This window comes from Bradyrhizobium neotropicale (genome assembly GCF_001641695.1).
Lineage (GTDB): Bacteria > Pseudomonadota > Alphaproteobacteria > Rhizobiales > Xanthobacteraceae > Bradyrhizobium > Bradyrhizobium neotropicale.
In genome coordinates this window covers 1-43,931 of the sequence record NZ_LSEF01000119.1, presented here as the reverse complement: position 1 = coordinate 43,931, position 43,931 = coordinate 1, and the positions used below count along the sequence as shown (strand labels likewise).

Below are 43,931 nucleotides of genomic sequence, written 5' to 3'. Positions count from 1 at the left end.
CTAGTGGTTCATCACAGTGATTTTGACGTTTTGATACCGAGCCATCCGAGGATAGGCAACTTTTCGGGTGGCAAGAGGATCTCGATGCTTCGAGCGACGCCGGGCTGGCGACGAATGAACCCGTTGCGTTCGAGGGTGAGGATCATCTGGTGGACTGACGGCGGGCTGACGCGGAAATGCCGCTGGATGTCGGCCTCGGCGGGCGGCTGTCCGAACATGTACGAGTAGGTATGGATGAAAGCGAGATAGTGTCCCTGCTTCTCGGTGAAGTGCGCGCCTGATTTTTGACTCATAGCTGGATTCGTCCCGGCCTCCGACAAGGAGGCGAAGCATGAATGTACGTTATCGGGTCGAATTGAGCCAAGCCGAGCGGGACGAACTGACGGCAATGCTCGGCGGCGGCACGCATTCCGCCCGCAAACTCAAACGGGCTCAGATTGTGCTGGCGGCCGATTCAGGCAGCTGCGACGCGGAGATTGCCCGAACCGTCCGGGTCAGCCTTTCCACCGTCGGCCGGACCAAACGCCGTTTCGTAGAAGGCAATCTGGAGCGGGCCTTGAGTGAGGAGCCGCGTCCGGGCGCGGAACGCAAGCTGACAGGCAAGGAAGAGGCCCTGCTGGTGGCGACGGCATGCGCCAAGCCGCCCGCCGGCCGCAAACGCTGGACGCTGACATTGCTGGCCGACGCGATGGTCAAGCTCACCGATCACGCCAGCCTGTCGGGCGAGACCGTGCGCCGCCGGCTGGCCGACAACGACCTCAAGCCGTGGCGCCGGGATATGTGGTGCATTCCTCATGTCGACGGCGAATACGTCGCCCGGATGGAGGATGTGCTCGATCTCTACGCCGAGGCGCCGGATCCCGAGCGGCCCCTGGTTTGCTTCGACGAGACCCCAGTCCAGCTGATCGGCGAGGTACGCCAGCCGATCCCTGCCCAACCGGGACAGCGCGAGCGCTACGATTACGAATATCGCCGCAACGGTACCGTCAATCTCTTCGTCACCTTCGATCCGCATCGCGGCTGGCGCAATGTCAAGGTTACAGACCACCGCGCCGCGGTCGACTACGCGCACTGCATGCGCGAACTCGTCGACGTCCACTATCCCAATGCCGCCTGCATCCGTGTGGTGCAGGACAATCTGTCGATTCATACGGCCGGCGCGCTATATCAGGCATTTGCGCCTGCCGAGGCCCGTCGCATCCTGCGCCGCCTCGAGTTCCACTACACCCCGAAACACGCCAGCTGGCTCAATATGGTCGAGTGCGAGATCAGCGTGCTGCAGCGCCAGTGTCTCGGCCGTCGCATCGACGATCCCAAAAGGCTTCGAAAAGAAATCGCAGCATGGCAACGGCAGCGAAACAAGGCGCGAGACCGCATCAAATGGATGTTCACAACCGACAAAGCCCGCGCCAAACTCGGTCGCGCCTATCCAGTTGCCGCCAAAGAGTCAAAACCACTGTGATGAACCACTAGACCTCACCGGCGGACCTCCCATTTCAGCGCTTCCGCATTCTCCTTGGCGAACATCGTCGGCACGTCGAACTTGCCGGTCTTGAGATCATAGCGGCACTGCCAGCCGCCCAGCCCCTTCCTGGCAACGCGTTTGGGATGGTTGTCGTATTCGCCCGCCAGCGAGATCACGAGGTAACGGTTGTCGGGCCAGTCCACGCCGAGCCAGCGATAGGCCTCTTCCGTACCTTTCATGAGATTGGCCGTAATGTGGAAGTCGAGCTTGGTGAACTTCTTCGTCTCCGGCCGGCTGTAGAAATAGCTCCAGGCGAGATCGCTGAGCGACTTCTTCGTCGCGTTCACGAAGACTCCGTTCTCGACATGGTAGAGAAAGAGGTCCTGCTCGCCCGAGCCGGTCTTCTGCATCCGCACCAGCCACTGCGAATCGTTGGTGAAGCGGAAGCCGGCGCCAAAGCCCTGCTCCGGCTTCAGCTCCGTCATCTGCTCGCCGTGCCGGGCCCAGACCTGCCATTTGACGTCGAAAAGATCGCCGTCCTTCATGTACTGCTCGAGCTTGGTGGCGCCGTCGGGGGAGGTGAAGGCGAGGTCGGCGTTGTCGGTGAGGACGAAGCCCGGCGGCGGGCCGGATGCGGACAGCGCCGGCGAGGCGGCGAGGCTGATGGCAAAGGCAAGGGCGATCGCTGGCCGGTAGGCGAGGCGAAATGTGTTCACGGAAAAATCCTTTAAGAAATGCGGGTGCGACTTCACTGATTTGACATCGCCGGCACGCTTCCGGTTCACCCCGGACCCGGGCCGTGTCGACCCGAAAATCATCCCTTCGGGCGACTTGCTGGCGCGCGCAAAACGGCGCAGGTTGGCGTAGGTTTAAGTCCGTGACTGATTTGCGACCGAGGCTGGGTTGTGTCGATGATTACAGCGTCCAAAGCACTGATTGCGTTCTGTATCCTGGCGATGGTCGGAACCGTGCTCGTGATCGGTCCGGCCGAGGTGCGCCGCATGCTGCCGGGCGGATCGACCGCGGAGGTCGCCAGCGCCGCCAAGCCGGAAGCCACGTCCGAGGCCAAAGTCGAGCCCGAGGCAAAGCCCGAGCGGATGCTCGCGGAAGCCGCGCCCTCGACGCAGGCCCCTGCCGCGTCCAAGCCGGCGGCCGCCCTGGCCGACACCCAGACGCAAGCGACGGCCGCGCTCGCCGATCTCGCGCCGGTCACGGCGCCGCCGGCGGCGGCCGACACCGGCCCCCGCTTCGATGTCGCGCGCATCGACGATCACGGCGAGGCTGCAGTGATCGCCGGCCAGGCCGCGCCCGGCGCGAAGGTCGAGCTGCTGCGCGACGGCAAGCCACTCGACACCGTGGTTGCCGATGCCTCGGGTCAGTTCGTCATGACCCCGCCGCCGCTGCCTGCCGGCTCCTATGAGCTGACCCTGCGCGCCAAAGCGCCTGACGGCACCGTCACGGAATCTGGCCGCCGCGTGCCGGTCACGATCGCCGAAGCCGCCCCGCCGCCCGCACGTCTTGCTTCCGCGCGCCCCGATGCGTTGCCTGTCGGCAAGCCAGAGACCAAGTCGGCCGAGAGGCCGGAGCAGGATATCGTTGCGGCTCTGCCGTCTGCCGCGCCGCGCCTTGCCGCGGCGACGGACCGGCCCGCAGTCCACCAGAGGATGATGGGTGCGGCAAAGCCAAGGATCATGGCAAGGGCGACCGCCGCAGACATCGTGAGCGGCGCACCTTCCGAGCCCGGCACAAGCCGGGTGATCTCCCGCGGCGACAGCCTGTGGGCCATCAGCCGGCTCGCTTACGGCGACGGCTCCCGCTACGCGCTGATCTTCAACGCCAACCGCGGCAAGATCCACAACCCGAATTTGATCTATCCCGGCCAGACTTTCGTGCTGCCGCAAAAGGCGCAGTGACGACAGGGCGTTTCGCTGCCCCGAAATGCCGGAGTTGCTCCGCGCGCCACGATGTCACCGCCTTGGTTTGACAACGTGCGCCAGCGCTTCGACGCGGTGGTTGCGACGCTTTAACTCTCATGCAGCCGGAACCTTTGGTTCCCCCGCGCGTCATTACGATGCGACGCGATGCGTGCTTGGCGCTGGAGGAGGGCCAAGTGACCAAGTCAGTGGTCAGGTCAGTGGTCATGTCGAGATCACGCGTGGGACGGGCACTTGCCGGCGCGATCCTTGTGGGTCTGGCAGTGCTGCTGCCGAATACGGCGGAGGCACAGTTTGGTCTGCGTGGCGGTCCGCTCGGTGTCGCCCGCTTTGCCGTTGGCCATGTGCTCGGCATAGCGCGCCTGCGCCACGCCCGCATGGCGGTGCGGAGCGGCCGTTACCGCACCGCCGCGTTGAGGTCGCAAGACCCGCGCGGCGCTGAACGCGGCCAGCCCGCCAATCCCTATGCCTTGCGTGCGGCACTCACCGCGCAGGCGGCGCTGTCGGGCTGGCATGGCGGTCGTCGTCCACAGGGCTGGTGGCGACATCCCGACGGCAGCTACGGCTGGGCCGGTCCGGTGTTCTGGCCGTTCGCGCATGACGATCTCACCACCGCAATCATCTTCGGCGACCAGACCAGCCTCTCGCTCTACGGCTATGGCGATATCTATGCCGCGATCTTCGTGCCCTATGCATCTGCCGAGCTCGTCGCCTACACCGAGCCACAGGGCCGTCGCGCGCGAAGAGTCCCGACGGCGCAGAATATCTGCGATGCCAGCGACACCGGCGGTCTTCCGCTCGATCGCATCGTCGCCACCGTGCAGCCGAACGAAGTGCAGCGCGCAGCGCTCGACGAACTCGCGACAGCCTGGACTTCGGCGCGCGATACCATTCGCGCCGCCTGCCCGGCGCAGGCACCTGTTAATGCGGCCGATCGTCTCGGCCTGATGCAGACGCGCCTCGAAGCCATGATCAAGGCGACGGACGCGGCCGCGCCGGCGCTGGCAAAATTCTACGATCTGCTCAACGACGATCAGAGGGCCAAATTCAACGCGCTCGGCAAGGACAGCCGTGTCGCTGTCCAAGCTGCTGGTCAAGCCAAGGACACGCAGGCGGCGGCCTGCCAGGCGGGCTATGAGCCGCAATATGACGTGCAGGCGCAGCGCCAGTACGAACAGCTCGTGAAGCAGCAATGGCCCGCCGACGACATCGCCTCCACCTTGCGCCTGGACGACACCGGCCGTGCCCGGCTCGACGTGCTCCAGGACACTACGCTGCGGACCCTGGAGACGCTGAGCTCGTGTCCGCAAAAGGCCGCGCCCACGCCTCAAGCCCGTCTCGCCGCGGTCAAGACGCGGCTCGAGACCATGCTGCAGGCGGTCAAGGGCGTAAGCGACGCGCTCGATGATTTCGAGGCGGACCTCAGCGACGAGCAGAAGGGGCAGTTCGAGGCGATGGGACCGAAGCGCGGAGCGTGAGGATCGGGTCGCCCTGCAGCGCCGGTCTAGCCGCAGGCCCAGTCGAACTTCATCTCCTTGAAGTCGAGCTGCGCGTTGCCGCCGCCAAAATTGTAGCCGCCGAAATATTCCTCGAACTCGATGTAGAACGGGCTCATTTCGGGCTCGGACTGGCAGGGCCGCATGGTGCCGCCGAGATGGTTTTGGGCGTGGTCCTTGCTCCAATCCTGGAGGCGGAAATTGTCGCGGCTCTGCACGCCACCGACGTAATAGTAAAACGGTTGATAGCCGGTCGGCGCGATGCGGCTTGTGTACTCGTCCTGCGGACACTTGCCGGCATTGGGATCGGTCGCGCGCGGCGTCAATGCAATCGCGCGGTTTTCGGCGAGGTCGGCGCGTGGTGAACCGGAGAACATCTTCTTCGCGTAAGGCGCGGCGGCTTCATGGAAGGCGCTGGCGCCGCCGACGTCGAGCCAGCGCGGTCGTTCCGCAGTTGCCAGCGCAAGCGGCCCTGGCGGCGTCGCGAATGCGCCGTCATATTCGCGCGCAGTGAGCAGCAGCGCTGCATATTCGTAATCGAGGATGTCGGTCATGCGTGAGAGGCGCGGATGCGCAGGTCCCGCCAGCACCGCCTCGCGGATTTCAGGGTCGTCGGGCGCGCCGCCGTCATTGTGATCGGGCGCGGTGGCGAAGAACGACACTGCGACGATGTCCTCGCCATGCACGCGATAGTCGTCGGGTAGCTTCAAGGTGAAGCCGTGCATCAGCGGATAGCCGGTGACGGGATCCAGCGGCCACTGCTCGGTCGAGATGCCCGGCGGCAAGCCATAGACCCAGCCATGATCAAGCGCCCGGTCGGCGGGACGGTCCAGCATCTGCAAATCATACGCGCGCGAAGGCAAGGCAAATACCACGATCATTTCCATCCGAACTTTGGCCTCGTCGCTGAGGCGATGGTTAGTCGCGCCGAAGGAGGATGTGGTTCGTGTGCGATTGCGCGAGTCGCGACGACGATGCGGCGTGCGCCGATACGCTTCCTCCCCCCTTGCGGGGGAGGGCAGGGGAGGGGGGTAGCCCAGGCAAAGGTCTATCAGTTGAGAATGTGTCGCGAATGCCGGAATCGAGAGAGCATACCGTGTGGCACCCCTCTCCCTAGCCCTCCCCCGCAAGGGGGGAGGGAACGCACCGAGTGCGTGGAAGGAGGTGGACTACATCCTCCGCCGCGCCGCGGAGGCATCCACCACGTTTTCGACTTCCTCGCGCCAGGACAGGATCTCCATCGCGAGCACGGGATGGTTGAAACCCTTGAGCTGGAGATCGTCGAGCGCACGCGCTTCGACCCAGGGTTCGACCATGCCAAAGACGCGGCGGCTGACCACGATCTGGCCGGCCTTGGCCTCGTCGCAGAGGCGCGAGGCGAGATTGGTGACGCTGCCGATCGCGGCATATTCCGAGCGCTGCTCGAAGCCGATCTGGCCGAGCGTGGCGTAGCCCATCGCGATGCCCAGGCCAAAGCCGAGGGAGTGGCCGCGATTCTTCCATTTCTCGGTCAGGTGGCCGATCGCATCGCGCATCTCGACCGCCATCTTCACCGCGCGCTTGGTGTGGTCGGCGAACTGGATCGGCGCGTTGAACAGGATCATCACGCCGTCGCCGGCGAAGCGGTCGAGCGTGCCCTCGTAGCGGAAGATCAGCTCGCCGAGCGCGGCGTGATATTCGCGCAGCACGTTCATCGCCTCTTCCGGCTCGGTCGCTTCCGTGAAGGAGGTGAAGCCGCGCAGATCGCAGAACACCACGGTCACCTCGCGACGATGACTGTCAAGCAGGGCGTCGTGACCGTCGGTGGAGGCGATGAGCTGGGCGACCTGCGGCGCGAGGAAGCGTTCGAGCCGCTTGATGCGGCCGATCTCGCCGAGTTGCTTCTCGACGCGTTCCTCGAGCGAGCGATTCCAGTTGCGGAGCTGCTCGGTCTGCTCTTGGAGCTTTGCCGCCTGCTGCTGCACGGTTTCGTGCGCAGCGGCGAGCTCGCGGCCCTTGTGGTCGACCTCGGTGAACAGCCGCGCATTGCGCATCGCCAGCACGGCCTGGTGCGCGAAGGTCCGCATCAAGCCGGTGAGGTTGCCCGGGAATTCGCCGGCCGCGCGGCGCAGCACCACCAGCGAGCCGAGCGTGCCCTGCTGGTCGACCAGCGGCACCACCAGCACGGAGTGGAAGCCGGCATTGACCGCAACGTCGCGCAGGGGCTGTTCGCTCGCATGGTCGAGATCGGCCAGCGCGATCGGCTCACCGCTTTCAGCAGCATCGCTTAGGATGTTCGCGCCCTCGTCGATGGTGACATGCGCGCCCTCGACGGATTTGTCGATGCCGTCGGCCTCGACCAGGTTGAATTGCCGCTTGGCCGCGTCATAGCCGTAGATCAAGACGGCATCTGCCCGGGTGATCTCGAGCGCACGGGCGGCGATCGTCGGCAGCACCGCGTTGAGATCGAGCGAGGAGGCGACGGCGCGGCCGACTTCCTCCAGCACCTTGAGCTCGTTGATCGACTGCGCGAGGTCGCGCGTGCGCTCCTCGACCTTGGTTTCCAGGCCCGAATAGGTCTCCTGGAGCTGGCCGGCCATGCGGTTGAACTGGCCGGCGAGATCCTCGAGCTCGTCGGAGGTGTGCACGTCGATGCGATGGCTGAAATCGCCTTCGCCGAGCTTGTGCGCGCCGTCGCGCAGCGCGGTGATCGGGATGATCATGCGGCGGGCGAGCAGGGTGCCGGCGAGGATCGCGACCATCAGGCCCATGCCGATCAGCAGCGCGACGCGCACGAGCTGGTCGCGGATCGGCGTCAGCGCCTGCGCGGTCGGCTGCTCGAACAGCACGCTCCAGCCGAGCTTCGGCATGGCGCTTGCGGCGGTCAGCACCGCATGGCCGTTGAAATCGGTGCCGGACGTGTCGGGCTCGCGGCCGGGTGCGATCGCAGCCGCGACCTGTGGCAGCTTCGACAGATCCTTGCCGACCTCGGGTCCCCTCGACGACGTCGCCAGCACGTGGCCGCGTGGATCGACCACATAGGCGAAGGCTGCCTTGCCGACCTGCGCGTCGGTGAGGAAATCGGAAAGAAAGCTGAGATCGATTTCGGCGACGGTGACGCCGGCGTTGAAACCGGAATGCGCCACCGAGATCGACATGAACGGCGTCCGGCCGACGAAATAGGCTGGAGCATAGCTGACGCCACGGGCAACCGCGTCGGTGAAGCGCACGTCGCGGGAGAGGTCGGCGTTGCTGCCGGTCGTGGTCGACTGGCGCGAGACGCGCAGCACCTCGCGGCCTTCGCCGTTGAGCTGGAACAGCTGGCTGACGACCGCGACCTGGTGCAGGAGCTGGGCGTAGTCGGCGCGACGCTTGTCGATGGTATCCTGGCTCGCGCGGGTCACCCAGCTGATCTGGCGCTCGAGCTCGGAGATCGATTGTTCGACCCGCCGGGAGGCAGCCTGCGCCTTGTCCTCCAGCCCACCGGTCAACGACGTCTTTGTGGCGCGATAGGAGATCCAGGTCTCCATCGCGCCGTTGACGGCGAGCACGAACACGACGAGGCCGACGAGGGAGACGACGTATTTGGCGAACAGGCCCTCGCGCAAAAACCCGATCTTGTCTTTCGCTCCTGCCATCCGGATCCTCACGCGCCGCGACCGACGCCGGCGCTATGGGCCGTACAGGCCCTGCGGCCTTCTACCATAGTTTGGGGCGGGGGGCCGGTGGCGCGCTCGGCGTGGTTACCCGCTGTGGACGCCATGCCGGTCCGAGGAGCGGTGAATTGCCGCAGTACGCTCTCCTCCGTTCGGAGGGAGCCTTGGAAGGACGGCCAAAGGCCCTCGCGCCGGTCCGTCAATCACCGGCTAAAGAGCTGCCGCAGCACGTCGTTCATCGGCTGGCTGTCCTGCTGCGCGGCCGGCGGGTTCTCCTGGGCGGGCGGCGCGGGCGAGGCCTGCGGCTCCGGCGTGGCCGGACTTGCCGGCAGGCTGCGGCTGCGGGCGGTACCGGTCCCAGTGCCGCTGGAGAGGCCCTGCTGGATCAGATTGCCGATGGCTTCACCGAGCGGCCCGCCAAGCAGATTGTTCTGCCCCGGCTGCTGCGTTTGCGGATTGGGATTGCTGCCTGCGTTACCGCCGCTTGGCGCGCTGCCGCCGAGGCCGAAGCTGCCCAGGATGTTGCCGAGCCCGGCGCCATCAGGGCCGAACAGGCCCTTGCCCATTTCGCGCAGCTTGGCGTAGGCGGCGTCCGGATTGTCGAGCATGCCGGCCATATCCGGATAGATCCGCGGCTGCGACCACGGGCCCTGAATCATCACGGGGATGCCGAAACCGACCGGCTCGGAGGTGCGGCCCTGGCCTTCGGTCGTCATCACCAGCTTAGGCTCGACGCGAAAGCCCATCATCTTGGTATCGAGTGCGATGGTGCCGGCGCCGGTCACGCGCACCAGCGGTCCGATCAGGTTGAGATCCGTCGTCACCGCCTGACCCTTGTCGATGCGGAAGGAGGCAGAGAGTTGCGACAGGTCCGTGCTCTGTTCCTGGCTGTCCTGCCAGCCCGAGAGCGTGCCCGTCGTCAGCGAGCGGATCATCTGCGCGACATTGATGCCGCGGATGGCGCCGTCCTGGAAATTGGCGAACGCCGTGCCCTGCATGTTCGCCATCAGCGCGCGCTGGCTGGTGCCGGCGCTGCGCAGGGCGAGCTTGGCCTGCAGCTTGCCGTCGATCCGGTCGAAATCGGCAAGCCCCTTCAACAACGGCAGGGCGCGCACGCCGACGAGGTCGGAATGCATGGCAAAGCTCGGCGCGCCGCTGGTCGCATCCAGAATCACCTCGCCCGAAACCTGGCCGTCATAGGCGCCGAGATTGGCGGTGCTGGCCTTCAGCACGCCGCCGGCGAGCTTCGCATCGAGCGCGAGCGGCGCGAGACGCGCTTCGCCGATGGCCGCTTCGTTCGCCGAGACCCTGATCTGCGCGTCGATATAATTGAGCCCGGAAACGTCGATCGGCGCATTGCTCCAGGGTTGCGTGGCTGCGCTCTCGGGCGACTTGGACAGCGGGATCGCAAGCCGCTGGAAGTCGAGATCGACCTTGACCAGGGGCTTGCTGGCGATGTCGACCGAAGCCCAGCCGTTGAAGGTGCCATCGCCGAGCGTGCCGCTCAGGCTGTTGATCATCACGATCGGGCCATTGAGCCGCATTTCAGCGCGGCCCTTGAGCTGCGACGTCAGCACGCTGGGCATGTCGATGGCGAAATCCACCGGGACCGTCTGCCGCTCGATCGGCGCAGCCGGCGCCGTTGCCTTGATGTCGAACTTGATCGGGTTCTCGCCGGCGCGTGCGGTGCCGGTGAAATCGACCTTGCGGTCGCGGCTCGTGACGGCGTCAGCATCGATGGCACTGATGCGTCCCTCGACGCGGTCGCGCACGCGCGAGAACGCAACCTCGCCATCGGTGACCTTGATGCGGTCGATGCTCGCGCCATCGATGCCGAGCGGCACGGCCGGCGTCGGCGACGGATTGGCATTCGGCAGGCGCTCACGCAGCAGCGGCTGGTAGAGCACGGGATGGGTGATGATGAGCTCGCTGATCTTGGGGCGGCCCGACCACACGCTGGACAGCGTCATGTCGGCCTGCACGCTGTCGACCGTCAGGCGCGTGATGCCGCTGCGGTCCTTCGGGTCCTGCAGCGTGAGGTCGTTCAGCGTCACGTTCAGTGTCGGCCACAGGCTGACCTTGGTGGTGCCGTCGATCGACAGGCGATAGCCGGTCGCATTTTCGACGCGCGACGCGATCGTCGAGGTCAGGAAACCCGAAGGAATCCCGACCACGAGGAGAAGCGCGATCACGATGATGACGGCGGCGACTGCCGCGCCGGCGAATTTCACTGCTCTCATGTCGACTTTCCAACGACGGACAAGCGGCGTCGATCCCGGCCGTCACCCGTCCCTTGCGCGAGTTTATCCCGGGACGGGAAGTTGCTCCAAGCGGTCAAAAATAGTCTGGGGGTGCTGCAAAGTTATGTGACTTATGACACACTTCTCTGGCACGACTTTACGCGATTCTGATTTTGATGGTTCCAAGGGATTTGCCGACGGATTTACCAGGGGAATTGATAAGGGATTTGAGATGAGCAAGCAGGCCGAATTTGCGGTCATTCTGAAGATGAACCCGATGTTCGCGGATCTCGGCGCGGACGAATTGCAGCGGCTGTCCAACCTCTGCCACACCCAGCATCTGGCGAACGGCGAGGTGCTGTTCCAGAAGGGCGATGCCGGGGATGCACTGTTCGGCGTTCGTCGCGGCCAGATCCGCATCGAGACCGGCGCCTCCGACGGCAGCCGGCTGACGCTCAATTTCATGGGCCCGGGCGATCTGTTTGGCGAGGTCGCGGTGCTGGACGGCCAGAGCCGCACGGCGGACGCGACCGCCGGCGAAGCCAGCGAGTTGTTCGTGCTGCGCCGCGAGGATTTTCTCGCCTTCCTCGAGCGCGAGCCGAAGGTCGCGATCAAGATCATCGCGCTGCTCTGCCAGCGGATACGCTGGCAGAGCGAGCGCATGGAGGAATCCATGCTGCAGCCGCTGCCGGTGCGGCTCGCGCGGCGGCTTTGCGCGCTCGCTGCCGACTTCGGCTCCGAGGTGCACATCTCGCAGGAACAGCTCGGCGTCTTCGTCGGCGCCGCCCGCGAAAGCGTCAATCGCCAGCTTCAGGCCTGGCGCAAGGACGCGATCCTGGATCTCCAGCGTGGCCGCATCCTCCTGAAGAACATGACAAGGCTGACGTCGATCGCGCGGAACGAGTAGGGGATGCAGCGGTAGAGCTGCAGTTCACTCCGCCGCAGGATGAACCATCTTCCTTGGTGCCGGTGTCGCTTCGGCGGGCGCGGCTCCATGGTGGTCGGCGGTTTCGGCATCCTCGCTGTGCACAATCAGCCGTTTGCCGAAGCGCCAGAACAGCGCGCCGAGGTCATCCATCACCATGAACATCGCGGGCACGAACACCAGCGACAGGACGGTCGAGAACAGAAGGCCGCCGATCACCGCGAGCGCCATTGGTGAGCGGAACTCACCGCCGGCGCCGACCGCGAGCGCGCTCGGCATCATGCCGGCGACCATCGCGATCGTGGTCATCACGATCGGGCGGGCGCGCTTCATGCCCGCGTCGATCATGGCGTCTTCGCGCGTCTTGCCGGCACGGATCGCCTCGATCGCGAACTCCACCAGCATGATCGCATTCTTGGTCACGATACCCATCAGCATCAGGATGCCGATCCAAACCGGTGTGGTGAGCTGCTTGCCGGTGACGAGCAGCGCGGCGATGGCGCCGCCGATCGAGAGCGGCAGCGAGAACAGGATGGTGATCGGCTGCAGGAAGGTGCCGAACAGCAGCACCAGCACCGCATAGACCATCATCAGCCCCGCCGTGATCGCGGTGGCGAAGCCGTCCGACAGTTCGTTGAGGCTTTCGGCGTCGCCGGAGGGCGAGACCCTCACGCCCTTCGGCAAACTCTTCATCACCGGCAGGTCGTAGATCTTCTTGGTGGCGTCGCCGAGCGCCGCGGAGCCGACGAGGTCGGCGGCGACGGTTGCCTGCCGCTCGCGGTCGTAGCGGTTGATGCTGGTCGGACCCTGGTCGAGCTTGACGTCGGCGATGACCGAGAGCGGCACGCCCCCCTTCTCCCCGTGCTCACCGAGCGGAACGCGCAGCTGCTCGAGGGTCTTGAGATTGGCACGCGCGGCGTCCTCGAGCTGCACGCGGATCGGCACCAGGCGGTCGCCGACGTCGAACTTGGCGAGCGCGGGACCGACATCGCCGATGGTCGCGACGCGGATGGTCTGCGACAGGCTTTCGGTCGAGACGCCGAGGCGCGCGGCGAGGTCGGCGCGCGGCTCGATGCGCAGCTCGGGCCGTTCCAGCGCGGTCTCCGAGATCACGTTGGAGATGGTTGGAATTCGCTTCATCTGCGTCGCGAGCTCGCTCGCGACGTTGTTGACGATGTTGGCGTCGACGCCGGTCACGACCAGCGAGATCGCGCGCAGCCCGTTCTCGTCCAGGAACCAGAACCGGATGTCGGGGATGTTCTCCAGTTCCTGGCTGATCGAGAATTCGAGCTCGCGCTGGGTGATGTCGCGTGAGGTCTTGGGCGTGTAATTGATGATCAGAGCCGCGCGACGCACCTCCTGCGTTCCCGGCGGAACACGGCCGCCGTCGACGAAGATGCTTTTCACTTCGGGGCGCTGGCGCAGGCGCGCGACGATGTCCTCGGTGACTTTCTCGGTGTAGGCGAGCTGGGTGCCGGGCGGCAGCTCGATCGCGAGCAGCGAGCGCGCGCTGTCCTGCGCGGGCAGGAAGCCCTGCGGCAGCAACGTGATACTCCAGATCGAGGCGGCGAAGATCGCAAGGCCGATCAGCACGGTGATATAATGATGCTTCACCGACCAGGCCACGATCTTGTGGTAGGTGCGCAGCACGCGCCCCGGCGGCGGCTCTTCGTGATTGTGGTGCTTGAGGAAGTAAGCCGCCAGCATCGGCGTCACGAAGCGCGCCGCGAGCAGCGAGAAGAACACCTGCACGGAGACGGTGATGCCGAACTGCTTGAAGAACTGTCCGGCGATGCCCGACATGAAGCTCGCCGGCGCGAAGATCGCGATGATGGTGAGCGAGATCGCGATGACGGCGAGGCCGATTTCATCGGCGGCTTCGAGCGCGGCACGATAGGGCGACTTGCCCATGTTCATGTGCCGCACGATGTTCTCGATCTCGACGATGGCGTCGTCGACCAGAATACCCGTCGACAGCGTGATGGCGAGGAAGCTGACGAGGTTGAGCGAGAAGCCGAGGAGGTCCATCGCCCAGAACGCGGGGAAGATCGACAGCGGCAGCGAGATCGCGGCGATGATGGTGGCGCGCAGGTCGCGCAGGAACAGCAGCACGATGATGACGGCGAGGATGGCGCCTTCGAACAGGGTCGAGATCGCCGCCTCGTAATTGCCCTTGGTGAATTCGACCGAGGTGTCGATCAGCTTGAGGTCGACATCCGGATAGGCTGCCTTGAGCGCATCGATGCGCTTCTGCACGGCGGCGGCGACCACGACGTCGCTGGCGCCCTTGGAGCGCTTGATGCCGAGTGCCACGACCGGCTCGCCGTTGAAGCGGGCGAAGGTACGGCGATCGGCAATGGTGTCGGTGACGGTGCCGAGATCGTCGAGCCGGACCTCGCCGCCGCCGAACAGCGGGATCATGGTGCCGGCGAGGTCGCTCAAGGTCTTGGCGCCGGCAAGCGTCCGGATCGCCTGGTCGTTCTTGCCGATCTCGGCGCGGCCGCCGGCGACGTCGACATTGGTGCCGCGCAGGCTCTGGCTGACATTGACGGCGGTCAGCCCCATCGCCTGCAGGCGGTCGGGATCGAGCGAGACCAGGATCTCGCGCTCGACACCGCCGATGCGCTCGACCTGGGCGACGCCGCGCACGCCCTGCAGCGCGCGCTTGACCACGTCGTCGACGAAATAGGACAGTTGTTCCGGCGTCTTGCCGGGCGAGATCGCGGCGTAGGTGACGATCGGCAGGCCGATCACATCGACGCGCTGGATCAAGGGCTCGGTGACGTTCTGCGGCAGGTTGGAACGCACGCGCGTGACGGCGTCCTTGACGTCGTTGAGCGCGCGATCGGTGTTGGTCTCGAGCGCGAACTGGATCGTGGTCACCGACAGGCCGTCGGTGATCGACGAGGTGATGTGCCGCACGCCTTCGACGCCGGAGACCGCGTCTTCAACCGTCTTGGTGACCTGGGATTCGAGCTCGGCGGGCGCCGCACCGAATTGCGACACAGCCACCGAGATCACGGGAATGTCGGCCGAAGGCAGTCGCGTCACCGCGAGCTTGGTGAAAGAGACCCAGCCGAGGATCAGGAGGATGATCGAAAAGACGACCGATGGCAGCGGATTGCGAATCGACCATGCCGAGATATTGAGAGCCATCAGCGTACTCGCGATCGATCGATTTCATCGGCGAAGACAGTCTTGATCTGGTCTCCGTCATGCAGCGAAGAGCCAGCGTCGGCCACGACGATTTCGCCCACGTCGAGGCCTTCCAGGATTTCCGTTGAGGTGTCGGACGTCAGTCCGACCCGCACCCTGCGCGTCTCGACCGTATTGCCTTTGACCACCTGGATGGTGAGATGGTCAATGGCGGTCTTGGGAACCGCAACGCCGCAGCTTCGCTTGGCGTCGATCGAGGCGCGGGCGAACATGCCGACCTTCAACGACGGATTGTTGGTGACGCTGATGCGGACACGGCCGAGCTGGGTGGCGCGGTCGATCTCGGGCGAGACCAGCCGAACCCGCCCGATCAGGTCGGGCGCGTCGTCGCGGCTGATCCGCACGGTGGCGCCCGGGTTGAGCTTGGGCATGTGCACCGCCGGAACCTGCGCGTCGAGCTCGATCTCGCCGTTGACGGCGATACGGAACATTGGGCCTGCCTGAGGGGAAGCCGGTGCACCGACGACGGTGCGGACTTCGGTGACGAGGCCGGCGGCAGGCGCCTTCAGCGAGATTGGACCTTGCGCGCCGGGCCGTGCCGGCTGGCCCGGAATCTGTGGTGGCGGCGTCAGGCGGGCCAGCTCCTGGTTCTCGGTGACGGTGGCGCCTTCCGTGACGAAGACGTCGGTGACCCGGGATCCCTCCTGGTCGGCCACGACCACGGCCTCGCGCCGCGGCACGAAGAAGCCGGTCACCCGTACCAGATCAGAGAAGCAGGCGTTGGTCGACTTCGTCACGACGACGAGCGCCTCGGTCGGCGTTTCCTTGGCTTCCGGACGACGCCGATGCTCGAACAAATAATAGCCGACGCCGAGCGCAACGATGAACAGCACGGTTCCGGCAGGCTTGAGATATTCGGTGACCTTCATCGCCGGATCATCCTGGCCTGTCTCACGGCCGTCCGTACGAGGCCTGCTGAGATTGTTTCCCTGAAACGAAGCGGCGCCCCGCAAGGCTGCGGGACGCGCTTGGGCGCCGAGACTTTACACCACATCACAAATGATCACTGCGAGAATTACGTCGTGGTCACTTCGATGCGGTGGTCTTGTTTTCCATGTTGACGACCTGCACGCGGCGGTTCACCTCCGCCATCGGCTGGCTCGGGTCCTTCAGCTTGCTCTTGCCGTAGCCGACGGTGACGAGATCGGTCGCGGCGATGCTGTACTTGTCGACGAGATAGCGCTTGATCGAATCCGCGCGGCGCTCCGACAGGTCCTGGTTGTAGGCCTCGCCGCCGGCGGCATCGGTGTGACCGGCGACGACGAAGGTCGAGCCCTTCAGGTCCGGGCTGGTCAGTGCGCGGCCGAGCGCCTGGACCGAGGGAAGCGACTTGGCGCTGATATTGGCCGAGTTGTAGTCGAAGGTGATCTCGAGATCGATGTTCGGCTTGTCCTTGGCCACTGACGCGATCTCCTCGCGCTCGGTGACCGAGAGCGAACGTGTGGAGCGGCCGCGGACGGACTGGAGCAGCTTGGTCTCTGCCGCGCTCGGTGCCGGATCGGCGGTCTGCGGGCCGATCGAAAGGCCGCGGGTGAGAGGCTTCTTCGCCGCCGGCGCCAGCGCGCGAACGATCTCATCCTCGCTGACGTTCTTGCCGTTGCCGTCATCGCCCGCGCGCACGGGCGAGGGCGCCAGCGACAGGGCGGCACTGACGGTAATGATGGACAGGATCGCGGTCAGTCCCTTTGCAGCCAATCTCATTGCCAGTCCCTCCTGCGCAGCCGGCGCGCGCGGTTCCAAAATTTCTGCAATAAGCCCCCGGAAGGCCGCATGCGGCATTGTCAAATTAGTCGCCGGCAGGGCGATAGGGTTCGAGGCACGCCCTGCCTCAACTCAAAAAAATATCAACGCACTCCGTAACTTGCGAACTCCTGAACGATGTTCGGGTCCATCGCCTTGGCATTCGCAATGTCGAGGGCTCCCTCCTGGGCCGAGCCGTTACGCTGCTTGGCGAGGCCCCGGCCGTAGAGCGAGGAGGTCAGGCGCGGGTTGATCTTCAGCGCCGCGTCGAAATCGGCGATGGCGTTCTTCACTGCACCCGATTTCAGGTTGACGAGGCCCCGGCTGTCGAGCGCATCGACGAAATTCGGCCGCAGCCGCAGTGCCTCGTTGCAATCCCTCAGCGCGCCCTGGAGATCGCCGATCACGGTGCGGGTCCAGCAGCGGTTGTTCAGCGCCTCGACGTCCTTCGCATTGATCCGCAGTGTGCCGTCGAAATCCTTGATGGCGAGGTCGTAGGCCCCCTTGCTGGCATAGACCTGGCCGCGCCGGTACAGCGCGTTCACATCGTCCGGATTGGCGGCGATCTTCGCCGTCAGGCTCTTGATGGTGGGATCGTCAGCCAGCACGGCCGGGCTTGGGCCGCTTTGGCTCGGGCCGGCGTCGGCGCTCGGCGGGGTGACGGGATCAGCCGGCTTCACCGGCGGTGGCGGCGGAGGCAAGGCAGCTTCCACCTGCGGCTTCGGCGATGGGGCCGGTGCCGGGGCAGGCGCGGCGGTTGCCTCAGTCGGCTTCGGTGCCGGAGGCGGTGACGGTGCGGCGGGCGGTGCAGGCGGCGGGTTGTTGGCAACCACGGCAGGCGGCGGAGCGGGAGGCGCAGGGGGCGGTGTCGTCGCCGTCGGACGCGATCCGCCGGCGCCCGGAATGAACGAAAAATCCTCGGCCAGCGAGGACGATATCCACGGCACCTGCTCGCCGCGCGAGGCGCGGGTGACGCCCATCTTGGTGCGGTTCAGCGTCTCCTCGGCCATCAGGTCGGGGACGCGGATTTCCTTCAGCAACTCCTGGACGAACAGGCTGTGGTCGCCACCGGCGTCAGAGACCACCGAGGCCAGCGCCGCCGAGTACATCACCAGCGTGCCGTTCGGCGCGATGACGGGCGTAAGGCCTGCGGAGAAGCTGCGGAACCGGCGCTCGAACGGGTTGCGCCTGGACGCATCGATCAGCGCGATCTTGACGCCGGCGCCGCGGGTGTTGAGCTCGCCGAGGATGGTTTCGATGCTGAAGCCGTCACGGCGCACATCGGACTCGGTCCAGATCTGCGCATCGATCGGGATCATGTAGCTCTGACGAGCCGACTGGATGCCAAAACCGCTATAGAACACCAGCGCCACCGAGCCCGGCTTGATCTTGCCGTAGAGCTTGTCGAAGGCGCGGCGCATGGCGTCGCCGGTCAGGTTCTCGCCGATCTCGACGGAAAAGCCGTCCCGCTTGAGCTCGTCGGCGACGTCGCGCGCGTCGTTGATCGGTTCCTTCAGCGGGCTGTCCGCGTCCGGATATTTGGCGTTGCCGATGACCAGCGCGAAACGGTCGCCGGCCGCGAGCGATGGCGCGGTTGGAAGGAGCGAGACAAGCAAGAGCAGAAGAAAAAGGAAGCGAATTTTCATAATCAGCGCGGTCCAGCCAAAAAGGCGCCGTTCCCAGCTTGCGCCGCGGCGACCTTAACTTACGCTATCTGCATTATCAAACCGGGGGGAGGGGGCGTCAACCGCTTGGAGATTCGGCGTTATCGCGACAATTGACCGCGACGCCGCTAGCAGATGCAGGGGGAATAAGTCGGCAGTCACGGCTTCTCTCGATGGGGGTTCGATTCGAGGTTCAGGCCTCTTGGGCCGATCCATGTTAGGCCGGCCACCGCGACGAAAATGTGATTGGTCTCACACTAATACGCGGGGAGCGCGCCGTTTGACGTTTGCGACGGACGATGGCTTGGTGTGCGGGATCGTCCCGAAAGACCAACCTCAGAAAAAAGCAAAACCATGGGAAACGCCTACGAAATCTACGCGCTGCGCTATGCGACGATGTCGCCGCGCACCCCTCACATGAACTTCCTGTTGCCGGACCCGCATGACAGCGCGGCACAGGACCTCGACTATTTCGTCTGGCTGATCCGCGGCGGCGGCCGCGAGATCCTGGTCGACACCGGCTTCAATGCCGAGGAAGCGAGCTTGCGGGCCCGCAAGCTGACGCTCAATCCGGTCGATGCGCTGGAGCGCTTTGGCGTTTCCGCGTCAAGCATCCGCGACATCATCGTGACGCATCTGCATTACGACCACGCCGGCAATCTCGACCGCTTCCCCAATGCACGCTTCCATCTCCAGGAGCGCGAGATGGCTTACGCGACCGGGCGCTGCATGTGCAACGGCCTGCTGCGACATCCGTTCTCGGTCGAGCACGTCACGCTGATGGTACGCCATGTCTATGGCGAGCGCGTCACCTTCTACTCCGGCGAGGGCGGGGTCGCGCCCGGCGTCACCGTGCACCGCGTCGGCGGTCATTCCGATGGCTTGCAGGTCGTCAAGGTCGAGACTGCGCGCGGGCCGGTGGTGCTGGCGTCCGATGCGGCGCATTATTACGCCAATTTGCAGCGGCGCAGCCCGTTCCCGATCGTCTACAATGTCGGCGACATGGCGACAGGCTGGGAGACGATCGAGCGTCTCGCCGGTCATCCCGATCGCTTCATCCCCGGACACGATCCGCTCGTGACGGAAATCTATCCGCGCGCCAGCGACAAGATCGACGCGTGGGCGTTGCATCTGCCGCCGTCGAAGTCGTTTGCGAAATAGCATGATGCCGGACCCTCATCCTGAGGAGGCCGCGTAGCGGCCGTCTCGAAGGATGAAGCCAAGATGAAGCAGCGGGGCCTTCATGGTTCGAGACGGCGCTTCGCGCCTCCTCACCATGAGGGTCCGCTAATACGCTTCCTTGGCGTCCGCCTCCTCGCTGGTCTGGATCAGATCGAGACTCTGCTCGACCTTGCCGAGCAGCGCGGACAATTGCTTGCGTTCCTGCGCCGAAAGACAAGAGAGGATCTCGTCTTCCCGCCGCAGCAGTTGCGGGAACAGCTCCTCGTAGAGCGCGCGGCCCTTCTTCGTCAGTTGCAGGCGGAATTCGCGGCGATCGGCCGCGTTCTCGACCCGCTCGATCAGCTCGTCATGCAGCAACGTGGTCACCGCGCGGCTGATGGTCGATTTGTGCGTGCGGGTACATTGCGAGATGTACTGCGCGCTGCAGGCATCGTTGCGAAAGCCGAGCGTCGCCAGCACCCGCCAGGCCGGAATGTCGAGGCCGTGGCGCTCCTGATACTCGACCGCGAGCGCGGCGCTGACTTCGGCAGCCAACCGGTTGAGGCGGAACGGCACGAACTTGAACAGGTCGAGCCGCGCCTTCGCCAATGTGTCGTCCGCGTCACGAGTCTTCAGCGCGGTATCTGTCGTCCTCGCCAAAATGCGCTCCGAATTCCAGTTGACGGCCGGCCGGCTCCGGTCCAAAATAGTTGCACGTGAGACTATCTAGCAGATCAGTCCCCTCCTGACCAGAGCCGAGGTTAGCGCATGGCGCAGGCAAAGACCCAGTTCGGCTACCGCCGCCACCCCGATCAGGACCGCCCCGGCCCTAACCCGGCAGAGCATGCGGTGGTCGTGGTTGGCGCCGGCCCGGTCGGCCTGTCGCTGGCGATCGACCTTGCCCAGCGCGGCCAGCGCGTTGTCCTCTTGGATGATGCCGACCGCATCGGCGAGGGCTCGCGCGCGATCTGCTTCTCCAAGCGTTCGCTGGAATATTGGGACCGGCTCGGCGTCGGCGACCGCATGGTCGACAAGGGCGTGGTCTGGAGCGTCGGCCGCATCTTCCACGGTGAGTCCCAGCTCTACCAGTTCAACCTGCTGCCCGAGGACGGCCACAAGCGGCCGGCCTTCATCAACCTCCAGCAATATTACGCCGAGGCCTATCTGGTCGATCGCATTACGGATCTACCGGGGATCGATCTGCGCTGGCGCAACAAGGTAACGGCGCTGGAGCAGCGCAACGACTCCGTCGTGCTGACCATCGAGACGCCGGAGGGGGCCTATCGGCTAAGTACGCAATACGTCATCGCCTGCGACGGGGCGCGCTCATCGCTGCGGCAGATGGTCGGTGCCGAATTTGCCGGCCAGGTGTTCGAAGACCAGTTCCTGATCGCCGACGTCAAGATGACCGCGGAATTCCCGACCGAGCGCTGGTTCTGGTTCGATCCGCCGTTCCATGGCGGACGCTCGGCGCTGCTGCACCGGCAGCCCGACGACGTCTGGCGCATCGATCTGCAGCTCAGCCGCGATGCCGATCCCGTCTTCGAGAAGAAGCCGGAGAATGTGCGGCCGCGGATCGCGCGCATGCTCGGCCACGACAAGTTCGAGTTCGAATGGATCTCGCTTTACAAATTCCAATGCCGGCGCATGGATCGTTTCCTCCACGGCCGCGTGATCTTTGCCGGCGATTCCGCGCATCAGGTCTCGCCCTTTGGCGCGCGTGGCGCCAATTCAGGGCTCGAGGATGCCGAGAACCTTTCCTGGAAGCTCGATCGCGTGCTGCGCGGCTCTTCACCCGCGAGCCTGCTCGAGAGCTACCATCTCGAACGCAGCCTTGCCGCCGACGAGAACATCCGCGAATCCACGCGCTCGACCGATTTCATGGCGCCGAACACGGACCAGGAGGCGCGGCTGCGCAAGGCGGTGCTGTCGCTCGCCAAGGTGACCGAGTTCGGCAAGCGCATGGTCAATGGTGGCCGGCTGTCGGTGCCCTGCAGCTATGACTCGCCGCTGTCCTCGCCAGATGCGGAGGCGTGGCGAGGTGGCCCGCGGCCCGGCTGTTCCATGCTGGATGCGCCGATCGAGGCACGCGCAGGCGAACAGAGCTATCTGACGGACATGTTCCGCAACGGAGGAACGGACTTCGCCCTGCTGTCGTTCAGCAATGGTGCAGCAGTCGAGGCGCCCGACGGCGTCAAGGATATCCGGATCGGTGGTGCGGGTGGATTGGCCGATTCTGCCGGCCTTGCCGCGAAGCGCTACGACGCCGAGCCAGGCTCGGCCTATCTGCTCCGGCCCGACGGCTATGTCGCGGCGCGCTTTCGGCATCCGACGCGCGGGTCGATCGCAGCCGCATTGTCGCGTGCCGAAGGTTTGAACTGAGGTTTCGCATGGCGCTTTCCACCAGCTCGAATTTCGCGCGGCCCGACGACGCCTTCCGCGCTATCGTCGAGGCGCATCGCGGGTTGTCCGACGCAGAGAGCGCGGATCTCGACGCCGCGCTGGTCCTGATCCTCGCCAACCATATCGGCGACATCGACGTGCTGCGCGAGGCGATCGTGCTCGCGAAGCGACGCATGATCGACGGCCAGCAGCAACAACAGCAACAACAATAACCCTGTGACTCGAAGGATGAATTGATGGCGAAGAACTTCGCATCCACCGGCGATCTCTCCGAGAAGAAGATCACCTTCTCCGAGATCGGTACCGATCTTTATGCTTTCACCGCCGAGGGCGACCCGAACACGGCGGTCATCGTCGGCGACGACGGCTGCCTCGTGTTCGACGCGCAGGCGACGCCTGCGATGGCCAACAAGGTGATCGAGCGCGTCCGCACCGTCACCGACAAGCCGATCAAATATGTCGTGCTGTCGCACTATCACGCCGTGCGCGTGCTCGGCGCCTCCGCCTACAAGGCGCAAGGCATCGTCGCCTCACAGGAGACCTATCGGCTGATCGAGGAGCGCGGCAAGCAGGATTGGGATTCCGAATACGGCCGTTTCCCGCGCCTGTTCCAGGATGCCGCGAGCATTCCCGGCCTGACCTGGCCGACGCTGACCTTCGAAGGCGAGATGTCGATCTATCTCGGCAAGCGCGAGGTGCGGTTGATGCAGCTCGGCGCAGGCCACACCTCCGGCGACATCGTCGCCTGGGTGCCGGATGCCGAAGTCATGTTCTCCGGCGATCTCATCGAATATCACTCGGCCTGCTATTGCGGCGACGCGCATTTGCGCGAATGGCCGCTGACGCTGAACGAGATCCGCAACTTCAATCCGAAGGCGATCGCGCCTGGACGCGGCGATGCGCTGAAGGGCACCACCACCGCGCGCGAGGCGATCGCGATGACCCGCGATTTCGTGTCGACGCTCTATGGCGCGGCGGAAATCTCGGTTGCCAAGGGGCGCACGCTGAAGGAGACGATGGCGGCGACCCGCGAGGTGATGGATCCCAAGTTTTCGAGCTTCGCCATCTACGAGCACTGCCTGCCGTTCAACGTGTCGCGCGCCTTCGACGAGGCGTCGGGGATCGACGATCCCGTGATCTGGACCGACAAGCGCGACCAGGAAATGTGGGCCGCCCTGCAAGGAGGAGGATAGTCATGAACATCAACACCTCGCCGGATCAGATCGTTCGCAGCACCGCCCAAGTCACGCCGGGCTACATGTCCGGCTTCGGCAACAGCTTCGAGACCGAGGCATTGCCGGGCGCGCTGCCGATGGGCCGCAACTCGCCGCAGCGCTGTGCCTACGGCCTCTACGCCGAGCAGCTTTCCGGCTCGCCCTTCACCGCGCCGCGCGGCACCAATGAGCGCTCCTGGCTCTATCGCATCCGCCCCTCGGTGAAGCACTCCGGCCGCTTCGAGAAGGTCGATGCGGGCCTGTGGCGCTCGGCGCCATGTCACGAATACGATCTGCCGATCGCGCAGCTGCGCTGGGACCCGACGCCGATCCCGAAGGAGGACGTGACATTCCTCCAGGGCGTGCAGACCATGACGACGGCCGGCGACGTCAACACCCAGGCCGGTATGGCCGCGCATGTCTACCTGATCACCAAGTCGATGGTCGACCAGCATTTCTACAATGCCGACGGCGAGATGATGTTCGTGCTTCAGCAGGGCACTTCGCGCTTCGTCACCGAGTTCGGCCGCATCGACGCCGAACCCGGCGAGATCGTGATCATCCCGCGCGGCGTGAAATTCCGCGTCGAGATTCTGAACGGGCCGGCGCGCGGCTATCTCTGCGAAAATTATGGCGGCGCCTTCACGCTGCCGGAGCGCGGGCCGATCGGCGCCAACTGCCTTGCCAATGCGCGCGACTTCCTCACGCCGGTGGCGAGCTACGAGGATAGGGACACGCCGACCGAGCTCTACGTGAAATGGGGCGGCTCGCTGTTCAAGACCACACTGCCGCATTCGCCGATCGACGTCGTCGCCTGGCACGGCAATTACGCGCCGTACAAATATGATCTGCGCACCTTCTCGCCGGTCGGTGCGATCGCCTTCGATCACCCGGATCCCTCGATCTTCACGGTGCTCACCTCGCCGTCGGAGACGGCGGGCACCGCGAATATCGACTTCGTCATCTTCCCCGAGCGCTGGATGGTCGCCGACAACACCTTCCGTCCGCCCTGGTATCACATGAACATCATGAGCGAGTTCATGGGCCTGATCTACGGCGTCTACGACGCCAAGCCGCAGGGTTTCGTCCCCGGCGGCATCTCGCTGCATAACTGCATGCTGCCGCATGGTCCCGATCGCGAGGCCTTCGACCACGCCAGCAACGGCGAGCTGAAGCCGGTCAAGCTGACGGGTACCATGGCCTTCATGTTCGAGACCCGCTACCCGCAGCGTGTCACGGAGCATGCCGCGAAATCGTCGACGCTGCAGGACGACTACGCGGAGTGCTGGAAGGGCCTGGAGAAGCGGTTCGATCCTAACAGGCCGTGATCGCTTACCCTCCCCTGGAGGGGGAGGGTCGCTCGCGTCAGCGAGCGGGGTGGGGTGACAGTCTCTCAATTGAGGCGGTGCCCGTGTTGAGAGATCACCCCACCCCGTTTCGCATTCCGCTTCGCTTCATGCGAACCGACCCTCCCCCTCCAGCGGAGGGTGAAGTCAGCGCCACCTGAATGCACATCCGGGAAACCAATGCCCCACCCCAACGATCCCAGCCTCCGCTCCTTCATCGACGTCGATCCCGCCTCCGACTTTCCGATCCAGAACCTGCCTTATGGCGTGTTCTCGACGGCGGCCAATCCAACACCGCGCGTCGGCGTGGCGATCGGCAATTACGTGCTCGACCTCTGGGCGCTTGAGCAGGATTGCCGGCTCGATGTCGGGCCGCTCGGCGTGTTCTCCGGGCCGTCGCTCAATCCGTTCATGGCGCTGGGGCCCAGGGTCTGGTCGAAGACGCGGGCGCGGATCAGCGAGCTGCTGCGCCACGATCATCCCGAGCTGCGCGACAACGAGGACCTGCGCAGCAGCGCGCTCGTGCCGATGGGTGATGCCAGGATGCATCTGCCGTTCGCGGTCTCCGGCTACACCGACTTCTATTCGTCGAAGGAGCACGCCACCAATGTCGGCGTGATGTTCCGCGGCAAGGACAATGCGCTGCAGCCGAACTGGCTGCATATGCCGATCGGCTATAACGGCCGCGCTTCGACCGTGGTGGTCAGCGGCACCCAGGTGAAGCGGCCGCGCGGGCAGTTGAAGCCGCCGAATGTCGAGGTGCCGAACTTTGCGCCGTGCAAGCGGCTCGACTTCGAGTTGGAGATGGGCGTCGTGGTCGGCCAGCCATCGCCGATGGGCGGCATGCTGAGCGAGAGCCAAGCCGAGGAAATGATCTTCGGCTTCGTGCTGCTCAACGACTGGAGCGCGCGGGACATCCAGCAATGGGAATATGTGCCGCTCGGGCCGTTCCTCGCCAAGGCGTTTGCGACCTCGATCAGCCCGTGGGTGGTGACGCGCGAGGCGCTGGAGCCATTCCGGCTGAAGGGGCCCGAACAGGAGCCGACGCCGCTCGACTATCTCAAGCAGGCGAAGCCGCAGAACTACGATCTGGAGCTCGACGTTTCCTTGCGCGCCGCCGGCGCGAATGCGCCCGCCAGCATCAGCCGCACCAACTTCAAATACATGTACTGGTCGTCGGTGCAGCAATTGATGCACCACGCCTCCAGCGGATGCGCGATGAATGTCGGCGATCTCCTCGGCAGCGGCACGATCTCCGGCCCGGAAAAGAACCAGCGCGGCAGCCTGCTTGAGATCAGCTGGAACGGCACGGAGCCGGTCGAATTGCCCGGCGGCGTCAAGCGGTCGTTCCTGGAAGACGGCGACCGCCTCGTCATGCGCGGTTGGTGCCAGGGCAACGGTTACCGCGTCGGGTTCGGCGAGGTCGAGGGGATGATTTTGCCGGCGGAGTGATTGCCGCACATTTGATGTCGTAGGGTGGGCAAAGGCGCGTTAGCGCCGTGCCCACCGCTTCTTGGAGATCGCTTCGACGTGGTGGGCACGCTTCGCTTTGCCCACCCTACGGGCTCACCGCCTCTCCGGCGGCACGTCGCGTATCCTTGCGCAATGCGCCGCGACATCCTCCAGGCCGTACTTCAAATGCACCCGCTTGTCCGACGGTACGTGCTTGGTCACGCACACGCCCGGTCGCCATTCCTGCGCGGGGCGGATCGGGCGGGGCGCGAAGCCGCCGCCGCAGTTCGGGCAGACGTTGAACAGCTTCGTCTCGACGCAGTCCGCACAGAACGTGCATTCATAGGAGCAGATCCGCGCATCCGTTGCATTCGGCGGCAGGTCACGGTCGCAATATTCGCAGTTCGGTCGAAGTTGCAGCGCCATGATCGGATCTCCCGGATTGGCGCGGATCATCGCAGATCGCATGCGCGGGGCGAATGCCGCATTTCCCTCGATTTCAGCCGGGCGTGATCTCCTTCAGCGGCAGCCGCGAGCTTTCCTTCAGCCGATCCAGCACGATTGAGGAGCGCACATGTGCGACGCTCTGGTGCGGCATCAGCACGTCGTTGACGAGGTTGGAGAGCCCCTTGAGATCGCGCAGCACGGCTTTCAGCACGTAATCGGCATCACCCGTCAGCGAATAGGCCTCCTGGATCTCGTCGATGCGATTGACCAGGGTGCGGAAGCGCTTGGAATTGTCCGGCGAGTGGGTCGCCAGCGTCACCTGGATGAATGCGACCACGCCGAAGCCGAGTGCCTCGCTGGAGAGATCGGCGTGATAGCCGGCGATCACCTTCTCCTCCTCCAGCCGCATCCGCCGCCGCGAGCATTGCGAGGCCGACAGCCCCGCGAGCTCAGCGAGCTCCTGGTTGGTGAGGCGGCCGTCATCCTGGAGCGCGCCGAGTATCTTGAGGTCGAAGGCGTCAACCGAAATCATGCGTCATTTATCCATCCGATGCACAAACCGTGCATAGGATAGCCAAATAGCATCTTATTTGCACGCCCATTGCGCCCCCTATGAAGGATAGTTCTTGCAGCAGCAATTTGGGAGAGCAGCCATGGGTCCGTTTCCGCACGATGCACCGCCGGCCACGATCAGCGCCGACAATCCGATGGGCACCGACGGCTTCGAGTTCGTCGAATATGCGCACCCCAATCCGCAAGAGCTGCACGACCTGTTCAAGCTGATGGGCTTTGCCGCCGTCGCGCGCCACAAGGCCAAGGCAATCACGGTCTATCGCCAGGGCGACATCAACTATCTCGTCAACGAGGAGCCCGGTACCCACGGCTTCGACTTCGTCGCCGCGCACGGCCCCTGTGCGCCGTCGATGGCGTTCCGCGTGGTCGATGCGCAGAAGGCTTACGAGCGCGCGATCGCGCTCGGCGCGGAACCGGCCGACGCCACCTCCGCACAGAAGGCGTTCGATGTGCCTGCGATCAGGGGCATCGGCGGCAGCCTGCTCTATTTCGTCGACCGTTACGGCGCGAAGGGCTCGGCCTATGATGTCGAGTTCGACTGGTCAGGGGCGCGCGATCCGCGTCCCCATGGCGCCGGGCTGTTTTATCTCGACCATCTCACCCACAACGTCCACCGCGGCCGCATGGACGTCTGGGCGGGCTTCTACGAAAAGCTGTTCAACTTCCGTCAGATCCGTTTCTTCGACATCGAGGGCCGCGCCTCCGGCCTGTTCTCGCGGGCGCTGACCAGCCCCGACGGCAAGATCCGGATTCCGATCAACGAGGACGCCGGCGATTCCGGCCAGATCGAGGAATATCTGCAGACCTATCGCGGCGAGGGCATCCAGCACATTGCTTGCGGCTGCCGCGACATCCACAGCACGATTGAAGGCCTGCGCGCCGCCGGCTTGCCGTTCATGCCGTCGCCGCCCGATACCTATTTCGAGCGGATCGATGCCCGCCTGCCCAAGCACGGTGAGAACGTCGCGCGGCTCAGGACCAACGGCATCCTGATCGACGGCGAAGGCGTGGTCGACGGCGGCCAGACCAAGGTGCTGCTGCAGATCTTCTCGGCGAATGCCATCGGCCCGATCTTCTTCGAGTTCATCCAGCGCAAGGGCGACGATGGTTTCGGCGAGGGCAATTTCAAGGCGCTGTTCGAATCGATCGAGGAAGATCAGATCCGGCGCGGGGTGCTGAAGGTGGATAGCGCGGCGTAAGCGGTCGCTTTCGGGCACGCCGCCGCGTCAGGGCAGGGGCCGTAGGGTGGGCAAAGCGAAGCGTGCCCACCGCTTCTATCGGAATCGTGGAAAGATGGTGGGCACGGCGCTACGCGCCTTTGCCCACCCTACGAAGCTGCGTTGCACAGCGAGCTGTTGCCACCTGACCGGTGTCGTCCCGGCCGGAACGTCGGCGGAGTGTGACGAGGCAGCTGAGACTATCTCTTCCATTCCTTCGTGACAGCCCCGATCTTCGCCGCCTCGGGCTCGCGAACCGTTGATGGCGTGCGCGAGAAGCGCGGTGCCGGCGCGGGCTGCTTCACGCCGTGGCGCTCGACGAAGACGTTGCGGGCGACCATGTGGGGGTGCTCGGTCGCTTCCGACATGGTCAGCACCGGCGCGAAGCAGATGTCGGTGCCTTCCATGATCTTGCACCAGTCCTCGCGCGTCTTGCTCTTGAACACGGCCTGCAGCTTCTCCTTCAGTGCCGGCCAGGCCTTGCGGTCCATCTGAGCGTCGAAGTCGGCGTCGGTGAGACCCGCATGCTCACGCAAGAGTGCATAAAACTGCGGCTCGATCGAGCCGATCGAGACGAAATGGCCGCAGGCGCATTCATAGACGCCGTAGAAATGCGCGCCGCCGTCGAGGAAGTTCTGCACGCGGCCTTCGGTCCAGCGGCCGATCGTGGTCATGTCGAAGAAGAACGACATCAGCGACGCCGCGCCGTCGCACATCGCAGTGTCGACCACCTGCCCCTTGCCGGACTTCTGCGCTTCCAGCAGTGCGGCGAGCACGCCGACGACGAGATAAAGCGCGCCGCCACCGAAATCGCCGACCAGATTGAGCGGCGGCACCGGCGCTTCCTTGGTGCCGATCGCGGCGAGTGCGCCGGTGATGGAGATGTAATTGATGTCATGGCCGGCGGCATTGGCGAGCGGGCCTTCCTGGCCCCAGCCGGTCATGCGGCCATAGACGAGCTTTGGATTGCGCGCGAGCACCACGTCGGGTCCGAGCCCGAGCCGCTCCATCACGCCGGGACGAAAGCCCTCGACCAGCGCGTCGGCGTTGGCAAGCAGGTCGAGTACCTCCGCGATTGCCGCCTTGTCCTTGAGGTCGAGCTCGATCACCTTGCGGCCGCGTCCCGCCACCGACTTCATGCTCTTCTTCGCGCCGACGCGGTCGAGCGTGACGACGTCGGCACCCATGTCGGCCAGCATCATGCAGGCGAACGGACCGGGACCGATGCCGGCGAATTCGACGATGCGGAAGCCCGAAAGCGGGCCGGAGGTGCGGACGGAGGAGCCTGATTGTTCCTGGGCTGGTCTATCGAGCACGTTCTTGTTTCCTCAGCTCACGAGGCGGCGTGCCGGATGAGGCTTCCGCTCGGACGTTCCTCTGTGGAGTTAATTGGCTGATTAACTTTTCCCGCCTTCACGCCAGCGAGGCAAGCAGTTTTCATGCATAGGCGCATAACAAAAGCGGCGCGCATTTCTGCGCGCCGCGGAAGATTTGTGTTGAGTGGCTATCAGGCGGCGGCGGCCACCGCGCGCTGCGCCATCACCTTGACGAGGTTGGCGCGGTAGTCGGACGAGCCGTGGATGTCGGAGAGGAGCCCGCTCGCCGAAATGCTGACGCTGTCGATCGCTGACGGCGACCAGTTCGCCTTCAGCGCGGCTTCGATCGCGGGAACCCGCATCACGCCGCTCTGCGAGGCACCGGTCGCAGCGACGCGGATCTCGCCAGACTTCGTCTGTGCGACGAACACGCCCGTCAGCGCGAACCGCGAGGCCGGATGCGGGAACTTTGCGTAGCCCGCCTTCGCCGGAACCGGGAAAGAGACCTGCGTGATGATCTCGCCGTCTTCGAGCGCGGTCGAGAACAGGCCCTTGAAGTAGTCGTCGGCGGCGATGGTGCGCTTGTTGGTCTTGATCGTCGCGCCCAGCGCCAACGTGGCTGCCGGATAGTCGGCGGCCGGATCGTTGTTGGCGAGCGAGCCGCCGATCGTGCCGCGATAGCGCACGGCGGGATCGCCGATCAGCGATGCCAGATAGGCGAGTGCGGGGATCGCTTTCTTCGCGGTGTCGCTGGTCGCGACGTCGTAGTGCGGCGTTGCGGCCTTGATGGTCAGCGTGTCGCCGGAAGCCTCAATGCCGATCAGCTCCTTGATCTTGCCGAGATCGATCACATCCGAGGGCGCGGCGAGGCGCTGCTTCATGACCGGAAGCAGGGTCTGGCCGCCGGCGAGGAATTTTGCCTCGCTGCCCTTGGCGAACAGGCTCGCCGCTTCGTCGACCGAGGAGGCGCGATGATAAATGGTCTGGTACATCTTCGTTGCTCCCTCTTAGGCCGCGTGGATCGTGCGCCACACCCGGTCCGGGGTTGCGGGCATTTCCAGATTGTTCTTGCCGATCGCATCCGTGATCGCGTTGATCACGGCCGCAGAGGCGCCGATCGCGCCGGCCTCACCGCAACCCTTGATGCCGAGCGGATTGCCCGGGCAGAGCGTCGTGGTGTGGGAGAGCTTGAACGAGGGCAGGTCGTCGGCGCGCGGCATGGAATAGTCCATGAACGAGGCCGTCACCGGCTGACCGTTGGCATCATAGATCGCGTGTTCGAGCAGCGCCTGGCCGATGCCCTGGGCGAGACCGCCATGGACCTGACCCTCGACGATCATCGGGTTGATCAGCCGGCCGAAATCATCGGCCGCGACGAAGTTGACGAAGGAGGTCTTGCCGGTGCCGGCATCGACCTCAAGCTCGCAGATGTAGGTGCCGGCCGGGAAGGTGAAGTTGGTCGGGTCGTAGAAGGCGGTCTCCTTCAGGCCCGGTTCCATTCCGTCAGGCAGATTGTGTGCGGTGTAGGCCGCGAGCGCGACCATCGGGAAGGCGATCGCCTTGTCGGTGCCGGTCACCTTGAACTCGCCGTTCTCGATGACGATGTCGGCCTCCGACGCTTCCAGCGCATGCGCGGCGATCTTCCTGGCCTTGGACTCGACCTTTTCCATCGCCTTCAGGATCGCGGTGAGACCGACGGCCGCGGAACGCGAGCCGTAGGTGCCCATGCCGAACTGCACCTTGTCGGTGTCGCCATGGACGATCGAGACTTGGCTGATGGGAACGCCGAGACGATCGGCGACGAGCTGGCAGAAGGTGGTCTCGTGACCCTGGCCGTGGCTGTGCGAGCCCGTGAGGATCTCGATGGTGCCGACCGGATTGACGCGCACCTCCGCCGATTCCCACAGGCCCACGCCGGCACCTAGGCTGCCGACCGCCTTCGAAGGCGCGATGCCGCAGGCCTCGATGTAGCAGGATACGCCGATGCCGCGCAGCTTGCCGTCGGCTTTCGCCTTGGCCTTGCGGTCGGCGAAGCCGGCATAGTCGATCGCCTTCATCGCGGCGTCGAGCGAGGCATTAAAGTCACCGGTGTCATAGGCCATGATCACGGGCGTCTGGTGCGGGAACTGGGTGATGAAGTTCTGCCGGCGCAGCGCAGCCGGATCGACTTTCAGCTGCCGCGCCGCCGTCTCCATCATCCGTTCGATCAGGTAGCTCGCCTCGGGGCGGCCCGCGCCGCGATAGGCATCGACCGGCGTGGTGTTGGTGTAGACGCCGATCACCTCGGCATGGATCGCCGGGATGTCGTACTGGCCCGACAGCAGCGTCGCGTAGAGATAGGTCGGCACTGATGACGAGAACAGCGACATGTAGGCGCCGAAATTGGCGTAGGTCTTCACCCTCAGGCCGAGGATCTTGTTGTTGGCGTCGAACGCCATCTCGGCATGGGTGACATGGTCGCGGCCATGCGCATCCGTGAGGAAGGCCTCGGTGCGGTCGCCGGTCCACTTCACGGGACGGCCGACCTTCTTCGAGGCCCACAGTGCCACCATCTCTTCCGGATAGATGAAGATCTTCGAGCCGAAGCCGCCGCCAACGTCGGGCGCGATCACGCGCAGCTTGTGTTCGGGCGCGATGTTGTAGAACGCCGACAGCACGAGACGGGCGACGTGCGGGTTCTGCGACGTCGTATAGAGCGTGAAATGCTCCTCCGCCGCGTCGTAATCGGCGATCGCCGCGCGCGGCTCCATCGCGTTCGGCGCGAGGCGGTTGTTGGTGAGGTCGAGCTTCACCACATTGGCAGCCTTCGAGAAGGCGGCATCCACCGCACCCTCGTCGCCGATCACCCAGTCATAGACCTGGTTGCCGGGAGCCTCGGGGTGAAGTTGCGGCGCACCGGCCTTGACTGCCGCTGTGACGTCGGCGACCGCCGGCAGCTCTTCATAATCGACGACCACGGCCTCGGCCGCGTCGCGTGCCAGATTCTTGCTCTCGGCGATCACCACGGCCACGGCCTGACCGACGAAGCGCACCGTCTCCGGCGCCATCGCCGGCCATGCGCCCATCTTCATCGGGCTGCCGTCCTTGGAGGTGATGGCCCAGCCGCAGATCAGGTTGCCGACCTTGTCGTCGACGATCTGCCTGCCGGTGAGCACCGCAACCACGCCCGGCATCTGCAGGGCGGCGGAGGAGTCGATCCCCTTCACCTTGGCGTGGGCGTGCGGGCTGCGAATGAAATGGGCATAGGTCATGCCCGTCAGCTTGATGTCGTCGACGTACCGGCCCTTGCCGGTGATGAAACGCTTGTCTTCCTTGCGCACGACGCTTGCGCCGATGCCTTCAACACCCATGTCCTGTCCTCCCGACCGGAAATTGTTGTCCGCCCTTTCCGTCGAAAGCGGCGGCGGTGGCTTTTTAGTCGAGGCGGGCCGCGCTACTCGGCGGCCTGCGCAACCTTCATGCGGCCGGCCGCATCCAGCACGGCTTTGACGATGTTGTGGTAGCCGGTGCAGCGGCAGATGTTGCCTTCGAGCTCGTGGCGGACGGTGGCTTCGTCGAGCTGACCACCATGGCGCTGGACGATGTCGATCGCCGACATGATCATGCCCGGCGTGCAGTAGCCGCACTGCAGGCCGTGATTGTCGCGAAACGCCGCCTGCATCGGATGCAGCTCGTCGCCCTTGGCGATGCCTTCGATCGTGGTGACGTTGGCGCCGTCGGCCTGGCCGGCCAGCATGGTGCAGGATTTCACCGCCCGGCCGTCCATGTGCACGACGCAGGCGCCGCACTGGCTGGTATCGCAGCCGACATGGGTTCCGGTCAGATTGAGGTGATCGCGCAGGAGATGGACCAGCAGCGTGCGGTCCTCGACGTCGACAGCAACAGCCTTGCCGTTCACTGTCAGTTTGACTTTAGACACGGTGAAGTCCTCCCGATTGTTTGTAGTTATTCCAATTAGAGACAGCGCGAACGGAACTTTGCAACTGGGATTTTGGCGACCGCGCGTCATGGAAAGGTCATCGTGGCGACCATCGCCGGCGCGCGATTCGATCACGTCGTTCCATGCCGCCGCCAGCACATGGCGCGACCTTGCAAGGCGCTTTCGAAAAGATGTCCGCTTCGCCGGTGGCGGCCTGCGTTCAGCCGCTTTCGCGCGAAGCGCCTGCCTGCTTGAGGGCTCCTCGCGCGTCGTTTCTCCCTTTCATGCCTTGTTCGTTGTTGCGAATAGGAGCACGCGCTCACGGCTTTGCAATCGCGATCTTGGTAGTAGGCGATGGCGATCCAAGTCATTGATTTTATTGAGATCGACTCTGGCGGGGCCGCGCTCGGGGGGCCTGTCCAAATGCCGTGACGATCGCGGGCGTCCTACTGCAGCGTCTCCGACAGTCCGATCCGTCGTTCCGAGCCCCGAGCGGAGCGAGGGGCCCGGAATCCATCGGGCCACACGGTGCGTGGATGAATGGATTCTCAGATGCGCAATTGCGCATCATGGCTCGCGACGTAGCCTGTCATCGGGCCGCGCTTTGCGCGGACCTGTTGGTCGCGCCCCGGAACGACGTTGAGTGAATCAGACGTCAGAGATGCAGCACTCGTACTTCCCGGCGATTGATCGACGGCGGCGCCACCCCAGTCGAGCGGGTACCTCAGCCGGCTGCGAACTTCTTCGAGAACTTCGCGACAGTGGTAGCGCCGTCATCGTGAAGGTCGACGTGCGATGCCAGGAGCAACGATCGGATCGTGGCACGAAGTTGCCGCAAATCCGATCCTGCATTTCGAGCTGCAAATAACGGCAAGACGCGAGCATCGCCAACGAGATGCGCGACGAAGCCGACGATGATTTGCACTACTACCTTCCGCCTATACTAAGCGCGAAAAGGCGATGCTGTAATTTCGAACGATAGCTCGCAGACAAACTGCGCATCACGAGCGCAGCGCGCTCAGGCGCCCAACATGGCGCGCACAACAACATCGCGGAGGGAATACATGACCTTTGGAACGAAGGGCTTTTTGGCTGGCATTTCGATGATTGCGATGCTGGCCGCCGGCACGTCCGGCGTTCGCGCCAACGACTCCTTGCTCAAGGCGCAATCCGATTCGAACCAGTGGGCCGTTGCCGGCCACGACTACGGCAACACGCGCTTCAGCCCGCTCAAGCAGATCAACACCGAGAATGCCGGGAAGCTGACGCTCGCCTATTCGTTCTCGCTGGCGTCGCTGCGCTCGAACGAGTCCTCGCCGATCGTCATCGGCAACACGCTCTACGTCTCGAGCTCCTGGGGCCCGAAATACGTCTATGCGCTGGATGCCGCGACCGGCGCGCGCAAGTGGACCTGGGAGCCCGACATTCCCGATGACGTGCTGCAATATGCCTGCTGCGACGTGAACAATCGCGGCGTCTCCTATGCCGACGGCAAGATCTTCGTCGGTCGCCTCGACGGCAAGCTGACGGCGCTCGATGCCGCGACTGGCAAGTCGCTGTGGACGACGAAGGTGGTCGACTACAAGCAGGGCTCGGTCATCACCTCGCCGCCGCTGGTCGTGCGCGACAAGGTCATCACGGGCTTCGGCGGCGGCGAGTACGGCGTGCGCGGTTCGCTCCAGGCGTTCGATATCAACACCGGCAAGCAGGTATGGCAGACCTACACCGTTCCCAACCCGGATGAGCCCGGCGGCGACACCTGGAAGGGCGATACCGCTCAGCATGGCGGCGGCGCAGCCTGGCTGGTCGGCTCCTACGATCCCAAGAGCGATACCGTCTACTGGGGCACCAGCAATCCCGGTCCCTGGAACACAGGTGTTCGTTCGACCGGCGACGGCAATTTCGGCAAACTGACCAACCTCTATACCGCCTCGACGCTCGCGCTGGACCCCAACACCGGCAAGATCAAGTGGCATATCCAGACGACGCCGGCCGATGCATGGGATTATGACGGCGTCAACGAGGCCGTGCTTGCCGACCTCAAGATCGGCGGCAGCAACGTCCCGGCGCTGCTGAAGGCGGATCGCAACGGCTTCTTCTTCGTCGCCAATCGCGAGACCGGCAAGGTGCTGTCGGCCGAGAAATACGTCTTCTCCAACTGGGCCAAGAAGTGGGACGTCAACACCATGCGCGCGGAAGAGGATCCGGACAAGCGTCCGGGCCCGGGCCATCCCGCCAAGGACATCTGTCCGAACCTGGTCGGCGGCAAGAACTGGCAGCCGATGTCGTTCAATCCACAGACCGGCCTCGTCTACATCCCGTCGAACAACGTCTGCATGGACTGGTCGGTCTCCGACGTTTCCTACAAGCGCGGCGTGTTCTATCTCGGCGCCGAATTCCCGACCAAGGACGGCCCCGGCGGCTTCCTCGGCGAGCTCGTGGCCTGGGATCCGGTCGCGCAGAAGAAGGTCTGGTCCATCAAGGAAGACCTGCCGTTCAACGGCGGCACGCTGACCACCGGCGGCGGCCTCGTGTTTGCCGGCAACATCCATGGCGACTTCCGTGCCATCGATGCGAAGTCCGGCAAGGTGCTGTGGAGCAAGAACCTCGGCTCCGGCATCGGCGCGGGCCCGGTGACCTACCAGGTCGACGGCAAGCAATACGTCGCCATCGTCGTCGGCCGCACGGCTGCACTGCCTGCGTTCCTGGGCGAGGTAGGCAAGAAGATGACGGCCGCAGCTCCCGAGGGCGGTTCGCTCTTCGTGTTCTCCGTCCAGTGAGCACTCGCGCGCGTATCCTCGAGGTGACTGGGTACGCGCGCGCTTTTTCCAGACGATCGTTGCGGCATCGGCCAAGCCTCGTGCCGCACCCCCTGGTCCAACAATTCCCAACTACGGGAGATGAGGATGCGTCCGAATCATTCTGAAAGCGGCAAGAGCCGACACCGCGCCATTGCCGGGCTTGTTGCATGGGCCGCCGCGTCCGCGATGATCGCCTCGGCCGCACCGTCTCACGCCGACGAGGCGCAGCCGTTCCGTCTCTGCGCCGATCCGACCAATCTGCCGTTCTCGAGCGATAGTCCGTCGCAGCCGGGCTTCTATGTCGAGATCGGGCGGGCCCTGGCGCAGGCGCTCGGCCAGCCGATCGCGTATGACTGGTACAAATCCTATTTCGGCAAGCGCACCGTGCGCGTCACGCTGCTCGGCAAGCAATGCGATGCCATGATCGGCCTGCCGCGCTCCGAGGACTTCATGGGGCCGGCCGTGATCTTCTCCGGCGCCTTCGCGAAGGAGGGCTATGCCCTGGTGACGGCGAAGGGGCAGGCGATCGGCGGTATCGATGGCCTCAAGGGCAAGCGCGTCGCCGTGCAGTTCGCCAGCACGCCGCAAAACCTGCTCGCGAGCCGCGACGACATCCAGAAGGTGACCGTGCTGTCACCCGAGGAAGGCATGCAGGCCCTCGACCAGGGCAAAGCCGACGTCGCCTTCATCTGGGGGCCTGTCGCAGGCTGGCTGAACAAGACCAGCTACCACGATCGCTATCAGATCGAGCTCACCGAAGGTGAAGGTCTGTCATGGGATGCGGCCATCGGCTTCGCGAAGACGTCGACGGAGCTCCGCGATCGCGTCGATGCTGTCTTGCCGCAGCTTCAGAAGACGATCGCCGATCTCGCGGTGAAATATGGCTTGCCGACCGGGCAGCCGGTTCGCTTCGGCGCGGCCCTGGCGGTGCCGGCGGGAACAACGACGGGAACGGGAACCGGAGCCGGCGTGACGCAGGTCGCCAGCGTGGTGGCGACCGAAGCCAAGGGCGACGCCGCCGCGCCGAGCGCCGAGGCCGTCGGCACGGGCAAGGAGATCTTCAACGGCACCTGCGCGCATTGCCATGGTCCCGACGCGATCCAGAGCGAACGCAAGATCGACCTCCGGCTGCTACGTCACCGCTACGGCGACGAAATGCGCGAGAAATTCTGGACCACCGTTCATGAGGGACGGCCTGCCAAGGGCATGCCATCCTGGAAGGACGTCTTCACCGACGACCAGTTCGACAGCATCTATTCCTTCCTGCTGACGGTCCAGGCCGAATCGAACGACTGAACGATCTTGACCGGACGCGATCGGGAGGATGTGGTAGCGTCCATCCGGCATCATCCCGGCGCCGGAGGGCTGCCGCATGGATGCGCCGCTTCCGCTCCTGCGGCGGACGCTCGTGCGGTGGAGTGTTGGGAAGGCGCCATGACCAGCTTCCTGATCATCGACGATCATCCGCTGTTTCGCGAGGCGCTCGGCAATGCGGTGCGGCTGGCCTTGCCGGACGCGCGGATCTTCGAGGCGATGTCGATCGAGGATGCCTTGCATATCCTGTCGGTCGAGCAGGGCATCGACCTTGCGCTGCTCGATCTGTCGCTGCCGGATGCGACCGGCTTCTCCGGCTTTCTCCGCTTGCGCGAGACCTATCCGCGTCTACCCGTCGCCATCGTGTCGAGCGAGGAGGACCAGCAAATCGTCCGCGAGGCGCTGGCGCTGGGCGCCGCCGGCTATCTGCCGAAGTCGACGTCGAAGCGCGAACTCGCGCAATCGATCGAGGGCGTGCTGAGCGGATCGGTGTCCGTGCCGAAGGATTTTGTCGCCACGCCGCTGCGGCGCCGCGCCGATGCCAGCAAGGCGCTGATGGTCAAGCTGCGCGAGCTCACGCCGCAGCAGCTTCGCGTGCTCGACCTGTTGCGCCGCGGCTATCCGAACCGGCAGATCGCCCAGGAGCTTCAGCTCGCGGAGTCCACCGTGAAGGCGCACATCACCGAGATCCTGCGCAAGCTCGGCCTGTTCAGCCGCAACAAGGCGATCATCGAGATCGGCAAGATGGACCTGCCCGATCCGCGGAGCCGGCCCTATGCGCGCCTCGATCGTGGCAGGCCGCAATGAGGCGCGCCCCCGTTCTTGACCTGGATCAACCCGCTTTGACCCGGCTGGGACATTCTCAATTCACCTTCGAACCCGGCAACAGCTTGGGCAGAATCCTGGGAATGGCTCACGCGTGATGCGATTTCTGATTGTCGAGGACCATCCGCTGTTTCGCGAAGCGCTCGAAGGCGCGCTGAAAATGGTCGCGCCCGAAGCCGACATCCTTCAGGCAACATCGATCGACAGTGCGTTCGAGCTGTTGTCGGCGATGGCCGAGCTCGATCTCATCCTCCTTGATCTGTCGATGCCGGGCACAACAGGCCTTTCCGGCATCATCCGCGTCCGCAAGGCGTTTCCCAAAATTCCCGTCGTCATCGTATCCGGGCATCAGGATCCGCAGATCATTTCCGGTGCACTGTCGCTCGGCGTCGCCGGCTACATCCTCAAATCTTCGTCCAAGCAGGATCTTGCGCACGCGATCGGCGAGGTGCTGCGCGGCTCGGTCTGTGTTCCCGGCGCCTATCGTTCGACCCGTCCGCAACGCGTCGCCGGCCCCGCGCAGGATCTCATCAAGCGTCTGCACGATCTGACGCCGCAGCAATTGCGCGTCCTCGAAATGCTCAAGCGTGGCCTGCAGAACAAGCAGATCGCCTATGAACTCAAGATTTCCGAGACCACGGTGAAGGTCCATGTCTCGGATATCCTGCGCAAGCTGAACGTGTTGAGCCGCACCAAGGCGATCGTCGAAATGTCCAGAATCGATTTCGCGACGCTGGCGACCGAAGGGACGAGGACGAAACACAATCGCGCACAATCGGATCGGCAGGAGTGACGCAGGTTCGTCTTTCTCGGCAAAGCGGGGAGGGGAGAGGCGCTAGCTCAGCAGGAACGATAGCAGCGCGCGCATCTCGGCCGGCTTGATCGGCTTCTTCAGCACTTCGAGCCCGCAGAGACTGGCTTCCTTCGCCGCCTTTTCGGAGTAGTCGGCGGTGATGATCATGGCCGGCACTTCCAGCCTCAATTGCTGCCGGACGTCGGCGACGGCGGACAATCCGCTCTCGCCATGATCAAGGTGGAGATCGGCGATGATCGCATCGGGGGCGCCGCCGAGTTCGCTGAGGCGCAGCAGCGCGTCCGAGGCCGACCGCGTGGCGGCGACGTCGCAACCCCAGCCTTCCAGCAGGGCAGCCATCGCTTCGGAGCCGGACGGATCGTTCTCGATCAGGAGGATCTTGGCGCCTTCGAGCCCGCCATACTGTCGTTCCGCGAGCTTGACCTCGTGCACCTCGTCGCGGATGTCGGCGCGATCGGCCGTTTCCATTTCCAGGGTGAAGGTCGATCCCCGGCCGACCAGCGATGACAGACGCACCTCGTGCCCGAGCACGGTTGCGAAACGGCGCACGATGGAGAGGCCGAGCCCGAACCCGGCCTTGTCGATCGCGCTGGCATCGCCGCGCTGGAATTCGCGGAAGATCGCCTCCTGTTGCGCCTGCGGAATTCCCGGTCCGGTGTCGGAAATTTGGACGCAAACACGATTCGGGTGGTGCCGGCAGCCCATGATGACGCCGCCGCTCCTCGTGTAGCGGATCGCGTTCGCGATCAGATTCTGCAGGATCCGTCGCAGCATCATCGCATCCGACGACACCGCGAGCTCCGTGGTGCGGATGCGCAGGACGAGGCCCTGCCGCGCGGCGATCGGCTCGAACTCGTTGCGAAGCTGTTCGAACAGCGGCGCCAGCGCCAGGGGGTGCACGTCGGGCTTGAGCGCGCCCGCGTCGAGCTTTGCGATCTCCAGCAACGAGCGTAGCAGGTCTTCCAGCGTCAGCAGCGAGCGATCGACCTGCTCGATGAGCAGGCCTGCATCCTGCGATTCCATCATCTCCGTCAGCGCCGACAGCGTCAGGCGGGCCGCGTTCAACGGCTGCAGCAGGTCGTGGGTGACCGAAATCAGCACCGAGGATTTCAGTGAGCTCGCCTCCTCCGCCTGCTGCTTGGCGCGGTACAGGCCTTCATTGGCGCGCTCGATCGAATGCAGCGCCTCGCGCAGCTGATGCGTCCGGTTGCGAACCTGGTGATCGAGCGCAATGGCCGTCTCGAACAGCGAGAAGGCGTTGAGTTGCTGGTCCATCGAGCGCTCGACGCGGGACATCAGCGCGGCATTGATCTTCTTCAGCTTCGCGGTCTCACGTCGGAGCTGTTCGACTGTCGCGGGATCCTGCCAGGTCCCGGTCACGCCGGCCGCCTGCCGATGGCGACGCCCGTGAACGTCTGGTTCACATGCATCGAGCCGAACTGTTCACCGTAGGTGTGAAAGCCAATGACGCGATTCTCCCGGTAGAGCTCGGACATGTCGCGGGCAAGCTGATGCTGCTCGGCATCGAGCCGGCGCAGCAGGCACTCGAAGCCGATATAAAGAGACACGTCGCCGATTTGATCCTGCGTCTGCGCGAAGAGCTCGCGTGTCGATCCGACCAGGCTTCGCGAAGTTGCGGCCGTCAGCACCATGCCCTCGTCGATGGCGCAAAAGAAATGCAGCGAGCCGTCCGGCTCGACGCGCTGGATCGACCGCGCGTAGTAGGAGCCGCCGACGCGGACCAGCACCGGATGGGAGGCGAAGGAGAACGGATCGAGCTTGGCGTCATCCATGATCCCGACCATGCGGGAGTATTCCTCGGCGGCGGGCTCCGCGTTCAGCTCCTTCACCGTGCGGCTTTCGATATCGGCCTCGGTCACCACCATCTTCTGCGGCATCGGCTCGAAATTGTCGCACTTGAAGACGCGGAACGGCAGCGACGTGTTCAAGAGGATCAGGAGGGCAGCATTCGTGTAGGCCTTGCCTTCGAAGAACACCCATGTCTTCTCGAAGCGCATTCCGTCGCCCGCCGACCCGCCGACAATCGGAATGTCGTCGAGCGAGGCATAGACGGCGGACATCACCGCCTCTTCGCGGCGGCACAGCCCGTCGATCAGGACCAGGCCGAAGGGACTGCCGCGATCAACCTGCGGGGTCGCGCGCAAGAGCTCGTGGCGAAGCTCGCCGCCGATCCGCCGGCCGTCCTCGACGCGGAAGCTGTCGAGATTGAGGATCGGCCGGACCACGGCCGAAAAATCTCCGCGGCTGAATGCCAGTGCCACCACACTGTTCTCGTCCCAGCCGTCAGGGGCGAGCTCACCCGCGGTCGTGCAGCCGCAGACCGGGGTTTCGTCGAACCGCCGGGTGATGTCGGCGATGAAATGATGGGGGTCGTAGTGAGGCGAGAGGAAGACCAGGATCAATGCCAGGTCGTCGGAGGGAAGCTGCGCCACAAGCTCGGCCACGGCTTCATCGACGGTCGCAGCCTTCGATTTCGCAACGGCAACGCCGGACGCACCGCTAAACCGAAAGTCGGTTTGCCCCACACCGTTTCTCCCCTCGAGGCCCAGCTCGGTCTAGCGCCAAGTGCCTGACAAGTGCCCAGACAGTAAGGTCTTTTCCGCTCTGCCGCAACACAGCGACCGCGAGGCCGGGTCAGCGCGGCCTGTCCCGCCAGGGCTGGGGAATTTACCGCCCCTTGACGATTCTGCCTTAATTTTCTGCACCGGTCCGGGAGGGGCTGCTCCCGGGCAACCGGCGGCTGTTTGCAAGAACATAAGGTTGGGGGTTGGGATGACCGGACGTATCGCGGCGAAATCCAAGCGCACAATATTTCCGACCCTCAGGTTCCGCGCCAAAATCATCCTCGGCTTTGCCGCTGTGCTGGTGATCTCCGCGGGTAGCATGGCCTTCTCCTATTTCGGCTTCGAACGGGTATCGTCCGGGGTCGGCTCCTACCGCACCAGCGTCTCCGAGGCTGATCTCGCCCGCAACATCGACCGCGAGCTGCTCGCCTATCGTTCGGCGGTGCGGTATTTCGTCGTCACCGGCAAGGAAGACGACGCCAAGGCGGCGCTGGACACGGAGGCGAGCCTGAAGAACGCCATCGACCAGGCGATCAAGGGCACCAAGACGCCGGAGCGGCAGGAGAGCCTCAACAAGCTCGCCAAGGAGTTTTCCAATTTCTCCGCGACCTTCGCAAAGGTCCTGCAGGCCAAGCGCGACAGCGCGCTCCTGGTGCAGAACCAGCTCACGCGTGACGCCAACCTCCTGAAGTACAAGCTCGACGACATCGGCAACAATGCCTCCGACGCCGAAGCACAGTCGATCGAGTTCGGCACCAAGCAGGTCAATGCCCAGTTCCAGACGGCGACCGCGGCCGCGACCAATTTCGTCCTGACATCCGACCAGGGGATCGGCATCAGCGCGCTGGCGCGGCTGAAATTCGTCGAGAATTCGCTGGGCGCGGTCTATTCCATGGACGACAAGATCGTCGCCGGCCTGAAGGACGCCAAGGCTCTGCTTGTCGCCTATCGCGAAGCGCTGGAGAAGCTGATCGCAAACGCCAAGATGGTCGATGATCTCGTCACCGAGATGAGCGGCTCGGCGGGCGCGATCCTGCAGGGCGCGACCGCCATGAAGGCGGATTTGGTCGCCGAACAGCAGCGCCTGGATTCGGAATCGGAAACCACCATCGGACAGACCGAGCGCTTCATCCTGATGCTGGCCGTTGGCGGCACCCTGCTGGGCGCGGTCCTCGCCTTCCTGCTCGGCACCGGCATCTCGCGTCCGATGATCGCGATGTGCAAGGCGATGCGCGAGCTTGCGTCGGGCAATTTCGATGTCGTGCTGCCGGGCCTTGGCCGCAAGGACGAGATCGGCGAGATGGCCGGCGCGGTCGAGGAGTTCAAGATGCAGGCGGTGGCGAAAGCCGAGCGCGATGCTGCCGCCAGCGAGGCCCAGAACAAGGAAGCAAGTGCGGCGCGCCGTTCCGAGCTGATCCGCTTTGCCGACGATTTCGAAAGCGCCGTGGGCGCCATCGTCTCCAACGTCTCGGCCTCTGCCGTGCAGCTTGAATCGGCGGCCTCGACGCTGACCCGCACCGCCGAGACCACGCAGAGCCTGTCGAGCCAGGTCGCCGGCGTGTCCGAGCAGGCCTCGAGCAACATGCAGTCGGTCGCGACCGCGACCGAGGAGCTGTCGGCCTCCGTCGAGGAGATCGGCCGCCAGGTCCGCGACTCCAGCCGCATCGCGGAAGCCGCCGTGGTGCAGGCCAAGGAGACCGACGGCCGCATCGGCAAGCTTTCGCATGCCGCCCAGCAGATCGGCGAGGTGGTCAAGCTGATCACGGCGATCGCCGAGCAGACCAATCTTCTGGCGCTCAACGCCACCATCGAGGCGGCGCGCGCCGGTGAGGCCGGCCGCGGCTTTGCCGTGGTCGCGAGCGAAGTGAAGTCGCTGGCGAGCCAGACCGCGAAGGCGACGGACGAGATCTCCTCGCATATCGCAGGGATGCAGGGCGCGACCGCCGAATCGGTTGCCGCGATCAAGGAGATCGGCGCGACCATCGGCCAGATCTCGACGATTTCGACCTCCATCGCCAGCGCGGTGGAGCAGCAGGGTGCCGCCACCCAGGAGATCGCCCGCAGCGTCCAGAACGTCGCGCAAGGCACGCAAGCCGCCGCCACCGACATCGGCCAGGTCAACCGCGGCGCCGCCGAGACCGGCTCGGCCTCGGAGGAGGTGCTGAATTCGGCCAAGTCGCTCTCCAGCGAGAGCACCCGCCTCCGCGCCGAGCTCGACCGCTTCATGGG

The 43,931-nt window shown here is 64.8% G+C and carries 34 protein-coding genes; 16 read left to right on the top strand and 18 right to left on the bottom strand.

The window, feature by feature from the left end; genetic code table 11:
* Positions 1 to 11 precede the first annotated feature (11 nt).
* On the bottom strand, positions 12 to 293 hold the full coding sequence (locus AXW67_RS38085) for a LexA family protein (protein ID WP_063675745.1): 282 nt from the start codon (positions 291 to 293) through the stop codon (positions 12 to 14).
* Positions 294 to 331: 38 nt separating this feature from the next.
* Here AXW67_RS38085 and AXW67_RS38080 point away from each other — a divergent pair, with 38 nt between their 5' ends.
* The gene (locus AXW67_RS38080) at positions 332 to 1,462 is read left to right on the top strand and encodes an IS630 family transposase (protein WP_063675747.1); all 1,131 of its coding nucleotides are present in this window, start codon (positions 332 to 334) and stop codon (positions 1,460 to 1,462) included.
* Between the two features lie 14 nt (positions 1,463 to 1,476).
* Here the strand turns inward: AXW67_RS38080 and AXW67_RS38075 are convergent, their stop codons facing one another.
* A complete protein-coding gene (locus AXW67_RS38075; RefSeq protein WP_063682040.1) occupies positions 1,477 to 2,181 on the bottom strand; it encodes a hypothetical protein in 705 nt (234 codons plus the stop codon).
* A gap of 195 nt (positions 2,182 to 2,376) precedes the next feature.
* On the opposite strand from AXW67_RS38075, the gene AXW67_RS38070 reads away from it, so the two are divergent.
* Entirely contained in the window at positions 2,377 to 3,378 is a 1,002-nt protein-coding gene (locus AXW67_RS38070) for a LysM peptidoglycan-binding domain-containing protein (RefSeq protein WP_063682036.1), read from the top strand.
* A 227-nt stretch (positions 3,379 to 3,605) separates the two neighbouring features.
* The gene (locus AXW67_RS38065) at positions 3,606 to 4,877 is read left to right on the top strand and encodes a Spy/CpxP family protein refolding chaperone (RefSeq protein ID WP_063682035.1); all 1,272 of its coding nucleotides are present in this window, start codon (positions 3,606 to 3,608) and stop codon (positions 4,875 to 4,877) included.
* A 26-nt stretch (positions 4,878 to 4,903) separates the two neighbouring features.
* On the opposite strand, the gene AXW67_RS38060 is transcribed toward AXW67_RS38065, so the two are convergent.
* The 3 genes from AXW67_RS38060 to AXW67_RS38050 all read right to left on the bottom strand — a co-directional run bounded on the left by AXW67_RS38060 (position 4,904) and on the right by AXW67_RS38050 (position 10,770).
* Entirely contained in the window at positions 4,904 to 5,731 is an 828-nt protein-coding gene (locus AXW67_RS38060) for a hypothetical protein (RefSeq protein WP_245315857.1), read from the bottom strand.
* 333 nt (positions 5,732 to 6,064) lie between these two features.
* Complete coding sequence (locus AXW67_RS38055; protein WP_063682034.1) at positions 6,065 to 8,512, bottom strand: adenylate/guanylate cyclase domain-containing protein; 2,448 nt, start codon at positions 8,510 to 8,512, stop codon at positions 6,065 to 6,067.
* Positions 8,513 to 8,733: 221 nt separating this feature from the next.
* On the bottom strand, positions 8,734 to 10,770 hold the full coding sequence (locus AXW67_RS38050) for an AsmA family protein (RefSeq protein WP_063682033.1): 2,037 nt from the start codon (positions 10,768 to 10,770) through the stop codon (positions 8,734 to 8,736).
* Positions 10,771 to 11,002: 232 nt separating this feature from the next.
* Between AXW67_RS38050 and AXW67_RS38045 the strand changes: the two genes are divergently transcribed.
* Positions 11,003 to 11,677: a Crp/Fnr family transcriptional regulator gene (locus tag AXW67_RS38045; RefSeq protein WP_027554964.1), complete on the top strand. Its 675-nt coding sequence runs from the start codon at positions 11,003 to 11,005 to the stop codon at positions 11,675 to 11,677.
* A 24-nt stretch (positions 11,678 to 11,701) separates the two neighbouring features.
* On the opposite strand, the gene AXW67_RS38040 is transcribed toward AXW67_RS38045, so the two are convergent.
* The 4 genes from AXW67_RS38040 to AXW67_RS38025 all read right to left on the bottom strand — a co-directional run bounded on the left by AXW67_RS38040 (position 11,702) and on the right by AXW67_RS38025 (position 18,297).
* Entirely contained in the window at positions 11,702 to 14,851 is a 3,150-nt protein-coding gene (locus AXW67_RS38040) for an efflux RND transporter permease subunit (RefSeq protein WP_063682032.1), read from the bottom strand.
* On the bottom strand, positions 14,851 to 15,780 hold the full coding sequence (locus AXW67_RS38035; RefSeq protein ID WP_027554966.1) for an efflux RND transporter periplasmic adaptor subunit: 930 nt from the start codon (positions 15,778 to 15,780) through the stop codon (positions 14,851 to 14,853). Before AXW67_RS38035 ends, AXW67_RS38040 begins: the two co-directional genes overlap by 1 nt.
* Positions 15,781 to 15,937: 157 nt before the next feature.
* Positions 15,938 to 16,612 carry an OmpA family protein gene (locus tag AXW67_RS38030; protein ID WP_063682031.1) on the bottom strand — a complete coding sequence of 225 codons (675 nt, stop codon included), beginning with the start codon at positions 16,610 to 16,612 and terminating at the stop codon, positions 15,938 to 15,940.
* A gap of 143 nt (positions 16,613 to 16,755) precedes the next feature.
* Positions 16,756 to 18,297: a caspase family protein gene (locus AXW67_RS38025; RefSeq protein ID WP_063682030.1), complete on the bottom strand. Its 1,542-nt coding sequence runs from the start codon at positions 18,295 to 18,297 to the stop codon at positions 16,756 to 16,758.
* 372 nt (positions 18,298 to 18,669) lie between these two features.
* On the opposite strand from AXW67_RS38025, the gene AXW67_RS38020 reads away from it, so the two are divergent.
* A complete protein-coding gene (locus tag AXW67_RS38020; protein WP_063682029.1) occupies positions 18,670 to 19,476 on the top strand; it encodes an N-acyl homoserine lactonase family protein in 807 nt (268 codons plus the stop codon).
* 126 nt (positions 19,477 to 19,602) lie between these two features.
* Here the strand turns inward: AXW67_RS38020 and AXW67_RS38015 are convergent, their stop codons facing one another.
* The gene (locus AXW67_RS38015; protein WP_027554970.1) at positions 19,603 to 20,136 is read right to left on the bottom strand and encodes a MarR family winged helix-turn-helix transcriptional regulator; all 534 of its coding nucleotides are present in this window, start codon (positions 20,134 to 20,136) and stop codon (positions 19,603 to 19,605) included.
* Positions 20,137 to 20,244: 108 nt separating this feature from the next.
* Between AXW67_RS38015 and AXW67_RS38010 the strand changes: the two genes are divergently transcribed.
* The 5 genes from AXW67_RS38010 to fahA all read left to right on the top strand — a co-directional run bounded on the left by AXW67_RS38010 (position 20,245) and on the right by fahA (position 25,891).
* Positions 20,245 to 21,858, top strand: coding sequence for an FAD-dependent oxidoreductase (locus AXW67_RS38010; protein ID WP_063682028.1), 1,614 nt, complete (start codon positions 20,245 to 20,247; stop codon positions 21,856 to 21,858).
* 8 nt (positions 21,859 to 21,866) lie between these two features.
* Positions 21,867 to 22,091, top strand: a complete 225-nt coding sequence (locus AXW67_RS38005; protein WP_027554972.1) for a DUF2783 domain-containing protein — start codon at positions 21,867 to 21,869, stop codon at positions 22,089 to 22,091.
* Positions 22,092 to 22,115: 24 nt separating this feature from the next.
* Positions 22,116 to 23,072: an MBL fold metallo-hydrolase gene (locus AXW67_RS38000; RefSeq protein ID WP_063682027.1), complete on the top strand. Its 957-nt coding sequence runs from the start codon at positions 22,116 to 22,118 to the stop codon at positions 23,070 to 23,072.
* A gap of 2 nt (positions 23,073 to 23,074) precedes the next feature.
* Entirely contained in the window at positions 23,075 to 24,421 is a 1,347-nt protein-coding gene (gene hmgA / locus AXW67_RS37995; protein ID WP_063682026.1) for a homogentisate 1,2-dioxygenase, read from the top strand.
* Between the two features lie 198 nt (positions 24,422 to 24,619).
* Positions 24,620 to 25,891 carry a fumarylacetoacetase gene (gene fahA / locus AXW67_RS37990; protein ID WP_063682025.1) on the top strand — a complete coding sequence of 424 codons (1,272 nt, stop codon included), beginning with the start codon at positions 24,620 to 24,622 and terminating at the stop codon, positions 25,889 to 25,891.
* Between the two features lie 114 nt (positions 25,892 to 26,005).
* Here the strand turns inward: fahA and AXW67_RS37985 are convergent, their stop codons facing one another.
* Positions 26,006 to 26,317 (bottom strand): DUF1272 domain-containing protein, encoded by a 312-nt coding sequence (locus AXW67_RS37985; protein ID WP_063682038.1) that lies wholly within the window; start codon positions 26,315 to 26,317, stop codon positions 26,006 to 26,008.
* A gap of 73 nt (positions 26,318 to 26,390) precedes the next feature.
* Positions 26,391 to 26,870, bottom strand: a complete 480-nt coding sequence (locus AXW67_RS37980; protein WP_063682024.1) for an Lrp/AsnC family transcriptional regulator — start codon at positions 26,868 to 26,870, stop codon at positions 26,391 to 26,393.
* Positions 26,871 to 26,991: 121 nt separating this feature from the next.
* Between AXW67_RS37980 and hppD the strand changes: the two genes are divergently transcribed.
* A complete protein-coding gene (gene hppD / locus AXW67_RS37975; RefSeq protein WP_063682023.1) occupies positions 26,992 to 28,110 on the top strand; it encodes a 4-hydroxyphenylpyruvate dioxygenase in 1,119 nt (372 codons plus the stop codon).
* Positions 28,111 to 28,328: 218 nt separating this feature from the next.
* Here the strand turns inward: hppD and AXW67_RS37970 are convergent, their stop codons facing one another.
* From AXW67_RS37970 to AXW67_RS37955, 4 genes are all read right to left on the bottom strand, one after another.
* Positions 28,329 to 29,444, bottom strand: coding sequence for a CaiB/BaiF CoA transferase family protein (locus AXW67_RS37970; RefSeq protein WP_063682022.1), 1,116 nt, complete (start codon positions 29,442 to 29,444; stop codon positions 28,329 to 28,331).
* A gap of 191 nt (positions 29,445 to 29,635) precedes the next feature.
* Positions 29,636 to 30,436: an FAD binding domain-containing protein gene (locus AXW67_RS37965; protein ID WP_063682021.1), complete on the bottom strand. Its 801-nt coding sequence runs from the start codon at positions 30,434 to 30,436 to the stop codon at positions 29,636 to 29,638.
* A gap of 15 nt (positions 30,437 to 30,451) precedes the next feature.
* Positions 30,452 to 32,794, bottom strand: a complete 2,343-nt coding sequence (locus tag AXW67_RS37960; protein WP_063682020.1) for a xanthine dehydrogenase family protein molybdopterin-binding subunit — start codon at positions 32,792 to 32,794, stop codon at positions 30,452 to 30,454.
* Positions 32,795 to 32,877: 83 nt separating this feature from the next.
* The gene (locus AXW67_RS37955; RefSeq protein ID WP_063682037.1) at positions 32,878 to 33,363 is read right to left on the bottom strand and encodes a (2Fe-2S)-binding protein; all 486 of its coding nucleotides are present in this window, start codon (positions 33,361 to 33,363) and stop codon (positions 32,878 to 32,880) included.
* Between the two features lie 1,064 nt (positions 33,364 to 34,427).
* Between AXW67_RS37955 and AXW67_RS37945 the strand changes: the two genes are divergently transcribed.
* The 4 genes from AXW67_RS37945 (at position 34,428) to AXW67_RS37930 (ending at position 39,096) form a co-directional block, all read left to right on the top strand.
* A complete protein-coding gene (locus tag AXW67_RS37945) occupies positions 34,428 to 36,143 on the top strand; it encodes a PQQ-dependent methanol/ethanol family dehydrogenase (protein WP_063682018.1) in 1,716 nt (571 codons plus the stop codon).
* 126 nt (positions 36,144 to 36,269) lie between these two features.
* Positions 36,270 to 37,460, top strand: coding sequence for a c-type cytochrome (locus AXW67_RS37940; protein ID WP_063682017.1), 1,191 nt, complete (start codon positions 36,270 to 36,272; stop codon positions 37,458 to 37,460).
* A gap of 138 nt (positions 37,461 to 37,598) precedes the next feature.
* A complete protein-coding gene (locus AXW67_RS37935; protein ID WP_027554985.1) occupies positions 37,599 to 38,285 on the top strand; it encodes a response regulator in 687 nt (228 codons plus the stop codon).
* 115 nt (positions 38,286 to 38,400) lie between these two features.
* Entirely contained in the window at positions 38,401 to 39,096 is a 696-nt protein-coding gene (locus AXW67_RS37930; RefSeq protein WP_063682016.1) for a response regulator transcription factor, read from the top strand.
* Between the two features lie 42 nt (positions 39,097 to 39,138).
* On the opposite strand, the gene AXW67_RS37925 is transcribed toward AXW67_RS37930, so the two are convergent.
* Positions 39,139 to 40,497 carry a hybrid sensor histidine kinase/response regulator gene (locus tag AXW67_RS37925; RefSeq protein WP_027554987.1) on the bottom strand — a complete coding sequence of 453 codons (1,359 nt, stop codon included), beginning with the start codon at positions 40,495 to 40,497 and terminating at the stop codon, positions 39,139 to 39,141.
* Complete coding sequence (locus tag AXW67_RS37920; protein ID WP_063682015.1) at positions 40,494 to 41,663, bottom strand: FIST N-terminal domain-containing protein; 1,170 nt, start codon at positions 41,661 to 41,663, stop codon at positions 40,494 to 40,496. Before AXW67_RS37920 ends, AXW67_RS37925 begins: the two co-directional genes overlap by 4 nt.
* 247 nt (positions 41,664 to 41,910) lie before the next feature.
* On the opposite strand from AXW67_RS37920, the gene AXW67_RS37915 reads away from it, so the two are divergent.
* A partial coding sequence (locus AXW67_RS37915) for a methyl-accepting chemotaxis protein (protein ID WP_063682014.1) occupies positions 41,911 to 43,931 on the top strand: 2,021 nt, incomplete at its 3' end.

Bases quoted from the DNA above. Each gene is read 5' to 3' on its own strand.
- AXW67_RS38050 (WP_063682033.1), bottom strand. From the start codon at position 10,770: ATGAGAGCAGTGAAATTCGCCGGCGCGGCAGTCGCCGCCGTCATCATC.
- AXW67_RS38025 (WP_063682030.1), bottom strand. From the start codon at position 18,297: ATGAAAATTCGCTTCCTTTTTCTTCTGCTCTTGCTTGTCTCGCTCCTT.
- hmgA (WP_063682026.1), top strand. From the start codon at position 23,075: ATGAACATCAACACCTCGCCGGATCAGATCGTTCGCAGCACCGCCCAA.
- AXW67_RS37985 (WP_063682038.1), bottom strand. From the start codon at position 26,317: ATGGCGCTGCAACTTCGACCGAACTGCGAATATTGCGACCGTGACCTG.
- AXW67_RS38030 (WP_063682031.1), bottom strand. From the start codon at position 16,612: ATGAGATTGGCTGCAAAGGGACTGACCGCGATCCTGTCCATCATTACC.
- AXW67_RS38055 (WP_063682034.1), bottom strand. From the start codon at position 8,512: ATGGCAGGAGCGAAAGACAAGATCGGGTTTTTGCGCGAGGGCCTGTTC.
- AXW67_RS38085 (WP_063675745.1), bottom strand. From the start codon at position 293: ATGAGTCAAAAATCAGGCGCGCACTTCACCGAGAAGCAGGGACACTAT.
- AXW67_RS38060 (WP_245315857.1), bottom strand. From the start codon at position 5,731: ATGCTGGACCGTCCCGCCGACCGGGCGCTTGATCATGGCTGGGTCTAT.
- fahA (WP_063682025.1), top strand. From the start codon at position 24,620: ATGCCCCACCCCAACGATCCCAGCCTCCGCTCCTTCATCGACGTCGAT.
- AXW67_RS38070 (WP_063682036.1), top strand. From the start codon at position 2,377: ATGATTACAGCGTCCAAAGCACTGATTGCGTTCTGTATCCTGGCGATG.
- AXW67_RS37940 (WP_063682017.1), top strand. From the start codon at position 36,270: ATGCGTCCGAATCATTCTGAAAGCGGCAAGAGCCGACACCGCGCCATT.
- AXW67_RS38045 (WP_027554964.1), top strand. From the start codon at position 11,003: ATGAGCAAGCAGGCCGAATTTGCGGTCATTCTGAAGATGAACCCGATG.
- AXW67_RS38065 (WP_063682035.1), top strand. From the start codon at position 3,606: ATGTCGAGATCACGCGTGGGACGGGCACTTGCCGGCGCGATCCTTGTG.
- AXW67_RS38005 (WP_027554972.1), top strand. From the start codon at position 21,867: ATGGCGCTTTCCACCAGCTCGAATTTCGCGCGGCCCGACGACGCCTTC.
- AXW67_RS37980 (WP_063682024.1), bottom strand. From the start codon at position 26,870: ATGATTTCGGTTGACGCCTTCGACCTCAAGATACTCGGCGCGCTCCAG.
- AXW67_RS37935 (WP_027554985.1), top strand. From the start codon at position 37,599: ATGACCAGCTTCCTGATCATCGACGATCATCCGCTGTTTCGCGAGGCG.
- AXW67_RS38035 (WP_027554966.1), bottom strand. From the start codon at position 15,780: ATGAAGGTCACCGAATATCTCAAGCCTGCCGGAACCGTGCTGTTCATC.
- AXW67_RS38000 (WP_063682027.1), top strand. From the start codon at position 22,116: ATGGCGAAGAACTTCGCATCCACCGGCGATCTCTCCGAGAAGAAGATC.
- AXW67_RS38020 (WP_063682029.1), top strand. From the start codon at position 18,670: ATGGGAAACGCCTACGAAATCTACGCGCTGCGCTATGCGACGATGTCG.
- AXW67_RS37960 (WP_063682020.1), bottom strand. From the start codon at position 32,794: ATGGGTGTTGAAGGCATCGGCGCAAGCGTCGTGCGCAAGGAAGACAAG.
- AXW67_RS37945 (WP_063682018.1), top strand. From the start codon at position 34,428: ATGACCTTTGGAACGAAGGGCTTTTTGGCTGGCATTTCGATGATTGCG.
- AXW67_RS38040 (WP_063682032.1), bottom strand. From the start codon at position 14,851: ATGGCTCTCAATATCTCGGCATGGTCGATTCGCAATCCGCTGCCATCG.
- AXW67_RS38080 (WP_063675747.1), top strand. From the start codon at position 332: ATGAATGTACGTTATCGGGTCGAATTGAGCCAAGCCGAGCGGGACGAA.
- AXW67_RS38010 (WP_063682028.1), top strand. From the start codon at position 20,245: ATGGCGCAGGCAAAGACCCAGTTCGGCTACCGCCGCCACCCCGATCAG.
- AXW67_RS37930 (WP_063682016.1), top strand. From the start codon at position 38,401: ATGCGATTTCTGATTGTCGAGGACCATCCGCTGTTTCGCGAAGCGCTC.
- AXW67_RS37965 (WP_063682021.1), bottom strand. From the start codon at position 30,436: ATGTACCAGACCATTTATCATCGCGCCTCCTCGGTCGACGAAGCGGCG.
- hppD (WP_063682023.1), top strand. From the start codon at position 26,992: ATGGGTCCGTTTCCGCACGATGCACCGCCGGCCACGATCAGCGCCGAC.